Source organism: Staphylococcus sp. FSL K6-0223 (assembly GCF_038008285.1).
In genome coordinates this window covers 288357-344542 of record NZ_JBBOYX010000003.1, presented here as the reverse complement: position 1 = coordinate 344542, position 56186 = coordinate 288357, and the positions used below count along the sequence as shown (strand labels likewise).

General features: G+C 33.6%; 75 protein-coding genes and 1 pseudogene (2 of these 76 cut by a window edge). 61 read left to right on the top strand and 15 right to left on the bottom strand.

The genetic code is table 11. The features are described from left to right. The 3 genes and pseudogenes from ureC to MHI13_RS19000 form a co-directional block, all read right to left on the bottom strand. Window positions 1-1011, bottom strand: a pseudogene (gene ureC / locus MHI13_RS19010) (urease subunit alpha); it reaches 704 nt to the left of the window's first position. Further along, window positions 1011-1418 (bottom strand): urease subunit beta, encoded by a 408-nt coding sequence (locus MHI13_RS19005; RefSeq protein ID WP_064210190.1) that lies wholly within the window; start codon window positions 1416-1418, stop codon window positions 1011-1013. Before MHI13_RS19005 ends, ureC begins: the two are co-directional and overlap by 1 nt. A gap of 13 nt (window positions 1419-1431) precedes the next feature. Continuing rightward, complete coding sequence (locus MHI13_RS19000; protein ID WP_064210191.1) at window positions 1432-1734, bottom strand: urease subunit gamma; 303 nt, start codon at window positions 1732-1734, stop codon at window positions 1432-1434. Between the two features lie 256 nt (window positions 1735-1990). Here MHI13_RS19000 and yut point away from each other — a divergent pair, with 256 nt between their 5' ends. The 6 genes from yut to MHI13_RS18970 all read left to right on the top strand — a co-directional run bounded on the left by yut (window position 1991) and on the right by MHI13_RS18970 (window position 7856). Beyond that, on the top strand, window positions 1991-2890 hold the full coding sequence (gene yut / locus MHI13_RS18995) for an urea transporter (protein WP_064210192.1): 900 nt from the start codon (window positions 1991-1993) through the stop codon (window positions 2888-2890). A gap of 248 nt (window positions 2891-3138) precedes the next feature. Further along, window positions 3139-4284, top strand: a complete 1146-nt coding sequence (locus MHI13_RS18990; RefSeq protein ID WP_023351291.1) for an acyl-CoA dehydrogenase family protein — start codon at window positions 3139-3141, stop codon at window positions 4282-4284. A 153-nt stretch (window positions 4285-4437) separates the two neighbouring features. After that, on the top strand, window positions 4438-5358 hold the full coding sequence (locus tag MHI13_RS18985; RefSeq protein WP_002432640.1) for an ABC transporter substrate-binding protein: 921 nt from the start codon (window positions 4438-4440) through the stop codon (window positions 5356-5358). 124 nt (window positions 5359-5482) lie between these two features. Then, entirely contained in the window at window positions 5483-6421 is a 939-nt protein-coding gene (locus MHI13_RS18980) for a nucleoside hydrolase (protein ID WP_193750976.1), read from the top strand. A gap of 94 nt (window positions 6422-6515) precedes the next feature. Then, complete coding sequence (locus MHI13_RS18975) at window positions 6516-7064, top strand: biotin transporter BioY (protein WP_064210193.1); 549 nt, start codon at window positions 6516-6518, stop codon at window positions 7062-7064. A gap of 36 nt (window positions 7065-7100) precedes the next feature. Further along, entirely contained in the window at window positions 7101-7856 is a 756-nt protein-coding gene (locus MHI13_RS18970; RefSeq protein WP_064210194.1) for a GNAT family N-acetyltransferase, read from the top strand. Window positions 7857-7901: 45 nt separating this feature from the next. Here MHI13_RS18970 and fdhD read toward each other — a convergent pair whose 3' ends face one another. Then, window positions 7902-8690 (bottom strand): formate dehydrogenase accessory sulfurtransferase FdhD, encoded by a 789-nt coding sequence (gene fdhD / locus MHI13_RS18965; protein WP_002432564.1) that lies wholly within the window; start codon window positions 8688-8690, stop codon window positions 7902-7904. Between the two features lie 216 nt (window positions 8691-8906). Between fdhD and modA the strand changes: the two genes are divergently transcribed. The 5 genes from modA to MHI13_RS18940 all read left to right on the top strand — a co-directional run bounded on the left by modA (window position 8907) and on the right by MHI13_RS18940 (window position 12652). After that, the gene (gene modA, locus MHI13_RS18960; protein WP_064210195.1) at window positions 8907-9701 is read left to right on the top strand and encodes a molybdate ABC transporter substrate-binding protein; all 795 of its coding nucleotides are present in this window, start codon (window positions 8907-8909) and stop codon (window positions 9699-9701) included. A 13-nt stretch (window positions 9702-9714) separates the two neighbouring features. After that, complete coding sequence (gene modB / locus MHI13_RS18955) at window positions 9715-10386, top strand: molybdate ABC transporter permease subunit (RefSeq protein ID WP_064210196.1); 672 nt, start codon at window positions 9715-9717, stop codon at window positions 10384-10386. Beyond that, window positions 10387-10998 (top strand): ATP-binding cassette domain-containing protein, encoded by a 612-nt coding sequence (locus tag MHI13_RS18950; protein WP_049428281.1) that lies wholly within the window; start codon window positions 10387-10389, stop codon window positions 10996-10998. 113 nt (window positions 10999-11111) lie between these two features. Then, window positions 11112-12116 carry a ThiF family adenylyltransferase gene (locus MHI13_RS18945; protein ID WP_064210197.1) on the top strand — a complete coding sequence of 335 codons (1005 nt, stop codon included), beginning with the start codon at window positions 11112-11114 and terminating at the stop codon, window positions 12114-12116. Window positions 12117-12133: 17 nt separating this feature from the next. Beyond that, on the top strand, window positions 12134-12652 hold the full coding sequence (locus MHI13_RS18940; protein ID WP_037550012.1) for a MogA/MoaB family molybdenum cofactor biosynthesis protein: 519 nt from the start codon (window positions 12134-12136) through the stop codon (window positions 12650-12652). Between the two features lie 93 nt (window positions 12653-12745). Here the strand turns inward: MHI13_RS18940 and moaC are convergent, their stop codons facing one another. After that, window positions 12746-13234 (bottom strand): cyclic pyranopterin monophosphate synthase MoaC, encoded by a 489-nt coding sequence (gene moaC / locus MHI13_RS18935; protein WP_047796580.1) that lies wholly within the window; start codon window positions 13232-13234, stop codon window positions 12746-12748. Window positions 13235-13295: 61 nt separating this feature from the next. Here moaC and MHI13_RS18930 point away from each other — a divergent pair, with 61 nt between their 5' ends. The 7 genes from MHI13_RS18930 (at window position 13296) to MHI13_RS18900 (ending at window position 18113) form a co-directional block, all read left to right on the top strand. Further along, window positions 13296-14555: a molybdopterin molybdotransferase MoeA gene (locus tag MHI13_RS18930; protein WP_064210198.1), complete on the top strand. Its 1260-nt coding sequence runs from the start codon at window positions 13296-13298 to the stop codon at window positions 14553-14555. Further along, a complete protein-coding gene (gene mobB / locus MHI13_RS18925; protein WP_064210199.1) occupies window positions 14552-15031 on the top strand; it encodes a molybdopterin-guanine dinucleotide biosynthesis protein B in 480 nt (159 codons plus the stop codon). Before MHI13_RS18930 ends, mobB begins: the two co-directional genes overlap by 4 nt. Beyond that, entirely contained in the window at window positions 15031-15483 is a 453-nt protein-coding gene (locus MHI13_RS18920; protein WP_037550003.1) for a molybdenum cofactor biosynthesis protein MoaE, read from the top strand. Before mobB ends, MHI13_RS18920 begins: the two co-directional genes overlap by 1 nt. Next, complete coding sequence (moaD, locus tag MHI13_RS18915) at window positions 15480-15713, top strand: molybdopterin converting factor subunit 1 (protein ID WP_002432537.1); 234 nt, start codon at window positions 15480-15482, stop codon at window positions 15711-15713. Before MHI13_RS18920 ends, moaD begins: the two co-directional genes overlap by 4 nt. Before the next feature lie 5 nt (window positions 15714-15718). Further along, a complete protein-coding gene (gene mobA, locus MHI13_RS18910) occupies window positions 15719-16324 on the top strand; it encodes a molybdenum cofactor guanylyltransferase MobA (RefSeq protein ID WP_064210200.1) in 606 nt (201 codons plus the stop codon). Between the two features lie 12 nt (window positions 16325-16336). Beyond that, window positions 16337-17362: a GTP 3',8-cyclase MoaA gene (moaA, locus tag MHI13_RS18905; RefSeq protein ID WP_064210201.1), complete on the top strand. Its 1026-nt coding sequence runs from the start codon at window positions 16337-16339 to the stop codon at window positions 17360-17362. A gap of 400 nt (window positions 17363-17762) precedes the next feature. Beyond that, window positions 17763-18113, top strand: a complete 351-nt coding sequence (locus MHI13_RS18900) for a SarA family transcriptional regulator (RefSeq protein WP_002432752.1) — start codon at window positions 17763-17765, stop codon at window positions 18111-18113. A gap of 58 nt (window positions 18114-18171) precedes the next feature. Here the strand turns inward: MHI13_RS18900 and MHI13_RS18895 are convergent, their stop codons facing one another. Both MHI13_RS18895 and MHI13_RS18890 read right to left on the bottom strand, forming a co-directional pair. After that, window positions 18172-19371 (bottom strand): MFS transporter, encoded by a 1200-nt coding sequence (locus tag MHI13_RS18895; RefSeq protein WP_064210202.1) that lies wholly within the window; start codon window positions 19369-19371, stop codon window positions 18172-18174. Beyond that, complete coding sequence (locus tag MHI13_RS18890; RefSeq protein ID WP_030056887.1) at window positions 19371-19811, bottom strand: MarR family winged helix-turn-helix transcriptional regulator; 441 nt, start codon at window positions 19809-19811, stop codon at window positions 19371-19373. The genes MHI13_RS18895 and MHI13_RS18890 overlap by 1 nt, the downstream gene beginning before the upstream one ends. Window positions 19812-19978: 167 nt before the next feature. On the opposite strand from MHI13_RS18890, the gene MHI13_RS18885 reads away from it, so the two are divergent. Next, a complete protein-coding gene (locus MHI13_RS18885) occupies window positions 19979-20740 on the top strand; it encodes a VOC family protein (protein ID WP_002453796.1) in 762 nt (253 codons plus the stop codon). Here MHI13_RS18885 and MHI13_RS18880 read toward each other — a convergent pair. Further along, window positions 20737-20988 (bottom strand): hypothetical protein, encoded by a 252-nt coding sequence (locus tag MHI13_RS18880; protein ID WP_002432919.1) that lies wholly within the window; start codon window positions 20986-20988, stop codon window positions 20737-20739. The genes MHI13_RS18885 and MHI13_RS18880 overlap by 4 nt on opposite strands. A gap of 151 nt (window positions 20989-21139) precedes the next feature. On the opposite strand from MHI13_RS18880, the gene MHI13_RS18875 reads away from it, so the two are divergent. Together MHI13_RS18875 and MHI13_RS18870 are read left to right on the top strand one after the other, a co-directional pair. After that, window positions 21140-22390 carry a lipid II:glycine glycyltransferase FemX gene (locus MHI13_RS18875; RefSeq protein WP_064210203.1) on the top strand — a complete coding sequence of 417 codons (1251 nt, stop codon included), beginning with the start codon at window positions 21140-21142 and terminating at the stop codon, window positions 22388-22390. Window positions 22391-22480: 90 nt separating this feature from the next. Next, complete coding sequence (locus MHI13_RS18870) at window positions 22481-25660, top strand: efflux RND transporter permease subunit (protein WP_064210204.1); 3180 nt, start codon at window positions 22481-22483, stop codon at window positions 25658-25660. A 54-nt stretch (window positions 25661-25714) separates the two neighbouring features. Here MHI13_RS18870 and mspA read toward each other — a convergent pair whose 3' ends face one another. Together mspA and MHI13_RS18860 are read right to left on the bottom strand one after the other, a co-directional pair. Continuing rightward, window positions 25715-26032, bottom strand: coding sequence for a membrane stabilizing protein MspA (gene mspA, locus MHI13_RS18865; RefSeq protein ID WP_002432960.1), 318 nt, complete (start codon window positions 26030-26032; stop codon window positions 25715-25717). Window positions 26033-26226: 194 nt separating this feature from the next. Continuing rightward, window positions 26227-26391, bottom strand: a complete 165-nt coding sequence (locus MHI13_RS18860) for an SE1832 family protein (protein ID WP_002432795.1) — start codon at window positions 26389-26391, stop codon at window positions 26227-26229. A gap of 149 nt (window positions 26392-26540) precedes the next feature. Between MHI13_RS18860 and MHI13_RS18855 the strand changes: the two genes are divergently transcribed. After that, complete coding sequence (locus MHI13_RS18855) at window positions 26541-27449, top strand: AEC family transporter (RefSeq protein WP_064210206.1); 909 nt, start codon at window positions 26541-26543, stop codon at window positions 27447-27449. Window positions 27450-27564: 115 nt separating this feature from the next. On the opposite strand, the gene MHI13_RS18850 is transcribed toward MHI13_RS18855, so the two are convergent. The 3 genes from MHI13_RS18850 to MHI13_RS18840 all read right to left on the bottom strand — a co-directional run bounded on the left by MHI13_RS18850 (window position 27565) and on the right by MHI13_RS18840 (window position 30370). After that, window positions 27565-28356, bottom strand: a complete 792-nt coding sequence (locus MHI13_RS18850) for a glucose 1-dehydrogenase (protein WP_002469711.1) — start codon at window positions 28354-28356, stop codon at window positions 27565-27567. Window positions 28357-28375: 19 nt separating this feature from the next. Continuing rightward, on the bottom strand, window positions 28376-29239 hold the full coding sequence (locus MHI13_RS18845) for a GRP family sugar transporter (RefSeq protein ID WP_047796573.1): 864 nt from the start codon (window positions 29237-29239) through the stop codon (window positions 28376-28378). Between the two features lie 246 nt (window positions 29240-29485). Next, window positions 29486-30370, bottom strand: coding sequence for a GNAT family N-acetyltransferase (locus tag MHI13_RS18840; protein WP_064210232.1), 885 nt, complete (start codon window positions 30368-30370; stop codon window positions 29486-29488). A gap of 225 nt (window positions 30371-30595) precedes the next feature. On the opposite strand from MHI13_RS18840, the gene MHI13_RS18835 reads away from it, so the two are divergent. Beyond that, the gene (locus tag MHI13_RS18835; RefSeq protein WP_064210207.1) at window positions 30596-32731 is read left to right on the top strand and encodes a DNA topoisomerase III; all 2136 of its coding nucleotides are present in this window, start codon (window positions 30596-30598) and stop codon (window positions 32729-32731) included. Between the two features lie 111 nt (window positions 32732-32842). Further along, entirely contained in the window at window positions 32843-34177 is a 1335-nt protein-coding gene (locus MHI13_RS18830; RefSeq protein WP_002432350.1) for an NCS2 family permease, read from the top strand. 55 nt (window positions 34178-34232) lie between these two features. Here the strand turns inward: MHI13_RS18830 and MHI13_RS18825 are convergent, their stop codons facing one another. After that, window positions 34233-34640 carry a hypothetical protein gene (locus MHI13_RS18825; RefSeq protein ID WP_064210208.1) on the bottom strand — a complete coding sequence of 136 codons (408 nt, stop codon included), beginning with the start codon at window positions 34638-34640 and terminating at the stop codon, window positions 34233-34235. Window positions 34641-34993: 353 nt separating this feature from the next. Between MHI13_RS18825 and rpsJ the strand changes: the two genes are divergently transcribed. The 35 genes from rpsJ to rpsI all read left to right on the top strand — a co-directional run bounded on the left by rpsJ (window position 34994) and on the right by rpsI (window position 53788). Next, window positions 34994-35302 (top strand): 30S ribosomal protein S10, encoded by a 309-nt coding sequence (gene rpsJ / locus MHI13_RS18820; RefSeq protein ID WP_001118667.1) that lies wholly within the window; start codon window positions 34994-34996, stop codon window positions 35300-35302. Between the two features lie 27 nt (window positions 35303-35329). Next, complete coding sequence (gene rplC / locus MHI13_RS18815) at window positions 35330-35992, top strand: 50S ribosomal protein L3 (RefSeq protein ID WP_002453788.1); 663 nt, start codon at window positions 35330-35332, stop codon at window positions 35990-35992. A gap of 29 nt (window positions 35993-36021) precedes the next feature. Further along, window positions 36022-36645, top strand: a complete 624-nt coding sequence (gene rplD / locus MHI13_RS18810; protein ID WP_002432772.1) for a 50S ribosomal protein L4 — start codon at window positions 36022-36024, stop codon at window positions 36643-36645. Further along, window positions 36645-36920, top strand: a complete 276-nt coding sequence (rplW, locus tag MHI13_RS18805; RefSeq protein WP_002432715.1) for a 50S ribosomal protein L23 — start codon at window positions 36645-36647, stop codon at window positions 36918-36920. The genes rplD and rplW overlap by 1 nt, the downstream gene beginning before the upstream one ends. A 31-nt stretch (window positions 36921-36951) precedes the next feature. Continuing rightward, window positions 36952-37785 carry a 50S ribosomal protein L2 gene (rplB, locus tag MHI13_RS18800; protein WP_002432890.1) on the top strand — a complete coding sequence of 278 codons (834 nt, stop codon included), beginning with the start codon at window positions 36952-36954 and terminating at the stop codon, window positions 37783-37785. Window positions 37786-37852: 67 nt separating this feature from the next. Further along, complete coding sequence (gene rpsS / locus MHI13_RS18795) at window positions 37853-38131, top strand: 30S ribosomal protein S19 (RefSeq protein WP_001829710.1); 279 nt, start codon at window positions 37853-37855, stop codon at window positions 38129-38131. Between the two features lie 27 nt (window positions 38132-38158). Continuing rightward, entirely contained in the window at window positions 38159-38512 is a 354-nt protein-coding gene (gene rplV, locus MHI13_RS18790) for a 50S ribosomal protein L22 (RefSeq protein ID WP_002432623.1), read from the top strand. A gap of 23 nt (window positions 38513-38535) precedes the next feature. Beyond that, window positions 38536-39189, top strand: coding sequence for a 30S ribosomal protein S3 (rpsC, locus tag MHI13_RS18785; RefSeq protein WP_002432339.1), 654 nt, complete (start codon window positions 38536-38538; stop codon window positions 39187-39189). Window positions 39190-39191: 2 nt separating this feature from the next. Continuing rightward, entirely contained in the window at window positions 39192-39626 is a 435-nt protein-coding gene (rplP, locus tag MHI13_RS18780; RefSeq protein ID WP_002432945.1) for a 50S ribosomal protein L16, read from the top strand. Next, entirely contained in the window at window positions 39616-39825 is a 210-nt protein-coding gene (rpmC, locus tag MHI13_RS18775) for a 50S ribosomal protein L29 (protein ID WP_000644737.1), read from the top strand. The genes rplP and rpmC overlap by 11 nt, the downstream gene beginning before the upstream one ends. A 24-nt stretch (window positions 39826-39849) precedes the next feature. Next, window positions 39850-40113, top strand: coding sequence for a 30S ribosomal protein S17 (rpsQ, locus tag MHI13_RS18770; RefSeq protein ID WP_002432741.1), 264 nt, complete (start codon window positions 39850-39852; stop codon window positions 40111-40113). Window positions 40114-40143: 30 nt separating this feature from the next. Continuing rightward, window positions 40144-40512, top strand: a complete 369-nt coding sequence (gene rplN / locus MHI13_RS18765) for a 50S ribosomal protein L14 (protein WP_002432661.1) — start codon at window positions 40144-40146, stop codon at window positions 40510-40512. A gap of 40 nt (window positions 40513-40552) precedes the next feature. Further along, window positions 40553-40870: a 50S ribosomal protein L24 gene (gene rplX / locus MHI13_RS18760; protein WP_064210209.1), complete on the top strand. Its 318-nt coding sequence runs from the start codon at window positions 40553-40555 to the stop codon at window positions 40868-40870. Window positions 40871-40895: 25 nt separating this feature from the next. Further along, entirely contained in the window at window positions 40896-41435 is a 540-nt protein-coding gene (gene rplE / locus MHI13_RS18755) for a 50S ribosomal protein L5 (protein WP_002432757.1), read from the top strand. A gap of 23 nt (window positions 41436-41458) precedes the next feature. Next, window positions 41459-41644, top strand: coding sequence for a type Z 30S ribosomal protein S14 (locus MHI13_RS18750; RefSeq protein ID WP_001829713.1), 186 nt, complete (start codon window positions 41459-41461; stop codon window positions 41642-41644). Window positions 41645-41675: 31 nt separating this feature from the next. Further along, window positions 41676-42074 carry a 30S ribosomal protein S8 gene (gene rpsH / locus MHI13_RS18745; protein ID WP_002432853.1) on the top strand — a complete coding sequence of 133 codons (399 nt, stop codon included), beginning with the start codon at window positions 41676-41678 and terminating at the stop codon, window positions 42072-42074. Window positions 42075-42099: 25 nt separating this feature from the next. Beyond that, window positions 42100-42636, top strand: coding sequence for a 50S ribosomal protein L6 (gene rplF / locus MHI13_RS18740; RefSeq protein WP_064210210.1), 537 nt, complete (start codon window positions 42100-42102; stop codon window positions 42634-42636). A gap of 31 nt (window positions 42637-42667) precedes the next feature. Beyond that, entirely contained in the window at window positions 42668-43030 is a 363-nt protein-coding gene (gene rplR, locus MHI13_RS18735) for a 50S ribosomal protein L18 (protein ID WP_002432656.1), read from the top strand. A gap of 20 nt (window positions 43031-43050) precedes the next feature. After that, window positions 43051-43551 carry a 30S ribosomal protein S5 gene (gene rpsE / locus MHI13_RS18730; protein ID WP_002453785.1) on the top strand — a complete coding sequence of 167 codons (501 nt, stop codon included), beginning with the start codon at window positions 43051-43053 and terminating at the stop codon, window positions 43549-43551. Between the two features lie 16 nt (window positions 43552-43567). Then, a complete protein-coding gene (gene rpmD, locus MHI13_RS18725) occupies window positions 43568-43747 on the top strand; it encodes a 50S ribosomal protein L30 (protein ID WP_002432330.1) in 180 nt (59 codons plus the stop codon). A 16-nt stretch (window positions 43748-43763) separates the two neighbouring features. Further along, window positions 43764-44204, top strand: a complete 441-nt coding sequence (gene rplO, locus MHI13_RS18720) for a 50S ribosomal protein L15 (RefSeq protein WP_001829796.1) — start codon at window positions 43764-43766, stop codon at window positions 44202-44204. Continuing rightward, window positions 44204-45496: a preprotein translocase subunit SecY gene (gene secY / locus MHI13_RS18715; RefSeq protein ID WP_002432720.1), complete on the top strand. Its 1293-nt coding sequence runs from the start codon at window positions 44204-44206 to the stop codon at window positions 45494-45496. The genes rplO and secY overlap by 1 nt, the downstream gene beginning before the upstream one ends. 17 nt (window positions 45497-45513) lie before the next feature. Further along, entirely contained in the window at window positions 45514-46161 is a 648-nt protein-coding gene (locus MHI13_RS18710; protein WP_002432905.1) for an adenylate kinase, read from the top strand. 188 nt (window positions 46162-46349) lie between these two features. Further along, window positions 46350-46568 carry a translation initiation factor IF-1 gene (gene infA, locus MHI13_RS18705; protein WP_001829792.1) on the top strand — a complete coding sequence of 73 codons (219 nt, stop codon included), beginning with the start codon at window positions 46350-46352 and terminating at the stop codon, window positions 46566-46568. Window positions 46569-46599: 31 nt separating this feature from the next. Then, on the top strand, window positions 46600-46713 hold the full coding sequence (gene rpmJ, locus MHI13_RS18700; protein WP_001829709.1) for a 50S ribosomal protein L36: 114 nt from the start codon (window positions 46600-46602) through the stop codon (window positions 46711-46713). A 22-nt stretch (window positions 46714-46735) separates the two neighbouring features. After that, window positions 46736-47101: a 30S ribosomal protein S13 gene (rpsM, locus tag MHI13_RS18695; protein WP_002432712.1), complete on the top strand. Its 366-nt coding sequence runs from the start codon at window positions 46736-46738 to the stop codon at window positions 47099-47101. A 22-nt stretch (window positions 47102-47123) separates the two neighbouring features. Continuing rightward, window positions 47124-47513, top strand: coding sequence for a 30S ribosomal protein S11 (gene rpsK / locus MHI13_RS18690; protein ID WP_000101625.1), 390 nt, complete (start codon window positions 47124-47126; stop codon window positions 47511-47513). 76 nt (window positions 47514-47589) lie between these two features. Beyond that, the gene (locus tag MHI13_RS18685; RefSeq protein WP_002453783.1) at window positions 47590-48534 is read left to right on the top strand and encodes a DNA-directed RNA polymerase subunit alpha; all 945 of its coding nucleotides are present in this window, start codon (window positions 47590-47592) and stop codon (window positions 48532-48534) included. A gap of 16 nt (window positions 48535-48550) precedes the next feature. Continuing rightward, complete coding sequence (gene rplQ, locus MHI13_RS18680) at window positions 48551-48919, top strand: 50S ribosomal protein L17 (RefSeq protein WP_002432926.1); 369 nt, start codon at window positions 48551-48553, stop codon at window positions 48917-48919. Between the two features lie 490 nt (window positions 48920-49409). Further along, window positions 49410-50219 (top strand): energy-coupling factor transporter ATPase, encoded by an 810-nt coding sequence (locus tag MHI13_RS18675; RefSeq protein WP_023351309.1) that lies wholly within the window; start codon window positions 49410-49412, stop codon window positions 50217-50219. Further along, a complete protein-coding gene (locus MHI13_RS18670) occupies window positions 50216-51076 on the top strand; it encodes an energy-coupling factor transporter ATPase (protein WP_064210211.1) in 861 nt (286 codons plus the stop codon). The genes MHI13_RS18675 and MHI13_RS18670 overlap by 4 nt, the downstream gene beginning before the upstream one ends. Then, window positions 51066-51872 (top strand): energy-coupling factor transporter transmembrane component T family protein, encoded by an 807-nt coding sequence (locus MHI13_RS18665; RefSeq protein ID WP_064210212.1) that lies wholly within the window; start codon window positions 51066-51068, stop codon window positions 51870-51872. The genes MHI13_RS18670 and MHI13_RS18665 overlap by 11 nt, the downstream gene beginning before the upstream one ends. 3 nt (window positions 51873-51875) lie before the next feature. Further along, a complete protein-coding gene (gene truA, locus MHI13_RS18660; RefSeq protein WP_064210213.1) occupies window positions 51876-52679 on the top strand; it encodes a tRNA pseudouridine(38-40) synthase TruA in 804 nt (267 codons plus the stop codon). A 259-nt stretch (window positions 52680-52938) separates the two neighbouring features. Then, a complete protein-coding gene (gene rplM / locus MHI13_RS18655; RefSeq protein WP_002432528.1) occupies window positions 52939-53376 on the top strand; it encodes a 50S ribosomal protein L13 in 438 nt (145 codons plus the stop codon). A gap of 19 nt (window positions 53377-53395) precedes the next feature. Beyond that, window positions 53396-53788, top strand: a complete 393-nt coding sequence (rpsI, locus tag MHI13_RS18650; RefSeq protein WP_002443706.1) for a 30S ribosomal protein S9 — start codon at window positions 53396-53398, stop codon at window positions 53786-53788. Window positions 53789-54005: 217 nt separating this feature from the next. On the opposite strand, the gene MHI13_RS18645 is transcribed toward rpsI, so the two are convergent. Next, window positions 54006-54737: an NAD-dependent protein deacylase gene (locus MHI13_RS18645; RefSeq protein ID WP_064210214.1), complete on the bottom strand. Its 732-nt coding sequence runs from the start codon at window positions 54735-54737 to the stop codon at window positions 54006-54008. A 253-nt stretch (window positions 54738-54990) separates the two neighbouring features. Between MHI13_RS18645 and MHI13_RS18640 the strand changes: the two genes are divergently transcribed. Together MHI13_RS18640 and lacA are read left to right on the top strand one after the other, a co-directional pair. Further along, window positions 54991-55746 (top strand): DeoR/GlpR family DNA-binding transcription regulator, encoded by a 756-nt coding sequence (locus MHI13_RS18640; RefSeq protein WP_064210215.1) that lies wholly within the window; start codon window positions 54991-54993, stop codon window positions 55744-55746. Window positions 55747-56031: 285 nt separating this feature from the next. Continuing rightward, window positions 56032-56186, top strand: partial view of a galactose-6-phosphate isomerase subunit LacA gene (lacA, locus tag MHI13_RS18635; protein ID WP_002432864.1) — the 5' end (the start) only. 274 nt of this gene lie beyond the right edge of the window; 155 of the gene's 429 nt are visible here — the first part of the coding sequence; its start codon is at window positions 56032-56034; its stop codon lies off the right edge, out of view.

The following is a 56186-nucleotide window of genomic DNA, read 5'->3' as shown; positions in this document are numbered from 1 at the left end:
TGCGAAAGCAATATCTTCAGGTATAGAAGCATTTAAATGATGGGTAATCATTACCATATCTAAGTGTTCATCTACGGTATTATGTGTATAAGGTAGGGTAGGATTCGTAGAGGACGGTAAAATATTTGGATAAGCAGCGGATTTAATTAAGTCTGGAGCATGTCCGCCACCAGCACCTTCAGTATGGTACATGTGTAACACTCTATTTTTAACAGCTGCCATCGTATCTTCCATAAAGCCAGCTTCGTTTAACGTATCCGCATGAAGTGCGATTTGGATATCAAATTCGTCTGCGACATCTAATGCATGACTTAATGCTGAAGGCGTAGCACCCCAGTCTTCGTGTACTTTAAGACCGATTACACCAGCATGAATTTGTTCAATCAGCGCTGTATGATTTACGGCCTGACCTTTACCAGTAAATCCTACATTAATAGGGAGTTCTTCTGCGGCTTCTAACATACGATGTATATGCCATGGGCCTGGAGTCACAGTAGTTGCTTTAGTACCTTCAGATGCACCAGTACCACCACCAATATGTGTAGTAATACCGCTCTCAAGGGCTACTTCAGCTTGTTCCGGATTGATAAAGTGTACGTGTGTATCTATACCTCCGGCTGTAACGATTTTACCTTCTGCAGCGATAATGTCAGTGTTTGAACCAATAATAATATCTACATTATCCATAATATCAGGATTGCCTGCTTTACCAATTTTGAAAATGTAGCCATTTTTAACTCCAATATCTGCTTTGACAACTTTGTCATAATCGATAATTAGGGCATTCGTTAATACAAGATCTGCTACGTTTCTATCATCTCGGGTCACATTCGGATTTTGTGCCATGCCATCGCGAATCGATTTACCACCACCGAAAGTAGCTTCATCACCGAAATTAGCATAGTCTTTTTCAACTTGTGCGAAAAGGTTTGTGTCTCCTAATCTCACTGAATCACCAACGGTAGGACCGTATAAGCTTGTATACTGAGATTGTGTCATTTTAAAACTCATTATTGCTTACCACCTTTTTTATTCGCATTTTGTTCGCCTTCATCACTGAAAATGCCAGCATTTTCGTCATTTTTACCAGTTGGACGATAGACGCGTTCTTCGTCTATATCACCATTGACCAAACCGCGGAAACCAAAGATTTTACGATGACCAGCATATTCAACAAGTTGAACTTCCTTTTCGTCACCAGGTTCAAATCTAACAGCAGCTCCAGCAGGGATATCTAAATGCTTTCCATAAGCTTTTTCGCGATCAAATGCTAAAGCTTTATTAGCTTCAAAGAAATGAAAATGAGAACCAACTTGGATAGGTCTGTCACCTGTGTTCTTTACTTCAATAACAGTTTCAGGATGATGTTTATTGATTTCTATTTCTGTACTTTTAACTTTTATTTCACCAGGAATCATTATATAGTCCTCCTTAAACTATCGGATGATGGACAGTAATTAATTTAGTTCCATCTGGAAATGTTGCTTCGATTTCAATTTCTTTTATCATACTTGCAACACCGTCCATGACATCGTCTTCATTTAAAATCGTTTTGCCATAGCTCATTAGTTCAGCAACAGTTTTACCATCTCTTGCTCCTTCAAGTAGTTCATCACTAATCAAAGCAAGTGCTTCAGGATGATTGAGTTTAAGGCTTCGTGCTTTACGGCGACGAGCAACTTCTGCAGCCACAACTATCATTAACTTATCTTGCTCTCGTTGTGTGAAATGCAAAAATAATCCCTTCTTTCAAAAAAATTTGCCTTGCAAAATTAATCTTAGAACGATTTAATTGAATAAACAAGTAATGAGGTAAGATAATTTTGTTATTTTAATAAAGATGTTTTACAATTAGTGTACAAATAACATCGAATATAATTTTTATCTAATATTTAAAAATATTCTATTAGAAAAATGATTATTAATATTTAAGATATTTTATTTTAGCACTAGAATATACTTAAAATTTTTAAGAATTAAGGTGAAAGAATTGAAAACAATTGAAGTAATATTGAAAAATATCGCACAGGTATTATTGATTAATAGTAAATGGACTGGTTTATTAGTATTGATTGGTTTATTTGTTGCGAATTGGAAAGTGGGTTTAAGTGCACTTCTTGCTAGTAGTATTGCTTACTTTCTTGCACCGTATATGAACTACTCACAAGAAGAAATTGACAATGGGTTAGCAGGATTTAGTCCGGTACTAACTGCTATAGCATTAATATTATTCATAGACAATAATTGGAGTGGTGTATTAATTGCGTTAATTGCAACAATATTAACACTACCTATGGGTTCAGCAATTAGAGAATTTTTGAAACCATATGGTGTATCTATGCTAACTTCACCTTTTGTCATTATGACTTGGATTACTGTATTAATACCTGGACAAGTTAAACATTTAACTACTGAACTAGATATCATTCCTGGTCATATTAAAAAAGCGTCATTTGATCTTGGGAATGAACATATCCAATTTTTTAAATCTCTTATAGAAGGGTTTAGCCAAGTATTTCTTGTACCAAATTTTATAGGTGGTTTATTTATCCTAGTTGGTATATTTATAGGTTCTAGGAAGGCTGGCATTTACGCAGTTATTGCTAATCTTGTGGGTTTCGTCATCGTTGGATTATTAGGTGGTAATTATACAGACATCAATGAAGGTTTATTCGGCTATAATTTAGTTTTAACGGCAATTGCACTAGGTGTTACTTTTAAAACAACGATGAATAGCTATTTGGTTACAGGTTGTGGTGTATTGTTAACAGTATTTATACATCTTGGATTAAATACGTTGCTTGAACCTTTTGGTTTGCCTGCATTAACCATGCCGTTTATTTTAGCAACGTGGTTGATGCTGTTTGCAGGAGAGAAACATCGCACTTAAATTATTTTGCTGAAGATGTAGTTCGATTTAGGAAAGTTGTTCGCTAAGTTAAGTGTTAAATATTAATTACGTGATGTAGAAGATGAAGCCTTGGATGATACAATTTGGAGATCATTCAAGGCTTTTTTAGAGGGTTCGGAAATATATTTTAATCGTGAGAAACATTTTCAGAAAAGGAGACTTTCAAATATAAAAGTCGAGTGTTAAACTAGGATTAATTAAAAGGGAATGTATTTGAGGTGAGAGAAGTGGTACAGTCGTTTCTAGTACGCACAGAAATTCAAAAAAGATGGATCGCAAAGTTTAAACAAGTGGAAGATATATTTAAACAACGAGCTGCGGAAAATGATATTCAAGGTCAATTTCCATTTGAAAATATAAAATGGTTAGTCGATGAGGGATATACTAAATTGACTTTACCTAAAGAGTACGGTGGAGAAGGTGCAACAATAGAAGATATGGTCATCTTACAAAGTTATTTAGGTGCAATAGATGGCGCAACGGCTTTATCAATTGGATGGCATCTCAGTGTGGTTGGTCAATTATATGAACAAAATATGTGGGAGCAAAGTATGCTCAATACATTTGCGAATGAGATTGTAAATGGAGCGCTAGTTAATCGTGCTGTTAGCGAAGCAGAAACCGGTAGTCCTACTAGAGGTGGGCGGCCAGGTACACATGCTGTTAAAGAAGACAATGGTTATGTGCTAAATGGAGTTAAAACATTTACCTCAATGAGTAAAGCATTAACGCATTACATTGTTGGAGCTTATGTAGAAGAGCTCGATACAGTTGGATTCTTCTTAGTACCTCGAGAATTTGATGGCGTTGAAGTTGCTGATAATTGGAATATGGTAGGAATGCGTGCCACTGAAAGTCATGACTTAGTTCTTAATGATGTTCATATACCATACGAGTATTTTGTTGAAGCTAGTCGTAAACCTCAACCGAATGGGTGGATTCTTCATATACCAAGTTGTTATTTGGGTATTGCGCAAGCTGCTCGAGATTATGCAGTTCATTTTGCGGAAAATTATAGCCCCAATAGCATTGAAGGAACAATAGCAGATTTGCCGACCGTTCAGCAGAATTTAGGTAAAATGGAAAGTTTATTGTTGTCGGCGCGCCATTTCTTATGGAGTACTGCTCAAGGTTACCAAATATATGAAGAAGATGCGCAAATTTGGAATGTAACTTCAGCTAGTAAGGTAATGGTGATGAATCAAGGAATGGAAGTCATAGATTTAGCAATGAGAATCGTTGGAGCTAAAAGTTTAGAGATGGATCGACCGTTGCAACGTTATTATAGAGATATGAGGGCTGGATTGCATAATCCTCCTATGGAAGATATGGCTTATACGAATATTGCTAAAAGTATTACAGGTAAGATGTAAGGGATGTCTTAATACAACATGTTATCGTTCTCGGATAACATGTTGTATTTTTTAATTTTTAAAAATATGAATTTAATAAACTATTGTAAAACTACAATGATTTTCGTATAATTGATAACGAAATTGATAATCGTTATCACTTAGGAGGGAACTATGAGAAAATTATTATTACCTTTAATTGTCTTAGTCCTAGTATTAGCAGCATGCGGAAACAACTCAGGAAACAGCTCAAAGGACTCAGATAAAAAGGCAGAAACTAAGTCATATAAAACAGATGATGGTAAAACAATTAAAATACCTAAAGATCCAAAACGTATTGCAGTTGTTGCACCTTCATACGCAGGTGGAATTAAAAAATTAGGTGGAAATATCGTTGCAGTAAGTAATCAAGTTGATCAAAGTCATATTTTAAAAGATAAATTTAAAGGTGTTACTAAAGTGGGAGACGACGATGTTGAAAAAGTTGCCAAGCAAAAACCAGATTTAATCATCGTTTTAGATCAAAATAAAAATATTAAAAAATATAAAAAAATTGCAGCTACTGTACCTTTCAATTACCAAAAGCATAAATACCTAGAGCAACAAGAGGAATTAGGTAAATTACTTGGTAAAGAAGACGAAGTTAAAAAATGGGAAAAACAGTGGAAAGAAAAAACAGCTAAAGACGGTAAAGAAATCAAGAACAAGATAGGTAAAGATGCTACAGTTTCAATCTTCGATGAATTTGATAAAAAATTATATACATACGGTGATAACTGGGGCCGTGGTGGCGAAGTATTATATCAAGCATTCGGATTAAAGATGTCTAAAGGTCAAAATGATTTAACTAAAAAAGCAGGTTGGGCAGAAGTAAATCAAGAGCAAATTGAGAAAGTTGCAGGGGATTATATCGTGTCAACAAGTGCCGGTAAATCTACTCCAGGTTATGAAAAAACAAATATCTGGAAAAATTTACCTGCAGTTAAAAAAGGCCACGTTGTTAAGGTAAAAGCTGAAACTTATTGGTATAATGATCCTTATACGTTAGACTTTATGCGTAAAGACTTGAAGAAAAAATTAATGGATGCAAAATAATATACAAAAAGGGAATTAACGAATATCAATTGGTTATATTGCAGGTTGCTACAATAGTGGCAACCTGTTTTTAATACACTATGAGAATTTTGATAAAATAATAATTAAGAATGGAGGAGAGATAATAATGACTAAAGTTTATTTTAACCATGATGGTGGAGTTGATGATTTAATTTCTTTATTTTTATTACTGCAAATGGAAGATGTTGAATTAATTGGTGTGAGTACTATTGGAGCGGATTGTTATCTTGAACCTTCATTGAGTGCATCAGTAAAAATTATTAATCGATTTTCTAATCAATCGATACAAGTTGCACCATCTTACGAAAGAGGTAAAAATCCATTTCCTAAAGAATGGAGAATGCACGCCTTCTTTATGGATGCATTACCAATTTTAAATGAAAGCCAAACGCCTAAACGAGCTAATGAAAGTAACTATGAAGCTTATGAAGATATAATCCAAAAAGTAAACGCAAGTACTGAAAAGGTGACATTACTCTTTACTGGTCCACTTACCGACTTAGCTAAAGCGATGCGTCATGATCAATCATTCCTATCAAATGTAGAAAAATTAGTATGGATGGGTGGAACTTTTCTAGATAAAGGCAATGTTGAAGAACCAGAACACGATGGCACTGCAGAATGGAATGCGTTCTGGGACCCTGAAGCGGTTAAAACGGTGTTCGATAGTAATCTTAAGATTGATATGGTGGCTTTAGAAAGTACAAATCAAGTTCCTTTGACATTAGATGTGCGCCAAAAATGGGCGGACGAGAGAGAATTTGTAGGGATTGATTTTTTAGGAGTAAGTTATGCTGCAGTACCACCATTAACGCATTTCGTTACAAATTCTACATACTTTTTATGGGATGTGCTAACAACTGCATATGTTGGTATGCCTAAACTAGTAAAATCAGTAAAAATGAATGTGAATGTAATAAGTCATGGGCCGAGTCAAGGAAAGACTTATAAAGATGATAACGGGCGTAAAGTGAATGTAGTTAATTATGTTGAACATAATGCATTTTTCGATTATATCTCTTATTTAGCGAAAAAAGCTTAATAAGTAGAATTAATAATTTTAGGATATGTAAACTTTTTATTTATTAAAGTTTACATTGGTGTTATAATCATTCTCATGTAAGGAGGATGAACAAGTGAGTACAAAGAATTTAGTTTTTACAGCTTTGATGACTGCCATTATTTGCATTTTAGGATTAGTACCTGGTGTGCCTTTACCGTTTATGCCGGTACCAATTGTGTTACAGAACATTGGTATCTTTTTAGCTGGGATCATATTAGGGCGTAAAATGGGCGCATTGAGTGTGATTGTCTTTTTATTATTAGCTGCCACAGGTTTACCAGTTTTATCCGGAGGACGTGGAGGAATAGGTGTATTTGTTGGCCCATCAGCAGGATTCCTATTTTTATATCCATTTATAGCTTACTTTATTGGATTAATTAGAGACCGTTATTATGGGAAAATTAATTTCCTTATACTCTTCGTCACTACATTAATTATCGGGGTTCTAGCATTAGATATCATCGGTACTATCATTATGGGATTCATTATACATATATCGATTTCTAAGGCATTTTTACTATCATTTACTTTTATGCCTGGAGATATTATTAAAGCTATTATATCTAGCTTGATTGGTGCGACCATCTTAAATCACACTCGTTTTAAAAGTTTGATACAATAACATTAATATATATCAAACTTTGCGAGGTAGAAATCTATGACTCACATCACGTTAAATGATATCTATGTCGATGGTGTGAAATATTCAGAAGACAACCGTAAAATCATTTACTTAACGCCGGGACATCCACTTAAATTTGATAGTAATACATGGATCTATAAAAAAATGCCCACAATAAGTCAATGGACTGAAGATTTGAAAGAGCAACAGGGGTATCATCTTAACCAAGGTTCAAATCATTTGTCGTTTTATTTTCCTGAAAATGAAGTTCTTAGTAAACAATGGTTAGATATTATTAGACAACAAGGTTTTGAACTAGGTATTTTGGAATTGTATGCAATAGAGGCTAATGAACTAAGGCAATTGCCTCAAAATAATCAAGTGATAATACAGCAAGTGACAGAGCAAAACATTGATGATTATGTATATATTCATAACTACTTTGCTCTACCTTTTGGAGAACAGTATGCCAAAGAAAGTGCAAAGCAAATCAAGGAATGCTTCTTGTCAGATGGAAAAAATAGGTTAATTGCGTACTTAGGAAAAAAGCCTGTTGGAATTGTTGATTTAATTATTACATCACATACGGTGGAAATAGATGGATTAGGTGTGATGGAGCAATACAGACATAAAGCTATTGGTTCATCAATTCAATCGCACGTCGGTAAATTAGCTAAAACCAAGCCAGTAATTCTTGTCGCAGATGGTGAAGATACAGCTAAGGATATGTACATAAAGCAAGGTTATACATATTTGGGTTTTAGGTATCAAATTTTAAAAGAAAACATCTAATAAAAAGGCTAGTGAATTTAGGAAAAACAAATTTCCTATATTTCACTAGCCTTTTATACGTTCTGGATGGCTATAAATATTAAAGTTACCATCTCTAATAAATCCAATTGCTGTAATGTTTAAGTCTTTCGCTAATTGCACAGCTAATGTTGTTGGGGCTGATTTAGAAAGTATCACACCTACGCCAATTTTTGCTGCTTTAATTAATATTTCAGAAGAAATACGACCGCTAAATATTAACACCTTATCTCTTACCGAAATATGTCTTTGTATACAATAACCATATAACTTATCAAGTGCATTATGACGTCCAATATCTTGTCTATGTTCAAAAAAGGTATTACCATCACTAATTGCTGCGTTGTGTAAGCCGCCGGTTTGTTTGAATATTACACTAGCACTTTGAAGTTGAGTCATCATCCTTAAAATCTGTTGAGGATGTAATTCGATTTTAGACATCGAAGTTTTAGCAATGGCGGCATCATTATGAAAGTAAAACTCACGACTTTTCCCACAACATGAAGCAATCATACGTTTCGTAGAATATTCAAAACGATCTCCCAATGATTTAGTTAATTCTACATGAGCAAAGCCTTTACTATCATCAATTTGAATTGATTTTAATTCGTCTCTCTTTAGTATGGCTCCCTCCGAAGCGAGAAATCCTAGTACAAGTTCTTCCATATTGGTTGGGCTACAAATAATAGTAGCAAATTCTTCGCCGTTAACCATGATAGTTAAAGGGAATTCTGTAACATAAAAGTCTTCGGTTTCAAATAATTGCCCGTTTTCATATCTTATAATTGATTGATTACTCGAAACATCATTATTCATCTTGTTTTGCTCCCCATTTTAGTCATAATACAATCATAATGCTAAATATTAAAAATTTAAATGCTTTTGTTTATGTAAACTTTTTAATAATTAATGTAAGAGCTATAAAAGAAAATGCTCATTCAAATGTTCTATTAATTGTAATTATTTTTCAAAAAAGGACTTTTCAAGATTCTTCTTCAGAGTATAATGTAAATAGAGTGGAGGGATTAGTTTATGAAAATAAAACATTTTTTAGTTGCTATGTTAGTTCTGTGTCTAGTGTTAGCAGGATGTTCGAACTCTAGCAATAGTAGTAAAAATAGTGATAAAAAAGATGAAAGCTCGTCTGATAATAGTAAAAAGCAAGAATTACAAATCTCTGCTGCAGCGAGTTTAACTGATGTTAGTAAAGCACTTGCGAAAGAATTTAAAAAGGATCACAAAAACGCTGATATTAAATTTAATTATGGTGGTTCTGGTGCGTTAAGACAACAAATTGAAACAGGTGCTCCTGTTGATGTATTTATGTCTGCAAACACTAAAGATGTGGATCAATTAAAAGACAAGAAGAAAGCTCATGATACGTATAATTACGCTAAAAATAAACTTGTATTAATTGGTGACAAGGATGAGAATTATAAATCAGTTAAAGATTTAAAAGATGGTGATAAACTTGCTTTAGGTGAAGTGAAAACTGTACCAGCAGGTAAGTACGCTAAACAATATTTAGAAGATAATAATTTATATAATTCAGTAAAAGATAAAATTATTAATGCCAAAGACGTTAAACAAGTATTGAATTATGTTGAAAAAGGTAATGCACAAGAAGGTTTTGTATATAAAACTGACTTATACAATCAAAAGAAAAAGACTGATAAAGTAAAAGAGATTGAACAAGTTAAATTAAGTAAACCAATCACTTATAAAGCTGGTGCAACTTCTGAGAAGAAACTAGCTAAAGAATGGATGAAATTCTTAAAATCTGATAAAGCTAAAAAAATTCTCAAAGAATACCAATTCTCGGCTTAAGGAGTTTTAAACTATGCCTGATTTAACATCATTTTGGATATCATTACGTGTCGCGATTACAAGTACAATTATTGTAACAATTTTAGGAATATTTGTTTCCAAATGGTTATTTAACAAAAAAGGGCATTGGGTAAAAATCCTTGAAAGTTTTATAATATTACCAATAGTACTTCCACCTACAGTACTTGGTTTTATATTATTAATAGTTTTTTCAACAAAAGGACCTATAGGTCAGTTCTTTACCAATATTCTACACTTACCAGTAGTTTTTACTTTGACAGGTGCAGTACTTGCATCTGTCATTGTTAGTTTTCCTCTAATGTATCAACATACAATTGGTGGATTTAGAATGATAGATAAGAAAATGCTAAATACTGCGCGTACAATGGGTGCAAGCGAAACTAAAATATTTTTCAAATTGATATTACCTTTATCCAAACGTTCTATATTAGCAGGCATTATGATGAGCTTTGCTCGCGCGATTGGTGAGTTCGGTGCAACGTTAATGGTGGCTGGATATATTCCTAATAAGACAAATACGTTGCCGCTTGAAATTTATTTCTTAGTTGAACAAGGTAAGGAAAATGAAGCTTGGCTATGGGTACTCGTTCTAGTCGCCTTTTCTGTAGTCGTTATTACTACGATTAATTTAATCAATCATGATAAATATAGGGAGGTCGATTAGATGTTGAAGATTCAATTAGAATACTTATTAAAGGATATCAATATCCGTGTCGACATTAATGATGAAATCCCTAAAATATATGCCATTCGAGGTCCGTCGGGAATAGGTAAAACTACTGTACTAAATATCATAGCTGGTTTAAAGAAAGCTGACCGAGCACTAATTAAAGTGAATAATCGTATCTTGACTGATACGGAAAATAAAATTAATGTCAAAATTCAACAACGCAATGTTGGATATCTATTTCAAGATTATCAGCTTTTTCCAAATATGAACGTGTATAAAAATATCACTTTTATGACTGAACCATCTGAGCATATAAATAATTTAATTCAGACACTAAACATTTCTCACTTAGTTACTCAATATCCAATGACTTTATCTGGTGGAGAAGCGCAACGTGTTGCATTAGCACGTTCATTAAGTACGAAGCCTGATTTGATATTACTTGATGAGCCTTTCTCAAGTTTAGATGATGCGACGAAGGATGAGAGTATTGCACTAGTGCAAAAGATATTTGATGAGTGGAAGATACCTATTATTTTTGTTACACATTCAAATTATGAAGCTAAGAAGATGGCACACGAAATTGTAAATATTGGCAACGAATAAATGAACATTAGCACCTCTTTCTGTAATGGGAGAGGTGTTTGTGTGTATAAATTTTGTTACTTATAAAAATAGACATTATAATAGAAACAAATATTGATGAGAGGATAACCAATATGAATCAAGAACGTTATTCTAGGCAAATGTTATTTAAACATATTGGGCAAGAAGGACAAAGAAAGATTGAAAATCAACATGGCCTTATTATTGGAATGGGCGCATTGGGTACGCACTTGGCAGAAGGGTTAGTTAGAGCAGGCATTGGTAAATTAACTATAGTTGATAGAGATTACATTGAATATAGTAACTTGCAAAGACAAACACTTTACACAGAAAATGATGCACATGAAGCATTACCTAAAGTGATAGCTGCAAAGAACAGGCTAATTCAAATACGTAATGATGTCGTTATTGAGGCATGGATAGAACATGTGGATTATCCTTTTTTAGAACAACATGGTAAAGAAGTAGATTTAATATTTGATGCGACTGATAATTTCGATACAAGACAATTAATCAATGATTTCGCTTATAAGCATCATATTCCTTGGATATATGGTGGAGTAGTTCAAAGTACTTACGCCGAGGCTACATTTATCCCAGAACAAACACCTTGTTTTAATTGTCTTATGCCTCAATTGCCTTCAGTAAATTTAACATGTGATACTGTAGGCGTGATTCAACCTGCGGTGACTATGACTACAAGTCTTCAATTAAAAGACGCATTAAAGTTGCTAACAGGTCATGATATTAAGCCTCAGTTGACTTATGGAGATATATGGGAAGGTGATCATTATAGGATTGGGTTTAGTAAAATGCATCAAGATCAATGCCCGACATGCGGTAGTCGCCCTCATTTTCCATATTTAAATCAGGAACGCCAAAATTATGCCACACTTTGTGGGCGAGATACAGTACAGTATAAGAATAAAAATATTTCTCAGGAAATACTTACTACCTTTCTAGAACAGCATCATATACATTATCGCACGAATCATTATATGACTATTTTTAAATTTAGGGGTCATCGTATTGTTGCATTCAATGGGGGTAGGTTCCTTATTCACAATATGACTCAACCTCAACAAGCGATACAATTAATTAATCAATTGTTTGGATAATAAAGGAGTGAATTATCATGAACAATCATCAACATGAACATGTTCAATTAGAAAGAAATATTAATGTAGCAATACTAACTGTTTCTGACACAAGGGATTTCGATAGTGATAAAGGCGGGCAATTAGTTCAATCACTTCTAAAAGAGATTAATGTAAGTATAGAAGAACACCATTATAAGATTGTTAAAGATGATAAAAATGCAATTACATTACAGATAAAACAATGGTTAGAAGACAATGAAAATATAGATGTCATTATTACAACAGGTGGTACTGGTATTTCTCAAAGAGATGTTACGATTGAAGCGGTAAGACCACTATTAACTAAAGAAATAGAAGGATTTGGAGAATTATTTCGTTATTTAAGTTACACAGAGGATGTGGGTACACGCGCATTATTATCACGCGCTATTGGAGGCACAGCAAAAGATAAATTAATCTTTGCTTTACCTGGATCAACTGGGGCAGTCAAACTTGCAATTGAAAAACTAATTAAACCTGAATTAAATCACCTTGTTCATGAATTAACGAAATAATAGTGAATAAAGATTTAGGGATAGCAGGTAAACTACATTGATTTACATTACCATCCCTTATTTCAATCAACAATCAAGACATGAATGTATTTCTCATACTTTTCTTTGATAGTCACCAGACTTACCACCGGACTTAGATTCTAAATAGGTTTGACCAATGACCATCCCTTTATCGACTGCTTTAGTCATATCATAAACAGTTAAAGCTGTTGCTGATGCGGCAGTGAGTGCTTCCATTTCAACGCCCGTTTTACCAGTTGTTGAAACAATTGCAGTGATATTCAATATATAATGAGGTGTTTGAGATGTATCCCATTCAAAATTGACATCTATACCTGTTAGAGGTAAAGGATGGCACATAGGTATAATTGTAGATGTGTTTTTAGCAGCCATAATTCCTGCTATTTGTGCAGTATTGAGTACATTACCTTTTTTATTAGTATTATCGATAATTTGCCTATAAATCGTTTCATTTACAGTAATACTTGAATGGGCACATGCTTGACGTTTAGTTACTTCTTTGTCAGAAACATCAACCATCTTAGCGTTCCCTTGTTCGTTTATATGTGTAAAGTTATTCATACTATTCCTCCTAGCAGGATTTAGTATATCATGAAAATAATTTATTTTTGGAGATGAAAATATGCCAGTTGAAAAAAGAAATCCTATTCCAGTAAAAGAAGCGATTTCTCGCATAATGAAACAAAATGTGTCGATTCGTACTACGAAAGTGGATTTAGATGAAAGTTTGGGGCATGTTCTTGCAGAAGATATTGTTGCAACGTATGATATTCCACGTTTTAATAAGTCACCATATGATGGGTTCGCCATACGTAGTGAAGATTCTAAAGATGCTAGCGGTGAACATCGCATTGAATTTGAGGTTATCGATCATATAGGAGCGGGTTCAGTCTCAACTAAGACTTTAGGGAAAAATCAAGCGGTTCGTATTATGACTGGTGCGCAAATACCAGAGGGTGCTGATGCAGTTGTGATGTTTGAACAAACTATTGAATCTGAATCAACTTTTACTATACGTAAGCCGTTTGATCATCTTGAAAATATATCACTAAAAGGCGAAGAAACGACAACTGGAGATATCGTACTTAAAAAAGGACAACATATTAATCCTGGTGCGATTGCAGTATTAGCAACGTATGGCTATACACAAGTTCCTGTAACGATTAAACCAAGCGTAGCAATTATAGCGACAGGTAGTGAGTTGTTAGATGTAGAAGATGAATTAGAACCTGGTAAGATTAGAAATTCAAACGGACCTATGATTAAAGCGTTAGCTGAAAAAATTGGTTTAGAAGTAGGCACATATCAATTACAACAGGATAATCTGGAAAGTAGCATTCAAGTAGTTAAAGATGCTTTATCTCAACATGATATCGTAATTACTACAGGTGGTGTGTCAGTAGGTGATTTCGATTATCTACCAGAAATATATAAAGCGATAGATGCAAATGTCTTATTTAATAAGGTTGCTCAAAGACCAGGAAGTGTTACAACAGTCGCATTTAGTAATGGACAATATTTATTTGGTTTATCTGGGAATCCTTCAGCTTGTTTTACTGGCTTTGAATTATACGTTAAACCAGCTGTTAATAAATTGATAGGCGCAAGTGAGTGTTATCCTCAAATAATCAAAGCGACACTTATGGAAGATTTTACTAAGCCTAATCCTTTTACTCGTTTTATCAGAGCTAAAGCGACTTTAACACATTCAGGTACTACAGTTGTCCCTTCAGGTTTTAATAAATCAGGTGCTGTTGTAGCGATTGCACATGCCAATGCGATGATTATGTTACCTAGTGGAACACGAGGATTCAAAGCAGGGCACACGGTGGATGTAATACTTACAGAATCTAATGCGTTTGAAGAGGAATTGTTGTTGTGATTATACAAATTGTAGGATATAAAGATTCAGGAAAGACAACTTTAATGGCACATGCGGTTTCATTTCTAAAAGAAAAAGGATTTACTGTAGCGACAATTAAACATCATGGCCATTTGGGTAATGATATTACACTTCAAAATGATGATGTTGATCACATGAAACATTTTAATGCAGGCGCTGATCAAAGCATTGTACAAGGTGAAACATTTCAACAAACAGTAACACGTATAAGTAAACAGAATCTTACTGATATTATTAAAGAATCTGTTACAATTGATTGTAATATCATCTTGGTAGAAGGTTTTAAAGAAGAACCGTTCAAAAAAGTTGTTGTACATAGAGATGATAGCGACTTAGAAATGTTATCTAAACTAACCAATGTATGTTTCACTATCAATTTGAACGAATCAAATGTTTATGAAAAATTTGAGATTGCATTGTTAGAATTGATTAAGATAGAAGGATTGAAAAATTAATGAAGCAATTTGAAATCGTGACTGAACCGATTCAAACTGAGCTATACAGAGATTACACACTTAATGAACATCAAGGTGCAGTTGTGGTTTTTACTGGTCATGTTAGAGAATGGACAAAGGGAGTTCGAACAGAATATCTAGAATATGAAGCTTATACTCCTATGGCAGAGAAGAAACTAGCCCAAATTGGCGATGAAATTAAGCAACGTTGGCCCGGCACGATAACTACAATTGTGCATCGTATCGGACCGTTACAAATTTCTGATATCGCAGTGCTTATAGCGGTATCTTCACCACATAGAAAAGATGCTTATCAAGCAAATGAGTATGCAATTGAACGCATAAAAGAAATTGTTCCTATATGGAAAAAAGAAATTTGGGAAGATGGTGAAGAGTGGCAAGGCCACCAAAAGGGTACCCATCAAGAAGCGAAGAGGGGGAGAACATTATGAAAGTACTTTACTTCGCAGAATTGAAAGAAATTTTGAATCAATCATCTGAAGAGATAGATACTCAAAAAACGATGACAGTTCAAGAATTTGAAGCATATCTGTTTGAACAACATCCGGAAATTGAAAGTAAAAAATTTCAAGTCGCAGTGAATGAGGAGTTTGTCAGAAAAGATGATATTGTACAACCTCAAGATACTGTAGCACTTATTCCACCAGTTAGTGGAGGTTAAGTTTAGTGAAAGCAATTATATTAGCAGGTGGTCATTCTGAACGCTTTGGTAAACCTAAAGCATTTGCAGAAATAGAAGGGCAACCATTTTATAAAAAAATCATAAACACTTTGACTTCAACAAATATGTTTAATGAGGTTATTATTAGCACCAATGAACAATTAGCGCCTTTATTTGAACATCAAAATGTTGTTATTGACGATAATAATAGTAGAAATAAGGGTCCATTAGCAGGAATTTATTCAGTAATGAAACAATATTCAGATGAGGAATTATTCTTTGTAGTTTCAGTTGATACACCTATGATTACAAGTAAAGCTATTAGTGGATTATATCAGTTTATGATTTCTCATCTCATTGAGGATCACTTAGATATTGCGGCTTTTAAAGATGCAGAAACAAAAATACCCACGATTGCCTTTTATAGTCCGCATGCATTGAAAACGATAGAGGCAGCTTTGCAATCAGATGACTATAGTTTGCGACATGTGTACAATCAATTATCCACTGACTGGTTAGACGTTTCTGAAATTCATTCTCCTCATTATTGGTACGACAATATTAACTATCAGCAAGACTTGGACTCTCTAAAAACGAAGATAAGAAATTAAGGAGGCCCAAATATGGTAGTAGAGCAAATTAAAGATAAATTAGGCCGACCTATACGTGATTTAAGGTTATCTGTCACAGATAGATGTAACTTTAGGTGTGATTACTGTATGCCTAAAGAGATATTTGGAGATGATTTTGTCTTTTTACCTAAAGAAGAGCTACTAACTTTTGAAGAAATGACTCGTATCTCACGTATTTATGCTGAATTAGGTGTCAAAAAGATTAGAATCACTGGAGGCGAACCTTTATTACGTCGTAATTTATATGAATTGATTGAACAGCTTAATGAGATTGAGGGTATTGAGGATATTGGCTTAACGACAAATGGCTTGCTTTTAAAGAAACATGGCCAAAATCTCTATGATGCAGGACTTCGACGGATTAATGTAAGTTTAGATGCGATTGACGATGAGGTTTTCCAAGCAATTAATAACCGTAATATTAAAGCTTCTACTATTTTAGAACAAATAGACTATGCAGTTTCAATCGGATTTCACGTTAAAGTGAATGTCGTCATACAAAAAGGTGTGAATGATGACCAAATCATACCAATGATAGACTATTTTAAAGATAAGCAGATTGAAATTCGATTTATAGAATTTATGGATGTTGGTAACGACAATGGTTGGGATTTTAGTAAAGTTGTTACCAAAGATGAAATGCTAAATATGATTGAAGAACATTTTAATATTGAGCCACTAGAACCTAAATATTTTGGAGAAGTGGCTAAATATTATAGGCATAATGATAACGGAGCGAAGTTTGGTTTGATAACTAGTGTGTCTCAATCATTCTGTTCTACATGTACTCGAGCACGACTCTCATCAGATGGTAAATTTTACGGATGTTTATTTGCTACTGTGGATGGATTTAACGTTAAAGCATTCATGAGATCTGGAGCAACAGATGAAGAATTAAAAGAACAATTCAAAGCGCTGTGGCATATTCGAGATGACCGATATTCTGATGAACGAACAGAACAAACTGTTGCTAATCGCAAACGTAAAAAAATAAATATGAATTATATCGGAGGATAGTAGCCAGACCAACAGAGTATTTCATAGACAACTGTATCTAGTCAAAGAAGATTGGAATTCCTTATTAACTCCTCATTTTGTGTCGCCAAACTTTTTAGAGTCTGGCGATTTTCGCTTTATAGCTTCAAATTAACTATTGTGTGTTGTTTTAATTTTAAATGTTTATATTTTAAAGCGTTTAATTATGTAACATAGCTATAGCAAAATCTATTTAGATATTTTATATGCCTTTCAATATATAACTGATTGTTTAAAATGTTTAAATTATTAACAAGATTTAGACGCTATTTTAATATTTGTAATAGATTAAATGCAAACTTTGTTATATAATAAAGTTAAGCAATTGAATTTTATAATGCAAACATAACATCTAAGAATCAACATTAGGAGGCATTTTATTATGAGTAACAAAGTACAACGTTTTATCGCATCTGAAAGAGAATTAAGTCAACTTAAACATTGGTTAAAGACGACTTATCGCATTTCGATTGAAGAATTTGTGGTTTTATACAAAGTTTATGCAGATACTAAGATTAGTGGTAAAGAACTCCGTGATACATTACATTTTGAAATGTTATGGGATACAAGTAAAATTGATGTAATTATAAGAAAGATTTACAAAAAAGAGTTAATTTCTAAATTACGTTCTGAAACAGATGAAAGACAAGTATTCTATTTCTTTGATGCTAAACAAAAGAAATTATTAGATAAAATGACTGGTGAAATTGAAACAATTAGTATTGCTAATTAATAGATTAAGCGCCTATCCCAAAATATAAGGGATAGGCGCTTTTATAGTTTAAAACCTATTAAATGGATTGATGTTTAACATTACGACCATGAACTACAAAATAAATGAATAACGTTATTATGCCTAATATTGCCATAATGCCATATAATTGACTATAAGTAATCATATGTGTGAAAAGGCCTAGGAATGATGGTCCGAAGCCAATACCGATATCTAAACCAATAAAATAAGTTGATGTAGCTAAGCCATACTTCGTTGAAGGTGATACTTTAATTGCAATGGCTTGCATTGATGAAGATAAGTTACCATACCCGATACCTAATGCAATACCAGCAATGAGTAATACCCAGCCATCAAAACTAAACATTAACATTGCAAAACTTATGATTAAGAAAATAAATGCAGGATAAACAACTACATTTTCATTTTTATCATCCATTAATCGACCTGCAATTGGGCGTGTCACAAGTGAAGCTACTGCATAAAATATGAAGAAGTAACTTGCGGCAGTTACTAAGTTTCTTTCAACTGCAAATGCTTGTAAGTAAGTGAGAATCGCAGCGTATGTGACACCAATTAACATCATGACAATCGCAACAGGAATTGCTTCTTTTGCGATAAAATTCCCCAAACTAAATGCTTTTCGATTAGACGTATCATTTTTAGATGCAACAGTTTTAAAATCAATTTTTATAAAGAGTGATAGTAAACCACTCAATACTCCTAATATTACACAAATCATAAATAGAATTTGAATTGAAAATGAATTCATTAGCAACATGCCGAAGAAAGGACCAATCGCTGTACCCAAAACTAAGCTTAAAGAAAATAAACTAATTCCTTCACTTTTACGTGTAGGTGGTGTCACGTAAGCAGCAATGGTACCTGTTGCGGTAGTAGCGATTGCAGTAGCAATACCGTTAAGTAATCTTACTATCATCAAGAACCACACTGAACCCGGAATGAAGTAAAGTAATTGAGTAATGATTAAACAAATTAATCCGAAAATGAGTATCTTTTTTGGCCCAAAAGAGTTAACGTATTTTCCTGTGATAAATCGTCCAATAAGTGAGCCAACTATGAATAAACCTACGACCAGCCCAGCAAGTGAATCAGAAGCATGAAATTCTGTTTTACTATAACCAGCTATGACTACTATCAAAAGATACATACATAAATATACGAAAAAGTTAATTACAAAATTGAGATTAAAGCTTTTAGTAAATATGGGATCTTTAGTAGGTATCGCTTCGTTCATTATTTTTCCTCCTTAATAAGTGTCTCATGTATTTGAGACATAACTTTTGTAATTTCTGTTAGTTGTGCTTCTGTTAAGCCTACTTTCTTTATAATATCTTTTTGTATTACCGAAATTTCTTTATTTATAGTTTCAAACAAGGCTTGTCCTTCAGTGGTTAGTCTTAGTAATTTCTCTCTCTTATCACTACCTTGTTCTGTACTAATCCATTTGTTATCAAGGAGTACTTTAACTATTTTACGAGTAGTTGGTTTTTCGATAGAACGTCGATTAGAAATTTTTACTAATGTAGTTGGTTGAAAATTTGCTATGTCTCTTAAAACAAGCCATTGCCCAGTATGAATATCATGTTTATCTAAAATCGGTTGAGTTAATTTTGTGTATGGTCTGTATACACCTATAAAACTATTGAAGAAAGCATTGTTTAACATTAATAGCACCTCATTCATGATATTTAGTTAGCTTAGCTAACCTTTTTGAACGCAAGAAATATTATATGACTAATATATGAATATTGCAATACCTTTTTATTCTTTTAGATATTTAAAGTAAAATGGCACGCTTTTTGTTAAAATAAAAATTAATTATAGGTAGAGGGGGAAGGTTGATGGAGCTTAAGTTTGATCACATTATTCATTACATTGATCAACTCAATCAATTTGAATTTCCTGGGAAATTATTAAAGTTACATAATGGTGGGAAACATCATCAATTTGGTACGTATAACCAGTTATCTTATATTAATGGTAATTATATTGAATTGCTAGATGTTGAAGATAAAGAAAAACTTAAGAAAGTAGCTAAAACAGAAGAGGGACGTGTCTCATTTGCTACTAAAATAGCCCAAGATGACTTTAATCAAGGGTTCAAGACAATTTGTTTGCGAACTAAAAACATAGAAGAAGTTAAAGCAACTTTACAAAAGAAAAATATTGATGTCATAGGACCTGTTCGTATGGAAAGAGAAAATAAAAAAGGGGATAAAGTAGGATGGCAACTTTTATATATAGCAGATCCTAGCTATAATGTTAAACCTCCATTCTTCATTCAATGGGATGAGAGTGAAGCATATAAAGAAGAAAGTTTAAAAGACTTGTATCAGAAGCAATTTTCAATAGAAACGCTTGTTGTGAGTAGTGAAAAACGCAACTTAACAGTAGACAATTGGATTAAATGGTATGACATGAAAGTTGTAGATGAAACTGATACGTATACTGACCTCATTTTAGCGGATGATGATATCCTTTTTAGAATTGAGGATGGAAAAGACCCAGGCTATCACACTCTAGTAATTAAAGATTCTGAAGCCACATCACCATATTCTATAATAATTAGAGGTGCAAAATATCGCTTTGAACCTATAAATTAATATAGGTATTCATAAGTACTTTGAGCAATGATTGCAATGTGAATGAATGCAATGATTACTGAAATCATACTTAAAATGGTGTCAAAACGAGATGTTCTTATAAGTGAGAAGAAAATAGATAAAACAAATGATAATGCTACAAACATTACTCTCAAACTAAAATTTGATACAGTGAGCGGTTGAGCTAACGATGTTATAATAGCTAATAAGTTTAAAATGATAAATAAGAATAGAATGACTTTTCTCATTAAGAAAACCTCTTTATCTAATAATAATCATCATTATAACAAGCAACACTGTATAGACATAACTAAAAGGTTTATAACGTCCTTAATCGACAGTATCAAGGTTAGGATGTATAATTAAAATTACTGTAAAATAAAGGAGATATTATAAAGCATGGAAAAGATGAATATCACTAATCAAGAACATGACGCATTTGTAAAATCTCATCCAAATGGCGACTTACTGCAATTATCTAAATGGGCAGATACTAAGAAATTAACTGGATGGTACTCAAGACGAATTGCGGTTGGTGAAAATGGTGAAATTAAAGGTGTAGGACAATTACTATTCAAAAAAATACCTAAATTACCATTCACTTTATGCTATATATCAAGAGGTTTTGTAACTGATTATAATAATAAAGAAGCTTTAGAGACACTGTTGGAAATTGCTAAACAGGTAGCTAAAGAAGAGAAAGCTTATGCAATCAAAATTGATCCTGACGTTGAGGTTGATAAAGGCGCAGAGGCTTTAAAAAACCTTCGTGATTTAGGATTTAAACATAAAGGGTTCAAAGAAGGATTATCAAAGGATTATATTCAACCTAGAATGACAATGATTACGCCTATCGATAAATCTGACGATGAACTTATCCAAAGTTTTGAACGACGCAATCGTTCTAAAGTACGTTTAGCACTTAAACGAGGTACTAAAGTTGAACGTACTGGACGTGAGGGCTTAAAAACTTTCGCTAATTTGATGAAAATTACAGGTGAACGAGATGGGTTCTTAACGCGTGATATTAGTTACTTTGAAAATATTTATGATGCATTACATGAAGATGGAGATGCAGAACTTTTCTTAGTGAAATTAGAACCTAAGCCAGTTTTAGAACAAGTTAATAAAGACTTAGATAATCTTTCAGTAGAAAAAGAAAAGCTACAACAGAAAAAGCAAGACAAAAAAACATTAAATAAAATAAACGATGCTGAAAATAAAATTAAGAAAACGCATGAACTAAAAGTGAATTTAACAGAGCTTGAAAAAGAACATCCAAATGGCATCTATTTATCGGGTGCATTATTGATGTTCGCAGGTAATAAGTCATATTATCTATATGGTGCCTCTTCAAATGATTTCCGTGATTTCTTACCAAATCATCATATGCAATTCGAAATGATGAAGTATGCTCGAGAGCACGGTGCTACCACGTATGATTTTGGTGGAACTGATAATAATCCAGATAAAGATTCAGAACATTATGGATTATGGGCATTTAAGCGTGTTTGGGGCACATATTTAAGTGAAAAAATAGGTGAATTTGATTATGTCCTTAATCAACCGCTATATCAATTGATTGAACAAGTAAAACCTCGTTTAACTAAAGCTAAGATTAAATTATCACGTAAACTAAAAGGTAAATAATGCAACAAAAATCTGAACGCTTCTGTGACTCAACTAGATCGTTCAGATTTTTTTACTAATATAATTTTTAATATAGAAGGGAATACTAGAATGATTAAAAAGTTATTACAGTTCTCGCTAGGTAATAAATTCGCTATATTTTTAATGGTTGTTTTAGTCATCTTAGGCGGGATTTATTCGAGTGCAAAATTAAAACTCGAACTTTTACCAGATGTTGAGAATCCGATGATTTCTGTTCAAACTACTATGCCTGGTGCTACCCCTCAATCAACTGAAGATGAAATTAGTAGGAAAATAGATAATCAAGTACGTTCCTTGGCTTATGTAAAGAGTGTGAAGACAGAATCCATACAGAATGCATCAATTGTAACAGTTGAATATAATGATGGCACAGATATGGATAAAGCTGAAGAACAACTAAAAAAAGAAATTGATAAAATTAAATTTAAAGACGGAGTGGGAGATCCGGAATTAACTCGAAACTCTATGGATGCCTTTCCAATCGTTGCATATTCATTTACAAGTAATAAACATGACTTAAAAGATGTAACTAAAGAGCTTAATCAACAACTTATTCCTAAATTACAAACGATTAATGGTGTACAAAATGCTCAATTAAATGGTCAAACTAATCGTGAAGTAACACTTAAATTTAAGCAAGATGCTCTAGATGATAAAGGGTTAACTGCTGATGATGTCGAAAATTACATAAAAACTGCTACTCGTGAAACACCGTTAGGGTTATTCCAATTTGGTAAAACTGATAAATCGCTTGTCGTTGACGGTCAATTTAAATCAGTTAATGCTTTAAAAAATCTAAAGATTCCTTTATCCATAGCAGGACAAGGCAATCAAAGTAGTAATGATTCTAATAATAGTAGCGATTCTGATAATGACAGCTTAATGCCTAAAGAAAATACCAACTCTTCTCAATCAGGATCAAAAATGGCAAGTAGTAATGGGAAAATGCCATCAGTAAGCTTAAAAGACTTAGCTGACGTTTCTGTAGGAGATAATCGAACTTCAATATCTAAAACGAATGGTAAAGACGCAGTTAACTTACAAATTATGAAATCTCAAGATGCTAATACTGTTCAAGTTGCCAAAGAAGTTCAGAAAAAAGTAGATGAATTTGTTAAGAATAATAAGGGTATGACGTCAACGAAGACGATGGATACAGCTAAACCCATTGAAGATTCCCTTTATACCATGGTAGAAAAAGCAGCTTTAGGTACGATTGTCGCTATTATAGTAATTCTTCTATTCTTACGTAATATTAGAACAACAGCTATTTCAGTAGTATCAATCCCATTGTCCATTCTAATAGCTATGGTGGCTTTAAAGTTAAGTAATGTATCATTAAATATTCTGACATTAGGTGCATTAACTGTCGCAATAGGACGTGTGATTGATGACTCTATCGTCGTAGTTGAAAATATTTATCGTAGACTATCAGATTCCAATGAGACAATGAAAGGTGAAAATTTAATAATAAATGCGACAACTGAAGTATTTAAACCTATCATGTCCTCTACTTTAGTGACAATTGTCGTATTTTTACCACTTGTCTTTGTATCAGGTTCCGTCGGTGAAATGTTTAGACCATTTGCGCTGGCTATCACATTTAGTCTTTTAGCGTCACTCCTTGTTTCCATTACGGTTGTGCCGGCTTTAGGTTCTACACTTTTCAGAAAAGGTGTGAAAACGAAGCGTCAGCGTGAAGGTTTAGGTGTGATTAGCAAAGAATATAGACGAATACTAAAATGGTCACTCAATCATAAATGGATAGTCATTGTGATTAGTATAGTGATTCTGATTGGTAGTATTGGTTTAGGTGCGACAACATTAGGAACAAGCTATATTTCATCTGGGGATAATAAATTCTTAGCATTAACTTATACACCCAAACCTGGGGAAACTGAAAAGTCAGTTTTAAATCATGCGAAGGAAGTACAAAAATACTTAGATAGTAAAGATAAAGTTCAAACCGTACAATATTCTGTTGGAGGACCGACACCTCAAGATCCAACAGGTAGCACAAATAGTATGGCAATTATGGTTAAATATGATTCAAATACACCTCACTTTGATGAGGAACCAGATAAAGTGCTTAAACACATTGAGACGTTTAAGCAACCAGGAGATTGGAAAAATCAGGATTTAGGAACTGGTGCAGGTAATGATTCAATAGAAGTGACTGTAAAAGGTCCTTCACCAGAAGCAATTAAAGATACGGTTGAAAATATCGAGAAGAAAATGAAAAATATTGATGGTATCGTAAATGTTAAATCAGATTTATCACAAACATATGATCAATATGAAATTAAAGTAGATCAGAATAAGGCTGCAGATAATGGTATTTCGGCAAGTCAATTAGCTATGAATCTTAATGAGAACTTGCCTGAAAAGACAATTACTACAGTTAAAGATAAAGGCAAGAAAATTGATGTTAAAGTTAAACAGAATAAGCAAACTGATTGGTCTCCGAAGAAACTGAATAATATAGAATTGAAAAAACCAACAGGTGGAACAATTAAATTAAGTAAAATAGCTTCATTACAGAAAACTACGACACCAAGTAAGTTAACGCAAGAAGATGGAGACTATGCAACGACTGTGACAGGTAAAGTTTCTGATAAAGATGTCGGAGGTAAGTCTCGCGAAGTCATGTCTCAACTAAATGACATTCATAAACCGAACAACGTTAAAATGAATGTTGGTGGTGCGACAGATGATATTAATACGGCGATGTCTCAATTAGCTATAGCTATGTTAGCTGCTATTATTATTGTTTATTTAATACTTGTCATTACTTTTAAAGGTGGCCTAGCTCCATTTACAATACTCTTCTCATTACCATTTACCGTTGTAGGTGTTGTATTAGCTCTTGTTATAACTGGCGAAACAATTTCCGTACCAAGTTTAATTGGTATGTTGATGCTTATAGGTATTGTGGTAACTAATGCAATTGTCTTAATTGACCGAGTAATAAACAATGAGAAGAATGGTTTGGAAATGAAAGAAGCATTGATTGAAGCGGGTGGCACTCGTATCAGACCTATTTTAATGACTGCAATAGCAACAATTGGTGCATTAATTCCATTATTATTTGGTCAAGATAGTTCAATTCTTATTTCAAAAGGATTGGCAGCTACTGTAATAGGCGGTTTAGTTTCTTCAACAATATTGACACTCATCGTCGTTCCAGTTATTTACGAAATCTTGTTCACCCTAAAGAATAAACTTTCTAGAAAATTGAATAATAAATAGAAAAAATCGACTTAGGCATCCTCATATTATAGCCTAAGTCGATTTTCATATTTTTTAATATAAAAATAGCGTTAAAATTACATAAATTACTATCAAAATAATTGAAATGATATTTAAAATGTTAACACCTTTTTTATCGCCTTTAAGTTCTTTAAAGCCTGTAACCTCAATGTTACCAACTAGGAGTAATAACACGATAAATACCCACCAATTTTCTTTCGGAAATTGTAGCGTCGTAATCGCAACGACGAACAATAATAAAATACCCATAATAATTCTTAAAATTCTCGTGAAAATCGAGTGCATTTTAAAAATACTAATATATGCGACAATTAAGTATAAAATGGGCAACAAAATTAGATAAAATTGCATCTGGGACATCCTTTCTTTTACGAATTATATATTAGCACGTTCAAAAATTGATGACTAGGATGTTTGATAATTCATATGTAAGTTAATTTGAATATGCTCATTGTCAATAAATGATTAAAGAAAAGTCTTGTTCTCATTTATGTCTAACATTTAATTTGTAATAACTAAATTTTAAATTTCTGTCTACCATTAAATTACTCATTCATTTTAGCTCGAATGTCAGAAATTTGTTGTTCAATATCTTCTAGCTGTTTTAGTAGTGGATCAACATTTTGATTAAGCGATTCCTTTTTATCTAAATCATTTTGTAATCGTACATAATCATATTTTAGTTCTGTTAATTTAGATTCTAAATCCATAGAAACAAATCTCCTTTTATCATTGAAATTGTTTAGTAACTATATTTAAATTAGATTATATCACGAAACAAGACGCTTCTAAAAATTGTGAGAAATATGTTAAAGTTATCAACTGTAAAAATGAAAATCCATAGAAAGAAGGTATAGATGTGACTGAACAATTTGTCATGATTATATTACTTATTGCGCTCGGTTATTTTCTTAAGCGCATTAATTATTTAAAAGCAACTGATAGTCAAGTTCTTTCAACGCTTGTATTAAACGTCACATTACCTTCTCTTGTCATCGTTAACTTAAATAGTGCTGACCTAAATATGTCATTCTCAATCTTACCAATCATGATGATAGTCTATGGTATTGTTGCCAAAATCATTGTGATATGGTTCTTTAGGAAGTATAGTAACCAAATGCGTGGTTCTGTAGGAATGATGACAGGTTCAATGAATATCGGTCTGTTCGCGTATCCTTTAGTTAATGCTATTTGGCCAGAAAAAGGTATGGTATATTTTGGAATGGCTGATATTGGTGGGGCAATGATTATGTTCGGTTTGACATACTTTGTGGGAAGTTATTTCAGTGAAGGTGGAGACCAATTCAATTTTAAATTTTTAGGGAAGAAATTGATTCAGTCTGTACCATTAGTAACATATATCGTTATGTTTACACTAAATATGTCTAATATTCATATATGGAAGCCAGCTATAGACTTCTTCAGCATTCTTTCTAAAGCTAATATGCCATTATCTATGATATTACTAGGTGTTATGTTGAGCTTTAGCATTGATAGAGAATACTTACCTGTAACGATTAAGTATCTTTGCTTGCATTATGGTTTAGCTATTGTAGCAGGAACACTTGTACATTTCTTTTTACCGGTATCAGATCCAATGGTTAAGACGACGTTATTAATTACATGGCTCTTACCAGTAGGTGTAGCTATCATACCTTACTCCATTCAATTTAAGTATAAGACGTTGCCATTTGTAGGGATGGTCACTAACTTAACTATAATAATTAGTATTGTTATTCTATATGTTTATCAAGCACTTTTTGTTTAGTTGTTTGTTCATTCATTTTTAAAAAATAAAATCTAATAGTAATATATGAAAAAAGCATGCGAATGACTTATAAAAAGTCTTCGCATGCTTTTTTGAGTGTGAATTTAAAAAGGGGTTATCCTTTACCACCCATAAATGCTGGATAATTAGTCATACCACCGTCAACATAAATAGTTGTACCATGAATATAGCTTGCTAAATCAGAGGCTAAAAATAATGCGACGTTTGAAATATCTTGAGCTTCACCAATTTCACGTGCTGGGATCATTTCTAACGTTTCTTCACGTGTTTTAGGATCAGAAAATTTTTCTCGAGTATGTTCAGTGACAATGGCGCCTGGAGAAATATTATTGATACGAATACCATACTGAGCATATTCCATTGACATAGTTTCCATCATTAACTTTAATCCGCCTTTACTTGCAGCGTAATTGACATAGTTAGGCCAAGGAATTGTGTCATGAACGCTTGAGGTATTGATTATGACACCTTTTTTATTTTCTTTAAGAAATTGATTAATCGCCTCACGAGAACCTGTAAATGCACCTGTTAAGTTAATATCTATGACTTTTTGCCATTCAGCATTAGACATTTCATGTGTTGGGATTGGTTTTTCAAAACCAGCATTGTTAATCATAATATCTAATGTACCAAATTGATCAACTGCTGATTGAACAAGATTTTTAACATCTTCTTCTACAGCAACATCACCTTGAACTGCAATAGCTTGTCCGCCAGCATTTTGAATCGTATTTTTTAGTTCATCTATTTCATCTAAATGACGATCAGAGCGATAGTTTAATACTACTTTAGATTTAGCTTTCCCAAAGTTTTCGGCAAATGATTTACCAATACCACTACCAGCTCCAGTAATAACAACTACTTTGTTTTCTAATTCTTTAAACATTTTACGTCCCCCTAACGTTTTATTTCAAGTTACCTAGAATAATTGATGCGATGATTATCACAATGATACCTGACCATATACCAATCATTTGGCGACGATCTTTTTTCTCACCTAAAATAAAGATACCACCTAAAGTAGAAACGATAACAAGTAATTGTGATAATGAGAAGCTTGTGGCTACACCAACTTTAGGTTGTGAGTAGAACATAAATAAGTTACCAATACCCCATACTACACCAGGTATTAAATTCAATGCAGTAGATTTAATAGAAGTTTGATGATTCATAGAGAGAATAAATCCACCGATGGCCATACCGATTGATTGGAAGAATAGGGCATCAGTACCACTGACTCCGAAAATATCTCCAAGAACAACATAGCCTACGTAACCAATAGTTGAAATAAGCAAGATACCCATTGCTTTTTTGAATTCTGGATTATTGGATGTGCCTTCATTTTTAGCTTTAAGTGATGTTAGAGCAATACCAACCACTAGTAAAACCATTGCGATGAGGCCCATTACAACTTGAACCATGGTGCTCCATTCTCCTAAGAAAATGGCACTAAATAGAGTAGTACCAACAAGTTGCATTCCTGTAGAAATAGGCATCGTCTTTGAAACGCCTATTAAGTTAACAGATTTTAACTGATTACCTTGACCAAAGGCCCAAAGCGCACCAGAGATTAAACCTACAATAATAACTGTTAAATTATCAAAAGCAGCATTACCAGTTAATAGTAAACCGATACCGACAATTAGAGTACCTAAAGTCGTTCCACGGATTTGATTGTAGGGTCCACCACCTACAAACACATTTATAATTACAACACTACCCCAAAACAGGGCTGGTAATAGTGCGATGAGAAAGTCTAAAAATTGCACTTATTACTCACTCTCCTAAAAAACTTAATTAAGTGTACTCTTTAACACTTGAAATTATTCTAAATCAAAATATTTGATAAGTAAAAAACAAAAACTTACGAATGACAACTCAAAGTAAAAGTTTGAGAAATGTCTAATAAAAAACCGTAAACTAAGTTAAGTCTATAAACACTCTATGTATACAAGATATTTATAAACAGTCGTTTACGGTTAAAGTATAAAATTAATTATGAGAAAAAGTACTAATCAACTTGAGAAATCCTGGTGCAAATGTCTAGGTTCAAATTTATATTTCTTATATTCATAGTTAATTTGGAAGCCCAACTCGTTGAAACGTTCAACCAATTTGCTATTTTTATTACGTATTTTAAAGTAGACTTTGTGAATAGTATAATGCTCGAAAGCGTATTTCAAAGCATACTCAAGTAAGTCAAAAGCAATCCCTTTGAGTCGATAATCCATATGGGAACTAAAGTACTTAATTTCGGCATTGTTGCGTTCAGTATCGACTTGTAAGTATAAATACCCCTTCAATAGACCTTCACTTACAAATATAAATAATCGATTATGTTCATCTAGTGATTCTATAATTTCATCCGGAGTCATTGCGTTATGTTTAAAGGTCATCATATGTAATTTGCTAAATGCACGATAGAAACCTTTTTGATATTCGATGATATTTTGATTATTAAAATAATCTCCAAGGTCTTTTTGTGCTTCCAAATAATAATCAGTAAAATTATAACTTGCATGGATTGTCTTCATATAGGTTTTATATTCTTGTACACCTTCTTCAAATGAAAAGTTGAATATGGATTCATCCGGTTGTTGTTCTATCAATTTATCAAACAGTAATTTGAATTGATTATCAGTCAAAGTAAAGTCTTGTGCAATAAATGGTCCTATTATTTTGTACCGATGATTATCATATGAGAAAGCAAGTATCAACGCTTGAATTTGATTATTTTCAGTCATTGCAATCACGCCTGGATGAGTAATAGCTTCATTTAATAATGTGTCAAAATCCTCATATTCTTGAGGTAGTTTATATAAATAAGATGTTGATAGGTAACGAGATGAGTCTATAAATGCTTTTATTTCTTGTGGTTCACGCAATTGAACGATATTCATCATTCTACCTCCGCCTCTTATAGTCTTTCTTCAATTATATTATATTTATAAAGAAATGAAAGTTTATCGATAGATACACATGTTACAATATGACTAATACTATTCAATGAATGAATAAGTTTAATTTTGAAAAAAAATTTTGAGAGAGTTCTTCTTTACGATTCAAAAATTATTATTGTAAAAATTAAGCTAACGTCAAATTCATTTTCAGAAAGGGAAGTTATCATGAAATCCTTAATATTAGCTGAAAAGCCTTCGGTAGCTCGAGATATAGCTGAGGCATTAAATATCAAGCAGAAAAAGAATGGATATATTGAGAATGAAAAATATATCGTGACTTGGGCATTAGGCCATTTAGTCACAAATGCAACACCAGAACAATATGATGTTTCATATAAAGAATGGAAACTTGAGGATTTACCTATTATACCTAAACATATGAAGACTATTGTTATTGGTAAAACGAGTAAGCAATTTAAAACTGTTAAATCATTAATAATGGATAAAAAGGTGAACAACATCATTATAGCAACTGATGCGGGGCGAGAAGGGGAACTTGTCGCAAGGCTCATACTTGATAAAGTTGGCAACAAGAAACCAATTCAACGGTTATGGATTAGTTCGGTAACTAAGAAGGCCATTCAGAATGGATTTAAACATTTAAAAGATGGACGTGCTTATCATAGTCTTTATCAGGCAGCATTAGCGAGGAGTGAAGCGGATTGGATTGTAGGTATTAATGCCACACGTGCGCTGACAACAAAGTATGATGCACAATTATCACTAGGACGTGTTCAAACACCAACTATACAATTAGTGCAATCTAGACAGGAAGAAATCAATCATTTCCAACCTGAGAAGTACTATACATTATCAATTAGGGTAGATGGGTACGACTTTCAATTAGATTCAAATAAACGATATAAAAATAAAGAAGATTTAGAAGCAATTGCACAACAAGTAAAAAACCAAGAAGGCAAAATATTAGATATAAAAACTAAGCATAAGAAAATGTACCCACAAATGTTATATAATTTAACGGATTTACAACAAGACGCGTATCGACGTTTTAAAATGGGACCGAAGGACACGTTAAATACATTACAAAACTTATATGAAAGACATAAAATTGTGACGTATCCACGTACTGACTCTAATTATTTAACGAATGATATGGTGGATACGATTAAGGAACGTTTACAAGCCTTACTCGCTACTGAATATAAAGCCCATGTGCGAGAACTTATGAGTCAGTCATTTTCACCTAAAATGAATATATTTAATGATGGAAAAGTATCAGATCACCATGCCATTATACCTACGGAAGTAAGACCATCACTTGATCAACTCAGTCAACGAGAATTAAAAATTTATACAATTATTGTTCAAAGATTTTTAGAAACTTTAATGAAACCTTACGAATATGAAAATGTTGTGATTAACTTTGGTATAAAAGATTTAATTTTTACATTGAAAGAAAACATTCCTAAACAATTAGGTTTTAAGGCACTTAAAGAAGAGGAATTACGTCAAACATCATCACATCGATTTACTAAAAATCTTAAGTTCAAAGTTCAAAAAGTGAATATTCATGAACATGAAACGAAAGCACCTGATTATTTTAATGAAGGTTCTCTATTAAAAGCGATGGAAAATCCACAAAATTATATTAATTTTAGTAATAAAAAGTATGCTCAAACTCTTAAACAAACTGGAGGAATAGGGACAGTTGCAACTCGTGCAGACATTATTGATAAGCTTTTTAATATGAATGCACTTGAATCAAGAGATGGTAAAATCAAAGTTACATCTAAAGGTAAACAAATTTTAGAGTTATCGCCTGATCAATTAACATCACCTCTTTTAACTGCTCAGTGGGAAGAAAAGTTGATTCTTATTGAACAAGGGAAATATAACTCTCAGAAATTCATGAACGAAATGAAAGACTTCACTAAACAAATTGTAGACAAAATTAAAAATAATGAACAAAAATATAAACATGATAATTTAACTACGACCGAATGTCCTACATGTGGTAAATTCATGATCAAAGTAAAAACTAAAAATGGTCAAATGCTTGTATGCCAAGATCCTTCTTGTAAAACTAAGAAAAATGTTCAACGTAAAACGAATGCGCGTTGTCCTAATTGTAAGAAGAAAATGACTTTATTTGGAAGAGGGAAAGAGGCAGTATACAGATGTGTTTGTGGTCATTCTGAAACACAAGCTCAAATGAATAAGCGTATGAAAGAGAAAACTAACGGTAAAGTTTCACGTAAAGAAATGAAGAAATATATGAATAATACAGAAGAGATAGATAATAATCCATTTAAAGACGCTTTAAAAAATTTAAAACTTTAAAAAATAGCGAACGAAAAAATATAAATATAACCAAAGGTTCGTTTTTGGTATTGTTTTTTGTGAATTTAGGTATTAAAATATTAAAGTATTTCAAATAAAGGAGCATTTACCGTGAAAAAATACTTTCAGTTCGATAAGCATGGAACAAATTATAGAAATGAAATTTTAGGTGGTATCACGACGTTTTTATCTATGGCTTATATCCTTGCCGTAAATCCTCAAGTTTTAAGTTTGGCTGGGGTAAAAGGTGTTTCTAGCGATATGAAAATGGACCAAGGGGCAATTTTTGTTGCCACTGCATTAGCTGCTTTCGTTGGTTCTTTATTTATGGGACTTATCGCTAAATATCCAATAGCCTTAGCGCCAGGAATGGGATTAAATGCTTTCTTCGCATTTACTGTTGTGCTCACTATGGGAATTCCATGGAAGGTAGGTTTAACCGGCGTACTTTTCTCTGGGGTGTTCTTTGCTATCTTAACTGCCACAGGATTAAGGGAAATCATTATTAATGCTATACCTTATCAGATGAAAATGGCTGTTTCAGCAGGTATAGGATTGTTTATCACCTTTGTAGGACTTCAAAGTTCTGGAATCATTATTAAAAATGATTCAACACTTGTTACACTTGGTCACTTAACTAAAGCGCCAGTATTATTAGCGATATTTGGAATTATAATTACTGTTATTTTATACGCTAAAAAAGTACCAGGTTCTATATTTATAGGGATGATTATTACAGCGATTGTAGGTATGATTACAGGTCAAATCCATACTCCATCAGGAATTGTAGGTCATATTCCTAGTATTAAACCAACTTTTGGTGTAGCGTTTGAATCATTTAAAGATCCTGGTCAATTATTCACAGTTCAATTTTTAATCGTCATTTTAACATTTTTATTCATTGACTTCTTTGATACGGCAGGTACACTTGTAGCTGTTGCAACACAAGCTGGTATCATGAAAGATAATAAATTACCTAGAGCAGGAAGAGCGCTTTTCTCAGATTCACTTGCTACGATTGTGGGAGCAATTTTTGGTACAACAACTACTACTTCATACATAGAATCTACATCAGGTGTAGCGGTAGGTGCCCGTACAGGTTTTGCTAGTATTGTAACTGGTATTTGTTTCTTACTTGCACTATTCTTCAGTCCACTTATCGAAGTGGTTACAAGTGCTGTGACTACGCCTGCTTTAGTAGTTGTAGGTGTGTTAATGGCTTCTAACTTTGCTGAAATCAATTGGAAGCGATTTGAAGTTGCGGTTCCTGCATTTATTACCATTATTATGATGCCTTTATCATATTCAATTGCTACAGGTATTGCGTGTGGATTTATATTCTATCCACTTACAATGGTTATCACCAAAAGACATAAAGAAGTACATCCTATTATGTATGTACTCATGGCATTATTTATACTTTACTTTGTGTTTGTTCATAAATAATAAAAAAGGTCGACCCATATATGGGCCGACCTTTTTCTACTATTATAAGTGATATTTATCTATGAATTTCTTCTTTTTCTCTATTATCGTTCTTATATTGAGTGTAGATAACTCGAGCATCTTTATTTGGTAGATAAGTTGGAGCAGATAAAACAATGAATACAAAAAATATCATTAAGAAGAATAAAATCCAATGTACTACCATACCAACTACTGGGATAAATGCAATAAATGATCCTACGATACCTAAAATCGGTATAATAACCATTGGTTTAATAGAATTTTGAGTATCTACAAATAAAATAATTGTAATAATAAGATAGAGAAATGCATTAAGTAATAATGGTTGCCAACCAAAACTTAAAATGACACTACCACCTAAAAAAGGAATCCCATAGAAAAATTCACAAACGATAAGGAAAACCCCTAAAATTGCTAAAGTCATTTTAACTCCGTTTTTCATCTAATCACTCCTATTCTCTTCCTATTATATTAAAGCTAACATTATAAATATATTAATATGTTTCCGTTTAGGAAATGAACTAAAATAAAAGTAAAAAATTTCAATAAAACGGTTGAACAAGCTCTTTATTTCAAGTACAATAATCAAGTATGTGTTAGACAGATATATAGAAAGTTACTGAAAAACCTTGATTTATCGGTGTTTTTCATGTAACATATCTAATGTTGGACTTTATGAAAAGCGATGAAGCGAAAGGTTACTGACACACCCGGCCGCTTTGCCATGGCGTTGTGTGAGATAGTTTTCGTGGAGAAGTCTATCACTTAAATGTAGACGAACAAGGAGGGAAAATTATGGCAAAACAAAAAATCAGAATCAGATTAAAAGCTTATGATCATCGTGTGATTGATCAATCAGCAGAGAAAATTGTTGAAACTGCAAAACGTTCTGGTGCAGATGTTTCTGGACCAATTCCGTTACCAACTGAAAAATCAGTTTATACAATCATTCGTGCCGTGCATAAGTACAAAGATTCTCGTGAACAATTCGAACAACGTACTCACAAACGTTTAATCGATATTGTTAACCCAACACCTAAAACAGTTGATGCTCTTATGGGCTTAAACTTACCTTCAGGTGTAGACATCGAAATTAAATTATAATAGAAATTTTTAGGAGGTGGACTTTCGATGACCAAAGGAATCTTAGGAAGAAAAATCGGGATGACACAAGTTTTCGGTGAAAACGGTGAATTAATCCCAGTAACAGTAGTAGAAGCAAGCCAAAACGTTGTATTACAAAAGAAAACTGAAGAAGTTGACGGTTACAACGCAATCCAAGTTGGATTTGAAGACAAACAAGCATATAAAAAAGGTTCTAAATCTAATAAATATGCAAATAAGCCAGCTGAAGGTCACGCTAAAAAAGCTGACACAGCACCTAAGCGCTTCATTCGTGAATTCCGCAACGTTAACGTTGACGAATACGAAGTAGGTCAAGAAGTCTCAGTTGATACATTTGAAACTGGTGACATCATTGATGTTACAGGTGTTTCAAAAGGTAAAGGTTTCCAAGGTGCTATCAAACGTCATGGTCAAGCACGTGGACCAATGGGTCACGGTTCTCATTTCCACAGAGCGCCAGGTTCTGTAGGTATGGCTTCAGACGCTTCAAGAGTATTTAAAGGACAAAAAATGCCAGGTCGCATGGGTGGAAACACTGTAACTGTTCAAAACTTAGAAGTCGTTCAAGTAGACACTGACAATAGCGTAATTTTAGTTAAAGGTAACGTACCTGGACCTAAAAAAGGCTTAGTAGAAATCACAACTTCAATTAAAAAAGGTAATAAATAATTCAAGAAGCGAAAGGAGGAAATTGCATAATGGCTAATTATGATGTTTTAAAAGTAGACGGATCTAAATCTGGTTCAGTTGAATTAAGCGATTCAGTATTCGCTATTGAACCTAATAATAGCGTTCTTTTCGAAGCTATTAACTTACAACGTGCGTCATTACGCCAAGGTACACACGCTGTTAAAAATCGTTCAGCTGTACGTGGTGGCGGACGTAAACCATGGAGACAAAAAGGAACAGGTCGTGCACGTCAAGGTACAATCCGTGCTCCACAATGGCGCGGTGGTGGTATCGTATTCGGACCAACTCCAAGAAGTTATTCATACAAAATGCCTAAGAAAATGCGTCGTTTAGCTTTACGTTCTGCATTATCTTTCAAAGTTCAAGAAAATGGATTTACAGTTGTTGATTCTTTCGGTTTTGACGCTCCAAAAACAAAAGAATTCAAAAATGTTTTATCTACTCTTGAACAACCAAAAAAAGTTTTAGTTGTTACTGAAGACGAAGATGTAAATGTTGAATTATCAGCACGCAACATCCCTGGAGTACAAGTTTCAACTGCACAAGGATTAAACGTTTTAGATATTACAAGCGCTGACAGTGTAGTAATCACTGAAGCTGCTGCTAAAAAAGTTGAGGAGGTGCTCGGATAATGGAAGCAAGAGATATTCTTAAGCGCCCCGTAATCACTGAGAAATCTTCAGAAGCTATGGCAGAAGATAAATATACTTTCGACGTTGATACTCGTGTTAATAAAACACAAGTCAAAATTGCTGTAGAAGAAATCTTCGATGTAAAAGTTGAAAGTGTTAATATCATGAACTATAAACCTAAGAAAAAACGTATGGGCCGTTATCAAGGCTATACAAATAAAAGAAGAAAAGCGATTGTTAAATTAAAAGAAGGTTCAATCGACTTATTTAACTAAAAATAAATTACCAATAAGGAGGTAAGCGACAATGGCTCTTAAAAAATATAAGCCAATAACAAATGGTCGTCGTAATATGACTACTTTGGATTTCGCAGAAATCACAAAGACAACACCTGAAAAGTCATTATTACAACCGCTACCGAAAAGAGCGGGACGTAACAACCAAGGTAAATTGACTGTTCGCCATCATGGTGGAGGACATAAACGTCAATACCGTGTTATCGATTTCAAACGTAATAAAGATGGAATCACTGCTAAAGTAGATTCAATTCAATATGATCCAAACCGTTCAGCAAACATTGCTTTATTAGTATATGCTGATGGTGAAAAACGCTATATCATCGCACCTAAAGGATTACAAGTAGGTCAAACTGTTGAAAGTGGTTCAGAAGCTGATATTAAAGTAGGTAATGCTTTACCACTACAAGACATTCCAGTTGGTACTGTAATTCATAACATTGAGTTAAAACCAGGAAAAGGTGGACAACTTGCTCGTTCAGCTGGTGCTAGCTCACAAGTATTAGGTAAAGAAGGTAAATATGTATTAATCAGATTAAGATCTGGTGAAGTACGTATGATCTTATCTACTTGCCGTGCTACTATCGGTCAAGTTGGTAACTTACAACATGAACTTGTTAACGTTGGTAAAGCTGGACGTTCTAGATGGAAAGGCGTTCGCCCAACAGTTCGTGGTTCTGTTATGAACCCTAACGATCACCCACACGGTGGTGGTGAAGGTCGTGCACCAATCGGTAGACCATCTCCAATGTCACCATGGGGTAAACCAACTCTTGGTAAGAAAACACGTCGTGGTAAAAAATCATCAGACAAACTTATCGTTCGTGGACGTAAGAGAAAATAATAATAACAACTTATTTGGGTGTGCGGCTTAAAAGCTGCACGCACACAATAAGAAGGGAGGCGCCCAAATGGCTCGTAGTATTAAAAAAGGACCTTTCGTCGATGATCACTTAATGAAAAAAGTAGAAGCACAAGACGGAAGTGAAAAAAAACAAGTAATTAAAACATGGTCTCGTCGTTCTACAATTTTCCCTAACTTCATCGGTCATACTTTTGCAGTATACGATGGACGTAAACATGTACCTGTATATGTAACAGAAGATATGGTAGGTCACAAATTAGGTGAATTTGCTCCTACTCGTACATTTAAAGGACATGCTGCAGACGACAAGAAAACTAGAAGATAATTTTAATAAGTAGAGGAGGAAATCCTAATGGAAGCAAAAGCGGTTGCTAGAACAATAAGAATCGCACCTCGTAAAGTAAGATTAGTTCTTGACTTAATCAGAGGTAAAAATGCTGCTGAAGCTATTGCTATTTTAAAATTAACTAACAAAGCTTCATCACCAGTAATCGAAAAAGTATTAATGTCCGCTTTAGCAAATGCAGAGCATAACTATGACATGAACACTGATGAATTAGTTATCAAAGAGGCATATGCAAATGAAGGACCAACTTTAAAACGTTTCCGCCCACGTGCACAAGGTCGTGCAAGTGCAATTAATAAACGTACAAGCCACATTACAATCGTCGTAAGTGACGGTAAAGAAGAAGCTAAAGAAGCTTAATAACTTTCTAAGGAGGGAATACTGTGGGTCAAAAAATTAATCCAATCGGACTTCGTGTCGGAGTTATCCGTGACTGGGAAGCGAAATGGTATGCTGAAAAAGACTTCGCTTCATTATTACACGAAGATTTAAAAATCCGTAAATTTATTGATAAAGAACTTAAAGAAGCATCAGTTTCTCATGTAGACATTGAACGTGCTGCTAACCGTATCAACATTGCTATTCACACTGGTAAACCAGGTATGGTAATTGGTAAAGGCGGTTCAGAAATTGAAAAACTTCGTAATAAATTAAACGCTTTAACAGATAAAAAAGTACACATTAACGTAATTGAAATCAAAAAAGTTGATATTGATGCTCGTTTAGTAGCTGAAAATATCGCACGTCAATTAGAAAATCGTGCTTCATTCCGTCGTGTACAAAAACAAGCTATCACAAGAGCTATGAAACTTGGTGCTAAAGGTATCAAAACTCAAGTATCAGGTCGTTTAGGCGGAGCTGACATCGCTCGTGCTGAACAATATTCAGAAGGAACTGTTCCACTTCATACTTTACGTGCTGACATCGATTACGCACACGCTGAAGCCGACACTACTTATGGTAAATTAGGCGTTAAAGTATGGATTTATCGTGGAGAAGTTCTTCCTACTAAGAACACTAGTGAAGGAGGAAAATAATAATGTTACTACCAAAACGTGTAAAATATCGTCGTCAACATCGTCCAAAAACAACTGGTCGTTCTAAAGGCGGTAACTACGTAACATTTGGTGAGTATGGTTTACAAGCAACTACAACGTCTTGGATCACATCTCGTCAAATCGAATCTGCTCGTATTGCAATGACACGTTACATGAAACGTGGCGGGAAAGTTTGGATTAAAATCTTCCCTCATACACCGTATACTAAAAAACCTTTAGAAGTACGTATGGGTGCCGGTAAAGGTGCGGTTGAAGGCTGGATTGCAGTCGTTAAACCTGGTAGAATCTTATTCGAAGTAGCTGGTGTATCTGAAGAAGTTGCACGTGAAGCATTACGTTTAGCAAGTCACAAACTTCCAGTAAAAACTAAGTTTGTAAAACGTGAAGAATTGGGTGGTGAAACAAATGAAAGCTAAGGAAATTAGAGACTTAACCACTTCAGAAATCGAAGAACAAATCAAATCTTCAAAAGAAGAGCTTTTTAACCTACGCTTTCAGTTAGCTACAGGTCAATTAGAAGAAACTGCACGTATTCGCACAGTAAGAAAAACGATTGCACGTCTAAAAACTGTTGCTCGTGAAAGAGAAATTGAACAAAGTAAGGCTAATCAATAATAATTGAAAGAGGAGGTTACGAAAGTGAGCGAAAGAAACGATCGTAAAGTTTATGTAGGTAGAGTTGTTTCAGACAAAATGGACAAAACTATTACAGTTCTTGTAGAAACTTACAAAACTCACAAATTATACGGTAAACGAGTAAAATACTCTAAAAAATACAAAACTCATGATGAAAACAATTCAGCTAAATTAGGAGACATTGTTAAAATTCAAGAAACTCGTCCTTTATCAGCAACAAAACGTTTTCGTTTAGTAGAAATTGTTGAAGAGTCAGTAATTATTTAATCAAGATTAGAGATAAGGGAGGTTTAACGAATGATCCAACAAGAAACACGTTTAAAAGTAGCAGACAACTCTGGTGCTCGTGAAGTTCTTACAATTAAAGTATTAGGTGGATCTGGTCGCAAAACAGCGAATATCGGTGATATCATCGTATGTACTGTTAAAAATGCAACACCAGGTGGCGTTGTTAAAAAAGGCGACGTTGTAAAAGCTGTTGTAGTTCGTACTAAATCAGGTGTTCGCCGTAACGACGGTTCATATATCAAATTTGATGAAAATGCATGTGTTATCATCCGTGATGACAAAGGCCCACGTGGTACTCGTATCTTTGGTCCTGTTGCTCGTGAACTACGTGAAGGTAACTTCATGAAAATCGTATCATTAGCACCAGAAGTACTATAATACAAAAATTACCAATCATACTATTTAAGGAGGTGCCCACATGCATATCAAAAAAGGTGACAACGTAAAAGTTATCGCAGGTAAAGACAAAGGTAAAGAAGGTAAAGTTGTAGCGACTGAACCTAAAAAAGACCGTGTCGTTGTGGATGGTGTTAACGTAATTAAAAAACACCAAAAACCAACTCAATTAAATCCTGAAGGTGGAATCTTAGAAACAGAGGCAGCAATCCATGTTTCTAACGTACAATTATTAGACCCTAAAACAAACGAACCTACAAGAGTAGGATACAAAATTGTTGATGGTAAAAAAGTTCGCGTCGCTAAAAAATCAGGCGAAGAAATTAAATCTAATAATTAATAACTAGTTGAAAGGAGGATCCACTTTGAACCGTTTAAAAGAAAAGTATAACTCTGAAGTTACTGAGAACTTAGTTAAAAAATTCAACTATAGTTCAGTAATGGAAGTACCTAAAATCGAAAAAATCGTAGTGAACATGGGTGTAGGTGACGCAGTTCAAAACTCTAAAGTATTAGACAATGCTGTAGAAGAGTTAGAATTAATTACTGGTCAAAAACCATTAGTAACTAAAGCAAAAAAATCAGTTGCAACATTCCGTTTACGTGAAGGTATGCCAATCGGTGCTAAAGTAACACTTCGCGGTGAAAGAATGTATGAATTCTTAGATAAACTTATTGCAGTATCATTACCTCGTGTACGTGACTTCCAAGGCGTTTCTAAAACAGCTTTTGATGGACGCGGTAACTACACTTTAGGTGTTAAAGAACAATTAATTTTCCCTGAAATTGATTATGATAAAGTAAGTAAAGTTAGAGGAATGGATATTGTTATCGTAACAACTGCTAATACTGACGAGGAAGCTCGTGAGTTATTATCAAACTTCGGTATGCCATTTCGTAAATAATCTCTAAAAAGGAGGCTAATTAAGTGGCTAAAACTTCAATGGTTGCTAAGCAACAAAAAAAACAAAAATTCGCTGTACGTGAATATACTCGTTGTGAACGCTGTGGTCGTCCACATTCTGTATATCGTAAATTTAAATTATGCCGTATTTGTTTCCGTGAATTAGCTTACAAAGGCCAAATTCCTGGCGTACGTAAAGCTAGCTGGTAATAATTAAGAGTCTGAAAGGAGGCAACAATCAATGACAATGACAGATCCAATCGCAGATATGCTTACTCGTGTTAGAAATGCAAACATGGTTCGTCACGAGAAGTTAGAATTACCTGCATCTAATATTAAAAAAGAAATCGCTGAAATCTTAAAAAATGAAGGTTTCATTAAAAACGTTGAATACGTAGAAGACGATAAACAAGGTGTTATTCGTTTATTCTTAAAATATGGTCAAAACAATGAACGTGTTATCACAGGATTAAAACGTATCTCTAAACCAGGTTTACGTGTATATGCTAAAGCTAACGAAGTACCTAAAGTATTAAACGGTTTAGGTATTGCATTAGTCTCAACTTCTGAAGGTGTTATCACTGATAAAGAAGCTAGAAAACGTAACGTAGGTGGAGAAATTATCGCGTACGTTTGGTAATTAATTAATAAGGAGGTGCCATAACATGAGTCGTGTTGGTAAGAAAATTATTAACATTCCTAGTGACGTAACAGTAACTTTTGATAATAATCATGTAACTGTTAAAGGTCCAAAGGGTGAATTAGAAAGAACTTTAAATGAAAGAATGACATTCAAACAAGAAGAAAACACAATCGAAGTTGTAAGACCTTCTGATTCTAAAGAAGATAGAACAGACCATGGTACAACTCGTGCTTTATTAAATAATATGGTACTAGGTGTTTCTCAAGGTTTCGAAAAATCACTTGAACTTGTTGGTGTTGGTTACCGTGCGCAAATGCAAGGTAATGACTTAGTACTAAATGTTGGTTATTCTCACCCAGTTGAAATTAAAGCTGAAGACGGTATTACTTTTGTTGTTGAGAAAAACACAACTGTTAAAGTATCTGGTGTTTCTAAAGAACAAGTTGGTGCGATTGCATCTAACATCCGTTCAGTAAGACCTCCAGAACCTTATAAAGGTAAAGGTATTCGTTACCAAGGTGAATATGTTCGCCGTAAAGAAGGTAAAACTGGTAAATAATAGATAACACTCTAAAGAAAGGAGTATTGAAATGATCAGTAAAATTGATAAAAATAAAGTACGTTTGAAAAGACATGCTCGTGTTCGTACTAAATTATCAGGTACAGCTGAAAAGCCACGTTTAAATGTGTATCGTTCAAACAAACACATCTATGCTCAAATTATTGATGATGTTAAAGGCGAAACTTTAGCTCAAGCTTCATCACAAGATAAAGACATTGCAAACGAATCTGCGTCTAAAGTTGATTTATCAACTAAAGTAGGTCAAACAATTGCTAAAAAAGCAAACGATAAAGGTATTAAAGAAATCGTATTCGACCGTGGAGGATATTTATATCACGGACGTGTTAAAGCATTAGCAGACGCTGCTAGAGAAAGCGGATTAGAATTTTAATTTAAAGGAGGGACACATTCATGGCTCGTAGAGAAGAAGAAACTAAAGAATTTGAAGAACGCGTTGTTACGATAAACCGTGTTGCTAAAGTAGTAAAAGGTGGTCGTCGTTTCCGTTTCACTGCATTAGTGGTTGTAGGTGATAAAAATGGTCGTGTAGGTTTCGGTACTGGTAAAGCTCAAGAGGTACCTGAAGCTATCAAAAAAGCTGTAGAAGCAGCTAAAAAAGATTTAGTAGTTGTTCCACGTGTTGAAGGTACAACTCCTCACACTATTACTGGTCGCTATGGTTCAGGTAGCGTATTAATGAAACCAGCTGCACCTGGTACTGGGGTAATCGCTGGTGGACCTGTTCGTGCCGTATTAGAGTTAGCTGGAATCACTGATATCTTAAGTAAATCATTAGGTTCAAATACTCCAATTAATATGGTTCGTGCGACAATCAATGGTTTACAAAACTTAAAAAATGCAGAAGATGTTGCTAAATTACGTGGCAAATCTGTAGAAGAATTATACAATTAAGGAGGGAAAATAAGTTATGGCTAAATTACAAATTACCCTCACTCGTAGTGTTATTGGTCGTCCTGAAACACAACGTAAAACTGTTGAAGCATTAGGTCTTAAAAAAACTAATAGTTCAGTAGTTGTTGAAGATAACCCTGCTATCCGTGGGCAAATCAACAAAGTTAAACATTTATTAACAATTGAAGAAAAATAATTAAGGAGGTGCCGAAATGAAATTACATGAGTTAAAAGCAGCTGAAGGATCACGTCGTGTACGTAACCGTGTAGGTCGTGGTGCTGCAACTGGTAACGGTAAAACTAGTGGCCGTGGTCAAAAAGGTCAAAAAGCACGTTCAGGTGGTAAAGTAAGACCAGGATTTGAAGGTGGACAATTACCTCTATTCCGTCGTTTACCTAAACGTGGTTTCACTAACATTAACCGTAAAGAATATGCTATTGTTAACTTAGACCAACTTAATAAATTTGAAGATGGTACTGAAGTAACTCCAGCTTTATTGGTAGAATCTGGTGTAGTTAAGAATGAAAAATCTGGTATTAAAGTACTAGGTAATGGTTCACTTGATAAGAAATTAACAGTGAAAGCTCATAAATTCTCAGCTTCAGCAGCAGAAGCTATTGATGCTAAAGGTGGAGCACACGAGGTGATCTAATGTTTCAAACGCTTGTGCGTTTCTTTACAACTAAAGAAGTGCGTAACAAGATTTTCTTCACTCTAGCAATGTTAGTAATTTTTAAAATAGGAACGTATATTCCTGCTCCAGGTGTAAATCCTGAAGCATTTAACCATCCGCAGGGTTCTCAAGGTGCCACTGAGTTATTAAATACTTTTGGTGGCGGTGCCTTGAAACGTTTCTCTATCTTTGCGATGGGTATTATGCCCTATATCACCGCATCCATTGTAATGCAATTATTGCAAATGGATATTGTGCCTAAGTTCTCTGAATGGGCTAAGCAAGGTGAAATGGGTCGAAGAAAAATTAATAATGTAACACGTTATTTCGCTATTATTCTAGCTTTTATCCAATCAATAGGCATGGCTTTCCAATTTAACAATTATCTTGGTGGCAAATTGATTATGGATAAATCAATTATGAGTTATTTATTGATTGCAGTTGTTTTAACAGCAGGAACAGCTTTCTTAATTTGGCTTGGTGACCAAATCACTCAGTTTGGTGTTGGTAATGGTATTTCTCTTATCATCTTTGCTGGGATTTTATCTACATTGCCATCTAGTATAGAACAATTTGGCCAATCTTTATTTGTTGGTCAAGATGATACTTCACTAGCATGGTTAAAAATTGCTGGCTTAATCGTAGCATTAATCTTACTAACGGTTGGTGCTATATTCGTACTTGAAGCTAAGCGTAAAATTCCAATTCAATATGCAAAGAAACAATCTACTCAACGATTAGGTACACAAGCAACTTATCTACCTTTAAAAGTTAACTCAGCCGGGGTTATTCCAGTAATCTTTGCGATGGCGTTTTTCTTATTACCAAGAACGTTGACTTTATTCTTCCCTAAAGCTGAATGGGCACAGAATATTGCGGACACTGCCAATCCATCAAGTAATATTGGAATGATCGTTTATATTGTATTAATTATTGCTTTTGCATATTTTTATGCATTTGTTCAAGTTAATCCTGAAAAGATGGCTGATAACCTTAAAAAGCAAGGTAGTTATGTCCCAGGTATAAGACCTGGTGAACAAACCAAAAAATATATTACTAAAGTTCTTTACAGACTGACATTTGTAGGTTCTATATTCCTAGCAGTTATAGCTATTTTACCTATAGTAGCAACTAAATTTATGGGCTTACCACAATCAATTCAAATTGGTGGTACGAGCTTATTAATTGTTATCGGGGTAGCTATTGAAACTATGAAGACATTAGAAGCTCAAGTGACTCAAAAAGAGTACAAAGGCTTTGGTGGTAGATAATTTGTAGGAGGGCACTTATGAATATCATTTTAATGGGTTTACCTGGCGCAGGTAAAGGAACTCAAGCGAGTGAAATTGTTAAGAAATTCCCAATACCACATATTTCTACTGGTGACATGTTCAGAAAAGCGATTAAAGATGAAACTGATTTAGGTAAAGAAGCTAAATCATATATGGATCGTGGAGAATTAGTTCCTGATGAAGTTACTGTAGGTATCGTTAAAGAAAGAATTTCTGAAGACGATGCAAAAAAAGGATTCTTACTAGATGGATTCCCTCGAACTATCGAACAAGCTGAGGCATTAAATAGTATTATGTCTGAGCTTGATAGAGAAATTGATGCAGTTATCAATATCGAAGTTCCTGAGGAAGAACTTATGAATCGTCTTACAGGTCGTCGTATTTGTGAGAAATGTGGTACAACTTATCATCTTGTATTTAATCCTCCAAAAGTTGACGGTATTTGCGATATCGATGGTGGAAAGTTATATCAACGAGAAGATGACAATCCAGAAACAGTATCAAATCGTTTGAGCGTTAATGTAAAACAATCTAAACCTATTTTAGAGTATTACAATGAAAAAGGTGTCTTGAAAAACATTGATGGTTCAAAAGATATTGAAGAAGTAACCAACGATGTCATTGATATCTTAGATCATTTATAATAGATCAACACTATACGGTCTATTGCTTAGTGAATATTTGAGTAAAATTTAATAAAATGAGTGACAAATAACGATTTTTAATTCCCGTATTTTTGTTAAACTTATATTAATTAGTCACGAATAGATTCGTATCGTTAAGTTGTCTATTGACGATTACCTTACTATTGCAAAAAGGGGGAAGTTAATCAATGGCTAAACAAGATGTAATTGAATTAGAAGGTACTGTATTAGATACTTTACCAAATGCAATGTTTAAAGTAGAATTAGAAAATGGTCATGAGATTTTAGCGCACGTAAGTGGTAAAATCAGAATGAATTACATTCGTATTCTACCTGGCGACAAAGTAACTGTTGAGATGTCTCCGTATGATTTATCACGCGGTAGAATTACTTATCGTTATAAATAATCGTCACTCCATAATATAGGGAGGTATAAAAATGAAAGTAAGACCATCAGTAAAACCAATTTGCGAAAAATGCAAAGTCATTAAACGTAAAGGTAAAGTAATGGTAATTTGTGATAATCCTAAGCACAAACAAAGACAAGGTTAATAAAAGAGAGGTGTAAATTAATATGGCACGTATTGCAGGAGTGGATATCCCACGTGAAAAACGCATTGTTATCTCATTAACATACGTTTATGGTATCGGTACTTCAACTGCTAACAAAATTGTTGAAGAAGCTAACGTATCAGCAGATACTCGCGTAAAAGATTTAACTGATGACGAATTAGGTCGTATCCGTGAAGTTGTAGATAGCTATAAAGTAGAAGGTGACTTACGTCGTGAACAAAACTTAAACATCAAACGTTTAATGGAAATTTCATCATACCGTGGAATTCGTCACCGTCGTGGCTTACCAGTTCGTGGTCAAAAAACTAAAAACAACGCACGTACTCGTAAAGGCCCAGTTAAAACAGTAGCTAATAAGAAAAAATAATAGGTAAAGGAGGCAAAAAATAATGGCACGTAAACAAGTATCTCGTAAACGTAGAGTGAAAAAGAATATTGAAAACGGTGTAGCTCATATCCGTTCAACATTCAATAATACTATCGTAACTATCACTGATGAATTCGGTAATGCATTATCTTGGTCATCAGCTGGTGCATTAGGATTCAAAGGATCAAAAAAATCAACACCATTCGCAGCACAAATGGCTTCAGAAACAGCTTCTAAATCAGCTATGGAGCATGGTTTAAAAACTGTTGAAGTAACAGTTAAAGGACCTGGCCCTGGCCGTGAATCAGCTATCCGTGCATTACAATCTGCAGGATTAGAAGTAACTGCAATTAGAGACGTTACTCCAGTACCTCACAACGGTTGTCGTCCACCAAAACGTCGTCGCGTCTAATTTATGATTGTATTGTTACAGGTCACTGAGCAAACAGTTTAAATCTAGTCGACGTATTTAAGGAGGATATTTGTAAATGATAGAAATTGAAAAACCTAGAATTGAGACAATTGAAATTAGTGAAGATGCTAAATTCGGTAAGTTCGTTGTTGAACCACTTGAGCGTGGCTACGGTACTACACTAGGAAACTCCTTACGTCGTATCCTACTATCTTCATTACCAGGTGCAGCCGTTAAGTACATCGAAATTGAAGGAGTTTTACACGAATTTTCAGCAGTAGACAATGTTGTAGAAGATGTTTCAACAATTATTATGAACATTAAAAAATTAGCATTAAAAATTTACTCTGAAGAAGATAAAACTCTAGAAATTGATGTTAAAGATGAAGGCGAAGTAACTGCAAGTGACATTACTCACGACAGCGATGTTGAGATTTTAAATCCAGAACTTAAAATCGCAACAGTGTCTAAAGGTGGACATCTTAAAGTGCGTCTTGTTGCTAATAAGGGTAGAGGTTACGCATTAGCTGAACAGAATAATACTAGTGATTTACCAATTGGTGTAATTCCTGTTGATTCACTATATTCACCTGTAGAACGTGTTAACTACACTGTAGAAAATACACGCGTAGGTCAAAGTAGTGATTTTGATAAATTAACTTTAGATGTTTGGACTAACGGTTCAATCACTCCACAAGAGTCAGTATCATTAGCAGCTAAAATAATGACTGAACACTTGAATATCTTTGTAGGTCTGACTGATGAAGCTCAAAATGCTGAAATCATGATTGAAAAAGAAGAAGATCAAAAAGAAAAAGTACTTGAAATGTCTATCGAAGAATTAGACTTATCAGTACGTTCATATAACTGCTTAAAACGCGCAGGAATCAATTCTGTACAAGAGTTAGCTGATAAATCTGAAGCTGACATGATGAAAGTGCGTAATTTAGGTCGTAAATCTCTAGAAGAAGTTAAATATAAATTAGAAGATTTAGGATTAGGATTAAGAAAAGAAGATTGATAAAGGAGGTTAACTCATGGGTTACAGAAAATTAGGTCGTACTTCTGATCAACGTAAAGCAATGTTACGTGACTTAGCGACATCTCTTATCGTAAGTGAACGTATCGAAACTACAGAAGCTCGTGCTAAAGAAGTTCGCAGTGTTGTAGAGAAATTAATCACTTTAGGTAAAAAAGGAGATTTAGCTTCTCGTCGTAATGCAGCTAAAACTTTACGTAATGTTGAAATCTTAAATGAAGATGAATCAACACAAACTGCTCTTCAAAAATTATTCGGTGAAATCGCTGAACGTTATAATGAACGTCAAGGTGGTTACACTCGTATCCTTAAAGTAGGCCCACGTCGCGGTGACGGTGCTGAATCAGTAATTATCGAATTAGTATAATTTAAATAGGGTAGGATAATTTACAATTAGATTTCATTATCCTTACCCTTACCTTAATAAATACACTTACTACTTATATATAAAGCAAATGAGTGCAACGATAATGTTTGCCACATACAAATATTGTCTAGCTCAGAGTACCCCATCTAACTAAATATTTTCTATAAGCGTGAACTCAACAATTTGATGGGGTGCGCGCTTTTTTATTTGAATTGGACTAAAAATTCAGTTTTAACCTCTATTTCGTTGTCCAATTTTAGTAAATAAGACTGATATTATATAGAGGTTATAGTCATTCGAACTTAATATCAGTCACTTATTTTTTTATTTAAGCTGAGACATTTTTAATGCTATATGTCCCAGCTTTTTATTTTTATCTAATACCTATTTAGTTCGATGTAAATAACTCATATGTGATATACAGATAAATTGAATTATTGTAAAATATTTAAAGTAATATTCAATATTCGAGTTTAAGGAGTTGTTTAATGTGAAAAGTCTTGATAATATCATTGAATTTAATAATGTATCATTTCAGTATCAAAGTGATGCGGCTTTTACATTAAATAACGTTAGTTTTACAATTCCCTCTGGAAAATGGACTTCAATTGTTGGACACAATGGATCAGGTAAATCAACTATTGCTAAATTAATAGTCGGAATTGAGAAAGCTAATGAAGGACATATACTATTTAAAAATAAAAAAATTGATATTAATAGTATTCAAGAAGTTAGAAATCACATAGGTATTGTATTTCAAAATCCTGATAATCAATTTGTTGGTTCTACAGTAAAGTTTGATGTGGCATTTGGCCTTGAAAATCATGCCGTACCTCATGATGAGATGCAAAAGATTGTCGATCGTTCCTTATCGGAAGTAGATATGTTAGATAAAGCTGATTATGAACCACATTCGCTCTCAGGAGGGCAGAAGCAACGCGTTGCTATAGCTGGAGTTCTAGCACTAAACCCGTCTGTTATAATTTTAGATGAGGCGACGACAATGCTTGATCCTAATGCAAAGGCATCACTTTTAAAACTCGTTCATGAAGTTAAAGAGGATAATGACGTTACGATTATTTCAATCACGCATGATTTAGATGAAGTTATTGAAGCAGATAATGTTATCGTGATGAATAATGGAACGGTATTCAAACAGGGGTCCCCTCAAGAAATATTTAAATATACAGATGAACTTACTGCTATAGGTTTGGATTTACCTTTCTCTATGAAAATAAATCAACGATTAGGATTCGATTCGTCGTTTGTAACTTACGAAGGGTTGGTCAAAAAGTTATGACTATACAGTTGAATAATGTCAGCTACACTTATCAAAAAGGAACGCCATATGAGTATAATGCAATTGAAGATGTCAATTTAACATTTGAACAAGGTAATTATTACGCTATAGTCGGTCAAACAGGTAGTGGCAAATCTACTTTAATTCAGCATATCAATGCACTTTTAAAACCAACAAAAGGGTCTATTACATTTGATGAAATAGAAATATCTCATAAAACTAAAGATAAATACTTAAGACCTATTCGTAAAAAGGTAGGAATGGTCTTCCAATTTCCTGAATCTCAATTATTTGAAGATAGTGTAGAAAAAGAAATAGAGTTTGGCCCTAAAAATTTTAAATTGGACTTAGAAAAGGTAAAGAAAAAGTCTTATCAATTATTATTAGATTTAGGTTTTTCTAGAGATATTATGTCTCTTTCTCCTTTTCAAATGTCTGGCGGGCAAATGAGAAAAATAGCAATCGTATCTATATTATCTATGAATCCTGAAGTTATTATTTTAGATGAGCCGACAGCAGGTTTAGATCCACAAAGTAAAAAACAAATCATGTCTTTAATTAAACGCATACAAATAGAAGAAAATAAGACAATCATTCTTGTTTCACATGACATGAATGATGTCGCACGTTATGCTGACGAGGTCATAGTCCTAAATAAAGGGCGAGTGGTAGAAACTAAAGAGACGAGAGCGTTATTTAGGTCTACAAGCCAATTAGAAGATTGGCATATTACTTTGCCCAACATAGTAAAATTACAAAAAGACTTTGAATATAAGTATAATACTACTTTACCTAAATTAGCGTTAAACGAAGAAGAATTTGCGAGTTTATATAGGGAGTGGCAGAATGAAAAATAAATTAATAATTGGACGTTATCTCCCAAATCATTCGATTGTACATCATCTTGATCCTAGAGCAAAACTTATCTTTGTTTTTGTGTTTATAGTCTATATTTTCTTTTGCCATTCGTTTGGAACTTACGCATGGATATTTTTACTTATAATTGTTTTTATGAAATTAGCTAAAATACCATTCGGGTTTTTAATGAAAGGTCTCACGCCTATATTTTTCTTTTTAATATTTACTTTTTTAATGCATATTTTCTTTACTAATGGGGGTAAGATACTTTTTCATTGGGGAATCCTTACAATAGAGTCCGATGGTGTTCTTGAAGGTATCTATATCTCTCTAAGACTTATATTTATTGTTATGATTGCGACAATAATGACATTATCTACTAGCCCTATAGATTTGACTGATGCATTTGAAAGATTATTATCACCTCTAAAGCTAGTTAAGGTGCCAGTGCATCAATTAAGCATGATGATGTCCATTGCATTAAGATTTATTCCTACGTTAATGGATGAATTAGAAAAAATTATCTTAGCTCAGAAATCAAGAGGTTCCGAAATAAGTTCAGGTAGTATAGTAACGAGAATAAAAGCATTCATCCCTTTAATGATTCCGTTATTTATTTCGGCTTTCCAAAGAGCCGAAGAATTAGCAATAGCGATGGAAGTTAGAGGATATGATATGAATGTTAAACGTACGAGTTATAGGTTATTACATTGGCGTCTAAGAGATACATTTGCTTTATTAACATTAATACCAATTGCAATTATCCTATTTATTATTAAATTCTCAGGAGTGTAGACATTGCGAATTTTAGTAGAAATAGCATACCAGGGTAATCAATTTTTAGGATTTCAAATCCAACAACAAGGAAGAACTGTACAGCAACAATTTGAAAAGATTTTAAAACGTATGCATAAACGACATGTACGAATTCATCCTACCAGTCGTACAGATAGAGGGGTGCATGCGTATCAACAATTTTTCCATTTTGATACTGAGTTAAATATAGATAATCAACAATGGCAATATGCGATGAATCGTTTTTTACCTGATGATATTTACGTCAAAAACGTTCAAACAGTAGAAGAAAACTTTCATTGTAGATATGATTGTGTCGGCAAGAGATATCGCTATAAAGTTTATCAAGGTGAACATCGTAATCCCTTTAAAAGTGGTCTCGAAACATTTATAAATAGTGATTTAGATTTATCAAAAATGAATGAAGCTGCGCATCATTTTATTGGTACACATGACTTTACGGGGTTTTGTTCTCAGAAAACGGAAGTGGAAAGCAAAGTAAGAACGTTATACCAAAGTGAAGTGGTTCAAACTGAGACAGGTTTTGATTATGTGGTTACTGGTTCTGGATTTCTTTATAACATGGTTCGTGTTCTTGTAGCATTTTTAATAGAGGTGGGAAAAGGGAAGCGACAACCCGACGAAGTTCCGCAACTACTTGAAGAAAAAAATAGAAACAATGTGCCTTTTACTGCTCCGGCAGAAGGACTTTACTTAGAAAAGATATATTTGTCGCCAGAATCACTAACAGAAGAGTTTGGAAATGGTATTAAAATACATCTTAAAAAATCATTGGAAAATGACTGAATGTCATTGACAAAAGCATTGTGAAATTATAAGATTATTAACGGTATTGTTTTATATCACCCCACGATAAGCCCCGGAAACTTATTGTGTTACTAGATATATAAGCAAAGTAGAACTACAGTTAATAAAATAAATGAAATCTTACGCTTTTAAATCGTAACAAATATTAAAATTGTGCGTTTTTTGATCATAGGTTCGAATGTGATCAATTAACAAAACAATTAAGAATGAAGCATTTATTTTTAGGAGGACAATTATTATGCGTCAAACATTTATGGCAAATGAATCAAACATTGAGCGCAAATGGTATGTTATTGATGCTGAAGGCCAAACATTAGGTCGTTTATCATCTGAAGTAGCTGCTATCTTACGCGGTAAAAATAAAGTAACTTATACACCACACGTTGATACTGGTGACTATGTGATCATCATCAACGCTTCAAAAATCGAATTCACTGGTAATAAAGAACAAGATAAAATGTACCACCGTCATTCAAATCACCCAGGTGGTTTAAAATCAATTACAGCAGGTGAATTAAGAAGAACAAACCCAGAACGTTTATTAGAAACTTCTATCAAAGGTATGTTACCAAGTTCACGCTTAGGTGAAAAACAAGGTAAAAAATTATTTGTATATGGTGGCGCTGAACATCCACACGCTGCACAACAACCAGAAAACTACGAGTTACGTGGTTAATTAGAAGGAGGAAATTACATTGGCACAAGTTGAATATAAAGGTACAGGCCGTCGTAAAAACTCAGTAGCACGTGTACGTTTAGTACCAGGTGAAGGTAACATTACAGTTAATAACCGTGACGTACGTGACTACTTACCATTCGAATCATTAATCTTAGACTTAAATCAACCATTCGATGTTACTGAAACTAAAGGTAACTATGACGTTTTAGTAAACGTTCACGGTGGTGGTTTCACTGGACAAGCTCAAGCTATCCGTCACGGAATCGCTCGTGCTTTATTAGAAGCTGACCCTGAATACAGAGGTTCTTTAAAACGCGCTGGATTACTTACTCGTGACCCACGTATGAAAGAACGTAAAAAACCAGGTCTTAAAAAAGCTCGTCGTTCTCCTCAATTCTCAAAACGTTAATTTTGGCGAACGCGCAAAAACACTTCCCATTATTTTGGAAGTGTTTTTTTATTTTCAATTATCATTAGTTATAGAAATAAGTAATTAGAATCCGAGTGTTGTCGTTTATAACTTTTTATTTTATATATTCATTTTTAAGCGAGCTTCTCTATGTTTTTAGTTACTAATTATTAAATTAAAAAGGTAGCATGATTGTTTCACGCTACTTGTATATGGTCTATTTTTTCATGATCTTTTCTACGACTTCTGTCATATCATCATGTATGACTAAGTCAGCACTTTGATCATATGGTGTGCGATCCCTATTGATTATTATTAAATTGTCACCTTTAAATTCTGAAACGAAACCTGCTGCTGGTTGTACTACAAGTGAAGAACCTAGAACAACTAGCGTGTCAGCTTTTTGTATTTTTCCTAAAGCTCTGAATACTGTGTTTTGATTCAACATTTCTCCGTATAATACAATATCTGGTCTTATAATTTGCCCACATTTTTCACAATATCTTATGTGATTTTCCATCACTTGAGATTTTGAGTATTCATTGTAGCATTTGATACAGTAAAAGCGATTTAAAGTGCCGTGTAACTCATCGACATGACGACTTCCTGCATCTGAATGCAAGCCATCAATATTTTGAGTAATAACACCTAAAGATTTGTGTTCACGTTCTAAAGCAGCAATCCACTGATGTACAATATTTGGCTTTTTATCAGCTATTAATAATCTTTTATGATAAAAATCAATAAAACTCTCTTTATCATCATTTAAATGATCTACGCTTAGTAAATACTCAGGAGATTGACCATCCTTTGAAATCTCATCAAATAGACCTCCCATCGAGCGGAAATCTGGAATACCACTTGCTACTGAAACACCCGCGCCTGTAAAAAACACAATGTTATTGGATCTTTCTAAAATACTTTTTAATAGTTGAATTTCCTTTTCCATTGAATCACCTCAGTTTTTGATTTATTTATAATTAATGGAAATCTGTAATACTTATCTCAAATAACAGCAGGGAAATTATTATAGATTCCATGTTATGATTTTTTAGTAGCAACAACTTCACATAAAATATTACTTTATCATTTTAAAGTATTTAAAGTATGTTATAAAATTATATTAAGACATAAGAAAAGTAATTTAAAGTTTAAACAAATTAAGATTGTAAATGATGTAATCGTAGGAAGTGGATATAGATATGAATAAATATGATAGACTCGACGAAATTACAAAACTCATCAACAAAAGAGGAACGGTTAGAACAAATGAAATTGTAGAAGGTTTTAATGTATCAGATATGACTGTTCGACGTGATTTAGCAGAGTTAGAAGAGAAAGGCGTTCTCACTAAGATACATGGTGGAGCTCGTAGTAATTCTGCATTTCAATATAAAGAAATGTCTCACCAAGAAAAACATACGCACTACATTGAGGAGAAACGCTATATCGCCAAAAAAGCAGTAGAGCTTATAGAAAATGGTGACACAATATTCTTAGGGCCAGGTACTACTGTGCAAAAATTGGCAGAAGAAATTCACCACCATTCACTTACTGTTATCACCAATTGTTTACCAGTTTTTAAAATCCTCATGAATAAACAGAGCTTACATTTTAGAGTGTATCTGCTAGGTGGAGAAATGAGAGATTTAACTGAAGCTTTCGTGGGAGAAATGACGAATCAATTATTGAATAACTTGAGATTTAGTAAGATGTTTTTTAGTAGTAATGGAGTTAAAGATGGTGTAGCGATGACATCTTCAATAGATGAAGCTTACACCCAACAACTTGCTTTAAAACATTCAATAGAGAAATATTTACTTATTGATTCTTCAAAAATTGGAAAAGATGATTTTTTATCTTTCTGTGAATTAAAAGAATTAAATGCGGTATTAATGGATAATAATAATTCGGAAAAGACAGAACAAGTTGAAAAATATGTTGAGGTCATTGACTAAAATATAGAATTTAATATCTATTAATTAATTATCCTTTATAGAGCGGTAAATGAATTCATTCTTTGAGAATGAGATTTCATTTCCGCTCTTTTTTGTTGATTTACAAAGCCAGTATAAACACTAAGTTCACTAAATGTTTGAAAAAAACATTAAATAAACAAAGTTCAAACAATATATGTTGGATTATTGTTGTATAGTGTTTATAATTTAAACATAGGTAATTGAAAGCGCTTTTCTTAATTGATATGTGTTTGCTTTCAAAATCATTTTAAAAGGAGACTTAAAATGACAATTATTATTGGTTCTGATGTAGATGGTAAACGTCTTAAAGATTTAATTAAAGTTTATTTGAAAGAGAACGATTTCGAAGTATTAGATGTAACAGAGGGTAAAGATTTAGATTTTGTAGATTCAACAGTATCTGTTGCACGTGAAGTTCA

Bases quoted from the DNA above. Each gene is read 5' to 3' on its own strand.
- MHI13_RS19005 (WP_064210190.1), bottom strand. From the start codon at position 1,418: ATGATTCCTGGTGAAATAAAAGTTAAAAGTACAGAAATAGAAATCAAT.
- MHI13_RS18985 (WP_002432640.1), top strand. From the start codon at position 4,438: ATGAGAAAATTATTATTACCTTTAATTGTCTTAGTCCTAGTATTAGCA.
- MHI13_RS18970 (WP_064210194.1), top strand. From the start codon at position 7,101: ATGACTCACATCACGTTAAATGATATCTATGTCGATGGTGTGAAATAT.
- fdhD (WP_002432564.1), bottom strand. From the start codon at position 8,690: ATGAATAATGATGTTTCGAGTAATCAATCAATTATAAGATATGAAAAC.
- modA (WP_064210195.1), top strand. From the start codon at position 8,907: ATGAAAATAAAACATTTTTTAGTTGCTATGTTAGTTCTGTGTCTAGTG.
- modB (WP_064210196.1), top strand. From the start codon at position 9,715: ATGCCTGATTTAACATCATTTTGGATATCATTACGTGTCGCGATTACA.
- MHI13_RS18950 (WP_049428281.1), top strand. From the start codon at position 10,387: ATGTTGAAGATTCAATTAGAATACTTATTAAAGGATATCAATATCCGT.
- MHI13_RS18945 (WP_064210197.1), top strand. From the start codon at position 11,112: ATGAATCAAGAACGTTATTCTAGGCAAATGTTATTTAAACATATTGGG.
- MHI13_RS18940 (WP_037550012.1), top strand. From the start codon at position 12,134: ATGAACAATCATCAACATGAACATGTTCAATTAGAAAGAAATATTAAT.
- moaC (WP_047796580.1), bottom strand. From the start codon at position 13,234: ATGAATAACTTTACACATATAAACGAACAAGGGAACGCTAAGATGGTT.
- MHI13_RS18930 (WP_064210198.1), top strand. From the start codon at position 13,296: ATGCCAGTTGAAAAAAGAAATCCTATTCCAGTAAAAGAAGCGATTTCT.
- MHI13_RS18920 (WP_037550003.1), top strand. From the start codon at position 15,031: ATGAAGCAATTTGAAATCGTGACTGAACCGATTCAAACTGAGCTATAC.
- moaD (WP_002432537.1), top strand. From the start codon at position 15,480: ATGAAAGTACTTTACTTCGCAGAATTGAAAGAAATTTTGAATCAATCA.
- moaA (WP_064210201.1), top strand. From the start codon at position 16,337: ATGGTAGTAGAGCAAATTAAAGATAAATTAGGCCGACCTATACGTGAT.
- MHI13_RS18900 (WP_002432752.1), top strand. From the start codon at position 17,763: ATGAGTAACAAAGTACAACGTTTTATCGCATCTGAAAGAGAATTAAGT.
- MHI13_RS18895 (WP_064210202.1), bottom strand. From the start codon at position 19,371: ATGAACGAAGCGATACCTACTAAAGATCCCATATTTACTAAAAGCTTT.
- MHI13_RS18885 (WP_002453796.1), top strand. From the start codon at position 19,979: ATGGAGCTTAAGTTTGATCACATTATTCATTACATTGATCAACTCAAT.
- MHI13_RS18880 (WP_002432919.1), bottom strand. From the start codon at position 20,988: ATGAGAAAAGTCATTCTATTCTTATTTATCATTTTAAACTTATTAGCT.
- MHI13_RS18875 (WP_064210203.1), top strand. From the start codon at position 21,140: ATGGAAAAGATGAATATCACTAATCAAGAACATGACGCATTTGTAAAA.
- MHI13_RS18870 (WP_064210204.1), top strand. From the start codon at position 22,481: ATGATTAAAAAGTTATTACAGTTCTCGCTAGGTAATAAATTCGCTATA.
- mspA (WP_002432960.1), bottom strand. From the start codon at position 26,032: ATGCAATTTTATCTAATTTTGTTGCCCATTTTATACTTAATTGTCGCA.
- MHI13_RS18860 (WP_002432795.1), bottom strand. From the start codon at position 26,391: ATGGATTTAGAATCTAAATTAACAGAACTAAAATATGATTATGTACGA.
- MHI13_RS18850 (WP_002469711.1), bottom strand. From the start codon at position 28,356: ATGTTTAAAGAATTAGAAAACAAAGTAGTTGTTATTACTGGAGCTGGT.
- MHI13_RS18840 (WP_064210232.1), bottom strand. From the start codon at position 30,370: ATGAATATCGTTCAATTGCGTGAACCACAAGAAATAAAAGCATTTATA.
- MHI13_RS18835 (WP_064210207.1), top strand. From the start codon at position 30,596: ATGAAATCCTTAATATTAGCTGAAAAGCCTTCGGTAGCTCGAGATATA.
- MHI13_RS18825 (WP_064210208.1), bottom strand. From the start codon at position 34,640: ATGAAAAACGGAGTTAAAATGACTTTAGCAATTTTAGGGGTTTTCCTT.
- rpsJ (WP_001118667.1), top strand. From the start codon at position 34,994: ATGGCAAAACAAAAAATCAGAATCAGATTAAAAGCTTATGATCATCGT.
- rplC (WP_002453788.1), top strand. From the start codon at position 35,330: ATGACCAAAGGAATCTTAGGAAGAAAAATCGGGATGACACAAGTTTTC.
- rplD (WP_002432772.1), top strand. From the start codon at position 36,022: ATGGCTAATTATGATGTTTTAAAAGTAGACGGATCTAAATCTGGTTCA.
- rplW (WP_002432715.1), top strand. From the start codon at position 36,645: ATGGAAGCAAGAGATATTCTTAAGCGCCCCGTAATCACTGAGAAATCT.
- rplB (WP_002432890.1), top strand. From the start codon at position 36,952: ATGGCTCTTAAAAAATATAAGCCAATAACAAATGGTCGTCGTAATATG.
- rpsS (WP_001829710.1), top strand. From the start codon at position 37,853: ATGGCTCGTAGTATTAAAAAAGGACCTTTCGTCGATGATCACTTAATG.
- rplV (WP_002432623.1), top strand. From the start codon at position 38,159: ATGGAAGCAAAAGCGGTTGCTAGAACAATAAGAATCGCACCTCGTAAA.
- rplP (WP_002432945.1), top strand. From the start codon at position 39,192: ATGTTACTACCAAAACGTGTAAAATATCGTCGTCAACATCGTCCAAAA.
- rpmC (WP_000644737.1), top strand. From the start codon at position 39,616: ATGAAAGCTAAGGAAATTAGAGACTTAACCACTTCAGAAATCGAAGAA.
- rplN (WP_002432661.1), top strand. From the start codon at position 40,144: ATGATCCAACAAGAAACACGTTTAAAAGTAGCAGACAACTCTGGTGCT.
- rplX (WP_064210209.1), top strand. From the start codon at position 40,553: ATGCATATCAAAAAAGGTGACAACGTAAAAGTTATCGCAGGTAAAGAC.
- rpsH (WP_002432853.1), top strand. From the start codon at position 41,676: ATGACAATGACAGATCCAATCGCAGATATGCTTACTCGTGTTAGAAAT.
- rplF (WP_064210210.1), top strand. From the start codon at position 42,100: ATGAGTCGTGTTGGTAAGAAAATTATTAACATTCCTAGTGACGTAACA.
- rplR (WP_002432656.1), top strand. From the start codon at position 42,668: ATGATCAGTAAAATTGATAAAAATAAAGTACGTTTGAAAAGACATGCT.
- rpsE (WP_002453785.1), top strand. From the start codon at position 43,051: ATGGCTCGTAGAGAAGAAGAAACTAAAGAATTTGAAGAACGCGTTGTT.
- rpmD (WP_002432330.1), top strand. From the start codon at position 43,568: ATGGCTAAATTACAAATTACCCTCACTCGTAGTGTTATTGGTCGTCCT.
- rplO (WP_001829796.1), top strand. From the start codon at position 43,764: ATGAAATTACATGAGTTAAAAGCAGCTGAAGGATCACGTCGTGTACGT.
- secY (WP_002432720.1), top strand. From the start codon at position 44,204: ATGTTTCAAACGCTTGTGCGTTTCTTTACAACTAAAGAAGTGCGTAAC.
- MHI13_RS18710 (WP_002432905.1), top strand. From the start codon at position 45,514: ATGAATATCATTTTAATGGGTTTACCTGGCGCAGGTAAAGGAACTCAA.
- infA (WP_001829792.1), top strand. From the start codon at position 46,350: ATGGCTAAACAAGATGTAATTGAATTAGAAGGTACTGTATTAGATACT.
- rpmJ (WP_001829709.1), top strand. From the start codon at position 46,600: ATGAAAGTAAGACCATCAGTAAAACCAATTTGCGAAAAATGCAAAGTC.
- rpsM (WP_002432712.1), top strand. From the start codon at position 46,736: ATGGCACGTATTGCAGGAGTGGATATCCCACGTGAAAAACGCATTGTT.
- rpsK (WP_000101625.1), top strand. From the start codon at position 47,124: ATGGCACGTAAACAAGTATCTCGTAAACGTAGAGTGAAAAAGAATATT.
- MHI13_RS18685 (WP_002453783.1), top strand. From the start codon at position 47,590: ATGATAGAAATTGAAAAACCTAGAATTGAGACAATTGAAATTAGTGAA.
- rplQ (WP_002432926.1), top strand. From the start codon at position 48,551: ATGGGTTACAGAAAATTAGGTCGTACTTCTGATCAACGTAAAGCAATG.
- MHI13_RS18670 (WP_064210211.1), top strand. From the start codon at position 50,216: ATGACTATACAGTTGAATAATGTCAGCTACACTTATCAAAAAGGAACG.
- MHI13_RS18665 (WP_064210212.1), top strand. From the start codon at position 51,066: ATGAAAAATAAATTAATAATTGGACGTTATCTCCCAAATCATTCGATT.
- rplM (WP_002432528.1), top strand. From the start codon at position 52,939: ATGCGTCAAACATTTATGGCAAATGAATCAAACATTGAGCGCAAATGG.
- MHI13_RS18645 (WP_064210214.1), bottom strand. From the start codon at position 54,737: ATGGAAAAGGAAATTCAACTATTAAAAAGTATTTTAGAAAGATCCAAT.
- MHI13_RS18640 (WP_064210215.1), top strand. From the start codon at position 54,991: ATGAATAAATATGATAGACTCGACGAAATTACAAAACTCATCAACAAA.